The sequence below is a fragment of the Rhodococcus sp. IEGM 1241 genome (genome assembly GCF_033142365.1).
Lineage (GTDB): Bacteria > Actinomycetota > Actinomycetes > Mycobacteriales > Mycobacteriaceae > Rhodococcus_F > Rhodococcus_F erythropolis.
On record NZ_JAWLSE010000006.1, the window covers coordinates 146,883 to 203,916 of the forward strand.

Genomic DNA, 57,034 nt, shown 5'->3' on the forward strand with positions numbered 1-57,034 from the left:
AACAACCGGTTGGTCGACAGTGCATTCAAGACCATGTTGCAGTGAGTGAGTTCGGCGCCCTTGGGCTTTCCGGTCGTGCCGCTGGTGTAGAGGATGACCGCGGTGTCCGTCGATTCACGAACAACCGCGACTGCAGGCGTTTCCGTGCCGGACACGGATGCCAGTGCTTCGCCTAGAGTCTCGACTCCGAGGATCGACGACGGTGCACCCGGCTCGGTGCTGATCACGATCAAGGCCGAACAGGTCTCGCTCTGCTCGAACCCGGCGATGGCGTACTCGGCGATCGGTAATTCGGGACTTCCCTCGAAACAGAAGTACAGCTTCGCTTCCGAATCAGCCAGGTGATAGGCAATTTCGCGCCCCTTGAGCAGGATGTTCAGAGGAACGACGACGCCACCGGCCTTGAGAATGCCGTAGTAGACGATCGGGAACTCGAGAACGTTCGGGCAGGACAACGCCACCTTGTCACCTGGCTCGACACCCCGCGAGACGAGCAGATGGGCGATGCGATTCGCGTACGCGTCGAACTGCGCATACGTCAGCCTCGCTTCTCCGAGAACCAGCGCATCCCGTTCCGGGTATCGCCGGGCCGAATCTTCCAGCAGAGCAGCAAGATCAAGCATGACTGTGTTCCTCCTGCGACTCGGAATCCGTGGTACGAGACGAGGCGGCGTGCGACACCGACTCGAGCAGTTCCCACACCAATGATTCCGCCCGCGGCCAATACCCGTATCCGGACGCCGGATTGAGATGTCCGACCTCACCCAGATCCAGCAACCGACTCCCCCATCCTTCAGCCAAACCCACAACTCGGCGATATCCGGCGAGCGGGTCGTTCCGACTCGCCGCGACCGTGCTCGGAAACGGCAGACGCTGACGCGGTATCGGTAGCCACCCGTTCCGATCGAGCTCTTCGAGAGACGGATAGGACTCGGGTAGAGGAAGTTCGAGATCCGCCGGCGTGACCAGAAGTGCGCCGGCCACATCTCGATGATGCGCCCTCGCCCAGTGGGCAACTGTCATGACTCCGGCGCTGTGCGCGACCAGGACCACCGGGCTGGAAACACTTGTCAACACCTCGTCCAATGCCGCAACCCTGGCATCACGACTGAGCTTGTCGGTCTCGAGGGGAGGAACCGTCAGAACGTTGTCGAGCCTGCGGGCGAGGTGAGTCTGCCAATGATCCTCGACATGATCGCGCAGGCCGGGAACTATTACTACCGTGGGTGATTCATCCATCAGGAACTCCGAACTTCTGCTACTTCAGTGGCGCCGGGGATCTCGGGCCGATTCTGCAACGTAGCCAGCCGCCTCATCCCGGCGGGATAGGCACGCTTGCCGGCTACCAACGCGAGGGCCGCGACGACATAGACGAAGGGCGAAAGCTGTAGAGCGCCGAGAAGACCCAGGTGATCGGCGAGGATGCCGACCACGAAGGGGCCGAGCGCCAGCCCAAGAAGGTTGTTGGCAACGGTGAGCGTTCCCATGGCCGACGCTCGAATCGAGTGATGGGTAAGGTTCGCGACCATAGCTGCCGTCGGCCCCGACGAACCGGCGGAGAAGAATGCACCGATACCGAGCAACACGAGTTGTGCTGTCCCCGTGCCCAACCGGAGCCCGATGCTCAGCGTCACCAACGAGATGGCGCAGTAAACGATGGCGGTAGTCCATTTTCGCGCCGAATCGTCGCGGCTGAATCTATCTGTGATGAAACCACAGACCACCATCCCGCTTCCGACCAGGAGGACGAATACGGAAGCTGTGACGCCGGCCTTGTCCGGGGCCAAATCGTAGTAGCGATTGAAGAAGCTCGGCAACCACGCCAGAAGTACAGCGGCGGTGAACATCTGGAGACCACCACCGATGTAGGCGAATAACACGGCGGGATTGGTGAACAGCGAGGACACCGGCGCACGAAAACCGTCGTGTCTCACCGCTTCCCCGGCGGCATCCGGCGCGGCCTCGACGGCGTAAGCGGTGAGCTTCTTCTCGGTGACGAGGGCACGGAACAGCGCGACCAGAATCAGACCGAAGATTGCCATGGCGGCAAAAGACCACCGCCAACTGAACTGGACTGCGATGAACCCACCGATTGCCACACCGATGACCGAACCGAACGATCCACCGGCCATGAAGGCACCGGCAAGAGCTGCGTGCACGCGGGGCGCAAACACACTGAGGACCACGGCGATACCCACGCTGCCGTACGCCGCTTCACCGACACCGACCAGGAACCGGGCGCCCAACATCTGTTCGTAGGTCTGAGCGATTGCGCACAGCAACGTCGCGACACTCCACAACACCGCCATCAAGATCAAGCTCTTGACGCGGCCCCAGCGGTCCGCGAGCAGCGACAACGGGAACGTCAACAGCCCGACCATCAACGCCACCACGCTGCTCAGGGAGGCGAGGTGCGAATCGGAGAGATCCCAGTCCGCTTTCAGGATCGGGAAGACTGCACTGAGCACCTGCCTCGACATGTAGTCAGAGAGCAGAAGACCGAAAGCCAGGGCGAAAACGATCCACGGGTATAACTTTCGTCGTCCGCCCATTCCGAGCGCGGTGTCCACACGTGGCGTGGCGGGAGCTTGCAGTCCCATGACTCTCCTAGAAGTACTCGAGGTAGACGGGGGGATTCGGGGGTACGAACCGTCGCGGTTCGTACCCCCGGAACTGTTGTACGAGAGGGTGTGAACTCAGGCGTGCTGCGTGAATCCCAGCTGGCCGATACGGCGGTTGGGCGCGTAACCCAGCTTCGCCAACGTCTCGTCGGTGTCGGCATACGTCTCACCGATCCGGTAGATGTCCCGAGCTTCCTTCGCGGTAGCCACCTCGCGGCCCAATTCGCCTGCAATGCGCACCAACTGCTCGATCTGCTGCACCGACGTCATCTTCTCGCCCTTGCGGCCCCAGATGGTGTCCTCGTTGCCGCAACGAGCGTGCAAGCCCATCGCGATGGCCATCGTGTTCACCGGCAGGACGCTACGCATCAGCGTTTCCAGCGTCAGGCACGCACCGTCGGGAACACGCTGGACGAAGTTCATCATGTTGTACGGGTTGGGGCCGTCGAAGCCGCCGCCGATTGCCACCCATGTGAGGTTGACCGGGCCGGTGTAGATGCCGCGTCGGATCAACCGCTCCACCGTTTCGAGCTGCGGGATACTGGACAACTGGAAATGCGGCTGGATTCCGGCGGCCTGCAACCGGCGCAGGTGCTCTGCCACCCACTCCGGACCGGCGGGCACAGTCATTTCCCGATACGTGTCCGCCAATTCCGGACGCTGCATCGACGTACCCGCGATGTCGTCGTCGGTCATCAGTTCCATGATGTTCATCTGGCTGGTGTTGATCGCGATCGTCACCTGATCGGGAGCCGGCTCCAATTCCGCAAGCATGTGACGCACGTCGTCGGACAACCACTTCGCATCGGCGCCTTCCCCCTCCGGGGCAAACGAAATCGAGCCGCCGACCTGCAGAATCATCTCGGGAACGGCCTCACGCAAGCGGCCGAGAAGCTCGTTGAACTTCGACAGTCGCTTCGAGCCCTTGCCGTCGAGTTCACGCACGTGGATGTGGAGAACGGTGGCACCGGCGTTGAAGCAGTCGACGGCTTGCTGGACGTGCTCGTCCATCGACAGCGGGAGGTCTTCTGCAAAATCGTCCGGCTCCCACTCCGGTCCGTAGGGAGCGACGGTGATGACAAGCTTGTCCTGGGTTTCGGGGAACAGTGAATCGTCGTGGAAATGCATAGTGTGACTCCGATCGAGTGAATGAATTATCTTCGGGGCTGGGAAGAGGGATCAGAACGGTGCGTCGCCGATGATTCCGGCGCGTTCCATCTTTCGAACCGCGGGCCAGTAGTCCTGCACCGCGTAATGCTGTGTCGAACGGTTGTCCCAGATCGCGACGCTGTTCTCGGTCCAGCGCCACCGAACCTGGTACTCGGGAATCTGAGCCTGGCTCGCCAGGTAAGTGAGCAAATTCCCGGCGCCGGGGGCGTAATCGATTCCGTAGCGGACGTTCTCGGGCGTGTGATAGTTCACGAGGTGTGTGGCGAACGAATTGACGAAAAGAATCTTCTCGCCGGTCTCCGGATGTGTTCGTACCACGGGATGTTCGGCGTCGGGAAAGCGTTCCTTCAGCTGGTGCCGCTGATCGATCGGCATCCGAGCGCCGAAGGTCGACTCGATACTGTGCCTGGCACGCAGATCCTTGATCTGCTCCTTGACCCGCGCCGGCAGATTCTCGTAGGCGAGTGCCATGTTCACCCAAATCGTGTCGCCGCCGACCGGAGGTGTTTCCACACAACGCAATACACATCCCATGGGAGGGTTCACGCGCCAGGTGGCGTCGCAGTGATACGCATTCTCGAAATGCTCCGGCGGGCTGTCCAGGTCTTTGTAGATGCGGACCAGGCCCGGGTGGTCGGGGTCGCTGCCCAGGGCCGGATGATCCTCGAGCTCACCGAATCGCTGGGCAAGCTCTACGTGCTCGGCTCTGGAGAAGTTCTGGTCGCGAAAGAACAGAACCTTGTGCTCGAGCAGCAATCCCTTGATCTGGGCAAAGAGTGCAGCATCTCGCGCGACCTCGCCGAGATCCACCCCGGACAACTCTGCCCCGATCGAACAGGTCAATTTCTCGACGCGGATCGTGCTGGTCGACGAGGGAAGGTTTTCTGTCAACGTTGCGGTGTTGGTCATGACAATTCCTCTGGGAAGTGCTGTTTCGGTTCAGACGGAGAAGACGGAGGAACCGATACTGCGACCGGACTCCATGTCGTGGTGCGCACGCACCGCATCTTCGAGGGGGTATCGCTGGTTGATCTCGATCTTGATTCGCCCGGATTCGACGTGTGAGAACAGTTCGCCCGCCAATTCGGCACGTTCCTCGGGATCCGCGATGTAATCGGCAAGTGCCGGACGTGTGAGGAAGAGAGATCCCTTGACGGCCAACTGCATTGCCTGAATCGGCGGAGTCGGCCCGGACGCCGTTCCGAAGCACACCAGCAGCCCGCGCCTGGCAAGGCAATCGAGAGAGATGTCGAACGTGGATTGCCCGATACTGTCGTAGACAACCGGCACGCCGACGCCCCCGGTGATCTCCTTGACACGCGCTACGACGTCCTCGCGGGTGTAGATGACGACTTCATCGCACCCGTGAGCACGGGCAACGCTCGCCTTCTCGTCGCTCGACACCGTTCCGATCACTTTGATTCCCAACAGTTTTGCCCACTGGGTGAAGATCAGTCCAACCCCGCCCGCCGCAGCATGCAGCAACACGGTGTCTCCCGCTTTCAACGGGTAGATGCGACGCAGAAGGTAGGCGGCAGTCAGTCCTCGCATGGTCATGGCGGCCGCGGTGTCGAAGGCAATGCCGTCGGGTAGCGCGATCAGGTCGGACGACGCCATGATCCGCTCGGTGGCGTACGCACCCAGCGGACTGCCGGTGTAGGTCACGCGGTCCCCCACTGCAAAATCGACTACTCCCTCGCCGATCTCTTCGACCACACCGGCGCCCTCAACGCCCATCCCGGCAGGCAATTGCGCAGGATAGAGGCCACTTCGAAAGTAGGTGTCGGCGAAGTTCAACCCCACCGCTTCATGACGAACCCGAACCTCTCCGGTACCCGGTCGTCCTACCTCGATCTCTTCCCAACGCATGACGGACGGTGTGCCGATCTCATGGAACCGAATGGCGTTTGCCATCAATGCTCTCCAATTCTGTGGGCGGGCTCGACTCGATTACGGTCGAGCTGTATTCGTACGCAACAACTTCCAGAAGTCGGTGCTCGACTTCGCGGTCGTGCCGAACTGATGTGAACAAAACTATGTGAGATCCGGCTCACATGCTTAACTTGACGAGACACACAACACAACATTTCGGGACATCGAGTAAAGGGGGCCCTATGAAGCCACTCGCCCGCTACGCGTCACTGAACCGATACGTCGACCTGTGCCGAACAGTGGACGTGGACGCTGTGGCCCTCATGAGAAGTGTCGGCCTGAGCCCGGCAAGCCTGGCGAACCCCGACCAATGGGTACCGGCCGCCTCCATCGCATCGCTCCTGGAGCGATCGGCAGCGGAGTCCGGACACGAAGACTTCGGGCTTCTACTCGCCGGCCTGCGTCGACTGTCCAATCTCGGTCCCCTCAGCTTGGTCATCAGGGAAGAACCAGACGTCAGGAGCGCGCTCGACGTATTGATGCGATACGAGCACACGTACAACGAGTCATTGCGCATCCGATTGAACGAGGTCAACGGACTCGCCACCCTGCGAATCTCGCTCGAGGTCGGCGAACCGGTCGACACCAGACAGAGCGTCGAACTCGCAGTCGGCGCGACGCTGCAGATCCTGCGAAGTTTCCTGGGTTCTCGATGGCATCCGGTCAGCGTGGGATTCACGCACAATGCCCCGAAAGATACGAGCACGCATCGACGAATCCTCGGCGACACCGTGGAATTCGATCACGAATTCACCGGAATCGTTTTCTTCGCCGCCGACCTGGATGCGGCAAACCAACTCTCCGACGAGTTGCTCCGGCCGTACGCTCGCCAGTTCCTCGACTCACTTCCCGCATCGGAAACCTCCGACACCCTCAGCCGAACCAAGGAATTGATCGAAGTTCTGCTTCCGACCGGCCGCTGCTCTGTCGAGCAGGTGGCACGAAGCCTCGGGTTCGACCGGCGGACACTGCACCGTCATCTCGCCGAATCCGGAGATACGTTCACGGCCGTTCTCAATTCGGTCCGAAGCACCCTCGCGGAACGATTTGTCGCCAACCCTCGCTATTCATTGACCGAAGTGGCGGTGCACCTGGGGTTTTCGACGCAGGGTAGTTTCTCGCGCTGGTTTCGCACTCAGTTCTCGACGAGCCCGAGCGCATGGCGGACTCAACGCTCGATCAGCTGACCAGCACGACTCCGACGTAGGCGATCGTCGCCACCCACACGGTGGAAATCGCGGCCAGAACGAATGGTCGTGCGCCCACTCCACGAATGACGCTCAGCCGCACCCCCAGCCCGAGAGCGAACATCGCAGCAGCCAACAGCGCCGTCTGCACGGTCTTCGCCAATCCGAGAAGCTCATTCGGCAACATTCCGGTGGAGCGCAAACCCATGCAGCCGATGAATGCCACGACGAACAACGGAATCAGCGGGGGCCGCTTGGTGGCGGTGTTGTCGACCATCGTGCGTTGCCGAATGCTCAGAAACGCCATGACCGGCGCCAACATCAATACGCGCGCAAGTTTCACCACGGTCGCGACACCCAACGCGGTGGCGCCGAGAGCGCTGCCGGCAGCCACTACTTGTGCCACTTCGTGGATCGACCCACCGGCCCACATGCCCGCCTCGATCTCGTTCATACCGAAAGCATCGGCCAGCAAGGGGATCGTCGGAATCATCAGAGTTCCGAAGATCACCACCAGCGCTACAGCGGTCAGCAACTCTTCCTCTCGTGCATTCACCACACCGTCCGCAGCAGCCACAGCGGCAGCTCCACAGATCGAGAAGCCGCAGGCAATCAGAATCCTCTGCGACCAACTCAATCCCAGAAGCTTTCCGGCATACATGGTCCCGGCGATACCGAGGAACACTATCGCCACCACAACGGCGATCACTCCCCAACCCAAACCGACGATGTCGGAGAACATCAATTGCAGCCCGAGCAGAGCGATACCCACCCGAAGTAGCCGTTTCGCCGAGAATGCCAGGCCAGGTTGGAATTTCGCCGGCAAAGAGACGGTATTCGCCAACACCGCACCCGCCACTATCGCAATCAGTAACGGACTCACGGCGGAGGTGAACTGACCGGCTATCAGCGCGACCGTGGCACCCAAGGCGCACAACGCAACTCCGGGCATCAATGCAGCGACGCTCGACCACCGTCGTACTTCTGACGAAGGGGCGACTGCGGGTTTCTCGGCCACGGACTTCACATCACGGTTCACTCATCCAGCGTCCTTGAGCCACCATCGCTCCGGTAGGGCGATTTCTACCATCACGACATATCAGATCGATATGGAATAGATGCTGGGTATAGCCTGTCTGCATGACCAGAAGGTGGCCCGACCTCACCACACTCGAGCTACTCGTCGGCATCGATGACCACGGAAGCCTCAGTGCTGCAAGCCGTCTGGCTCACATCGCACAACCGAATGCCAGCCGCGCCGTCAAAGCCCTCGAGCGGCAGCTCGGGATGCCACTCATACACCGAAGGTCGACGGGGGCGACTTTGACTCCGCAGGGGACCGTCATCGTCCACTGGGCGCGCCGCGTCCTCGCCAACTCGAGGCAGCTTCTCGACGTCGCCGAAGGGATGCGGACCGAACGATCCGCGGAATTGACCGTGTGTGCCAGCATGACCGTCGCCGAACATCTGATCCCGGCCTGGCTCGGCGTCTTTCGATCACTGCATCCTGGTGTCACCGTCCACCTTCAGGTCTACAACTCGACACGCGTACTCGAAGCCGTCGAAGTAGGAATGTGTGACCTAGGATTCGTCGAGTCACCGACCGTTCCGAAGAGCCTGCCCAGCGTCACCGTCGCGCGTGACTCGCTGGTCGTGGTCGTTCATCCGGATCATCCATGGGCGCGTCGACGAAAGCCGCTGACCGTCGCCGAACTGGCAGCGACACCGCTGCTGGTGCGTGAGCCCGGATCGGGAACCAGAACGACTCTCGACCTGGCGTTACACGAATACGAGCGCGGTGCACCGTTGTTGGAACTGGGTAGTTCGGCCGCGATTCGAACCAGCGTGCTCGGTGGCGTCGGCCCGGCGGTACTGAGCACGCTGGCCGTCGAGGACCAGGTGAAGCAGGGAGAACTTCGGGTCGTAGCCGTCGAAGGCTTGGAACTCGACCGATCCCTGCGTGCAGTGTGGCGCCCGCCGCGTCAGCTCGAGGGCCCCGCAGGCGACCTGATGAAAGTAGTGCGTGCCAGCGGGTCCCGGAAATCCTGAAAGCGGCTACTTCTTGTCGGCCTTCGCTGCCGCCTTTGCGGCCTTCTTGAACTCGCGGACCTCGAGCAAAGACTGTTCGTCGACCACGTCTGCAATCGAGCGCCTCGACCCCTCGAGCCCGTAGTCGCCGGCCGCTTGGCGCCAACCTTTCGGCTCGACGCCGATCTGTTTTCCGAGCAACGCCAGGAAGATCCGGGCTTTCTGATCCCCGTAACCGGGTAGGGCTTTGAGCCGCTTCAGCACTTCCTTGCCGTCGGGATTTCCCGAAGTCCAGATCGCCGCGGTGTCGCCGTCGTAGTTCTCGACGATGAACTGGCACATGAGCTGGATACGCTCGCCCATCGACTTGGGGAATCGGTGTACAGCCGGAGGCTCGGCACAGATGGCGATGAACTCGTCGGTGTCCATGTCGGCGATACGCCTGACGTCGATACCGCTGAGCCGATCCGCCAGCTTCTTCGGACCGAGGAAGGCCGTTTCCATCGGAACCTGTTGATCGAGAAGCATTCCGATCAACAACGCCAACGGGTCCTCGGCCAGGAGGGCATCAGCTTCGGGGTCACCGACAAGGTTCAGTTGAAGTGCCATGAGTCCGATACTGCCACGTCAGGCGGCAGTTGCGACCGGCGCCGACGCATCCGGAGCCGGAATCTTCCACTTCTTCCAGCCGAACAGAACCAACGTCGAGACCGCGGCAAGCGTGAAGACCCAGAGGTAGACGCCGACGGTCGGAATCCGCAGATACTCGGGTGGCACGAACATGAACAAGCCCATGCCCACAAAGCGATCCGTGCCCGGAATGTCTGCGGGCACCCACCAGGTGTGGGACCAGTTCAAGACCGGGAGCAGGAAAACGAACGGCGCCACCCACGCCCAGCGTTTCTTCGACACCATCGCGTAGTGAGCTGCGAGGACGACCAACGGAACGAACCACACCCAGTGATGACCCCATGAGAACGGCGAGACAGTGGTCGCGGTCAACCCAGTCATGGTGAGCCCCAGCAATTTCTGACCATGGCGGTAAGCGACCCACGCTGCCCCCAGCCCGAGGCACGCGGCGACTGCACTGCACGCGAGAACCAACAGTCGTGACGGAGTCGGTGTGTGGGTGAGTTGAGCGATCAAACCCGAAACTGATTGATTACTCGGTGCGTCCGTCGGTCCGACGCGTTCACTGTCGACGAGAGTGCCAGTCCAGTACGTGTACGCATCGTGGTACATGACGATGAAGCCGAGGGCGACGGTCGCTGCAAACGTCACGACTGCCGTCACCAACGCACGCCATTGACGAGTGATGAAGAGGTACGCCCAGAAGAAAGCCGGAGTCAGCTTCACACCCGCGGCAATGCCTGCTCCGATTCCCCGGAGGCGACTATTCTCGTCCCGCCCGAGGTCCCACACGATCAAGAGCAACAGGAAGATGTTGATCTGCCCGAGCCAGAGCGTCGTACGTACCGGTTCCATGAACAGAAAAATCGTGGTGGCCAGCGCGCTCACCGCGTATGCCTTCACGTCGAGCCGATAGCCGAGGTACTTCCAGCACAACACGACCACCGCGAAAAGCGCTACAACATTGAGACCCGACCACACGACAATCGCCTGTTGAAACGTAAGCACCGCCCACACCGTGAACAGGATTCCTGCAAACGGTGTGTACGTGAACATCATTCCCTGCAGGACCGGACCGTCGTACAGCGGAAGTCTCTGGACGACGAAACTCCCACCGTGGCGGTAAACGTCGAGATCGAGGAAGTTGTGGAAGATTCCCCAGTAGTTCGCATCCATCGGAACGCCGTACAGGACCATCAGGACCGACGCGATTGCGAGTACGGACAGAACGACGAAACCGAAGACGCCGACGCGGAGACGCCGCTGCGGAACCTCGGTCGGCACGACCGCTACTGGTACTACCGATTCCGAACACTTAGATTCGGCGTCCAAGCTCGAATCATCCGAAGCGTTGATCGCGCCCGTCACTACAACCTCCGGGATTACACCCTACGTCGGGAATTGATGCTCCGAACGGTACAAGACGAGACCGAAAAGTACCGACCGGGCACGCCGCTTCGAGAACTCAGATCTCGGAGAGACGCGATTCGGTGGCTGCGAGCAGGACACACGTCGCCACGCCGTCCATGGCAACTTCGAGTTCAGCCGTGGACGGGAAGCTCGGGGCCAACCGGATGTTCCGGTCATCCGGATCCGTGCTGTACGGGAAAGCCGATCCGGCAGCGGTGAGCGCGATACCCGCGTTCTTCGCCAGTTCGATGACCCGCTTGGCCGTGCCGTCGACCACGTCGAGGCTGATGAAGTATCCGCCCTTCGGCTCGGTCCAGGACGCGACCTTCGAAGCACCGAGACGATCCTCGAGGATCCGCAGTACGAGCTCGAACTTGGGCGCGAGGAACGCGCGATGCTTCTCCATGTGCGCACGAACGCCGTCGGCATTGCCGAAGAAACGCAGGTGGCGAAGCTGATTGACCTTGTCAGGTCCGATGCTCTTCTTACCCAGGAACTTCTGGTACCAGGCAAGGTTTTCCGCCGAGCTACCGAAGAAGCTCACACCGGCGCCGGCGAAAGTGATCTTGGACGTCGACGCGAACACGAGCGGACGGTTGGGGTGACCGGCCTCCGCTGCCATCGAGAGAATGTCGTAGGAAGGCGCAGTCTCGCCGACAAGTGGATGCACGGCATACGCGTTGTCCCAGTACAGGCGGAAGTCCGGCGCGGCCGTCGGCATCGACGCGAGCGTCCGGACAATTTCTTCGGAGTACACGGCACCGGTGGGGTTCGCGTAGACCGGAACCGCCCACATGCCCTTGATCTGCGGATCTGACGCAACAAGTTCGGCGATCTTGACGACATCCGGGCCGTCGTGGTTCATCGGCACCGCAATCATCTCGATGCCGAGGGACTCGGTGATCGCGAAGTGGCGGTCGTAGCCAGGTGCGGGGCAGAGAAACTTGATCTTCTCTTCCTGTGCCCACGGCCGGGCCGAATCCGGAGTGCCGTGCAGCAGTGAGAACACGACGTTGTCGTGCATGATCTCGAGGCTCGCGTTGTTGCCGGCGAGAAGGTTCGCAACGGGGATACCCAGCAGCTCACCGAAGATGGCGCGCAGTTCCGGCAGACCGGTGAGTCCACCGTAGTTGCGGCAGTCGGTGCCGCTTCCGTCACGGAAGTCACCGTCGCCGGGCAGCGTCAGCAGCTCTGCGGAAAGGTCGAGTTGTTCCGGGGAAGGCTTACCGCGGGTCAGATCGAGTGCGAGCTTCTGCGCCTGGAGCTGCGTGTACTTCGCGCTCTGGCTCTCATGCTCGGAGGTGAGTTCTTCATGGCTCATCAACCCGATCTGGGTTTGGATAGGCATCCGGAGCGGCCTTTCACCGACGAGGCGGGGTCGGGTATGTGAAAAAATAGAGGACCCCGCGCACCCGGCAGAGCCCGTTGACCCTTGCTGCCTTCCGGCCCTGGGGGAGTTCACAGGATGCGCGCCGCGCGGGATCCAATGAACAGTGTAGACGGCTTTCGTCGGCCGCTGCACACCACCTACCGGGGTGGAGATGCAAACCCTGAGATCCACCGGTTCTTCGCAGGTCAGGTACCCGTTTAACGCTTCACGCCTGCAATTGGGTATGCTGCTCCACGGAGGATTCGCCTAGTGGCCTATGGCGCTCGCCTGGAACGCGGGTTGGGTTAACGCCCTCAGGGGTTCAAATCCCCTATCCTCCGCCAAAGGAACCCCTGTGAACTGCTGAGAAGCGGTTCGCAGGGGTTCTTTTTGCCCGGGCTCAGGCACGTCGCATGAACGAACCGCCGTCGAAGGGTAGGTCGTCGTCGACTGACGCGCGGTCGGCTCGTTTCACCACGTGAGGTTCAGGTGCGGCCGGCGCCTGATCGAACGCGTCCACTGCATTGAAAGCATTCATTGCCGTGGCGACGCGAGGGTCACGGAGGAGTGGGGCGCGTAGTTCTTGCGCGGCAGACGCTGCTGACGCAGAAGCGGTTCGGTGGGCCACTGCGATCGAGGCGGAGAGCGCAGCCCCGCCGGCCCGGAGACCGCTCTCGGTGAGTTGCAAGTCAGTGATCGCGCCGTACGCGTCGACCTCGACGCTGACTGCACCACCTCCAGCATCTGCGCGGGCGCGAACCTTCCCGACCTCGGCGTCGACTCGGCGAGCGAGGACAGTCAACTCGGGAAACGAGGACGCGGGCCCGGTCAAGGTTGATCGATCTGCACGGGCGCGTTCGGACGATCCGATGCATCGGGTCGGGGGAAACACGGCGACGACCCGGTCAAACTTGCTCCCCGCGCGTACTCCTCCAGAACCATTCGATATCCATCCGGCAAGATTGTCTCGGTGCTCGTCGAGTCCCCAGCGGAGTCGTACGTTCGAAACTTCCAGCCGCGCTCAGTCCACAGATTGCGAATCGGATCACCGAAACCTGGGATGTCGGCGGTTTCAGTTGAGGTGAGGAAGTACGTCACGCCGTAGTCCACGGATGTGTCCTTCGACAGATTGCTGTCATTGCACGGGACGGTGCCACCCGGATCGAGGGTGACCTTCTGGTTCAGTTCGGAATACCGCGTCAAGTAGGCGCCCGGCGGCAGTACCGTGATCGTGTCCGTCATGTATTCGATCACCTTGGCCTGTGCCTGCATGAGGGTCAGATTCAAGTTGGCTTCCATCACTTTCCCGTTCTCCGTCGTCGTACACGCAGACAGCAGGGTCGTACACGCCGACAGCAGGATTGCCACCGCGATACTGCTCATGCCGAGTGCTTTACGGCGTCGCGTTGCGTTGGTCATGGCGCTCCTAGTCCGGCGATCACGTGGCCCATCCCGGCAAGAGCCGGGTTGGTGCGTTCCCAATACTCGCTGTGTGCGACTGGGCTGGGGAGCTCGCCCAACAGACCCGCGTCGATCCCGGTTCCGGGTGCGGACTCGATGACAGTGGCACCGAATCCGATCAGCGGAAGATCGTTCGCGGGGTTCGCGCCATGCGAGAGACCGCCGAACACGTCCCCGATCATCGGAACCGGATCATTTGCCGCGGCGGCGGCGTACACGTGGCCACCGACATGTTCCGGGGCTTCCCACGAAGAACAGATCATTCGCGTCCATTGATCGTCCGTCCGAGGCGCCGCAGCGCCGATCACGGTCGATCCGTAAATGTGTCCGATGACCGTGTTGCATTAATGCGTGCCGTCGTGGGATGCACGCAGTCCGTCTTGGAATCGATCCAGCGATCCCGCGCCGCCGTCGGCGTACCCGTCGAGCCCTGCTTGTGGAATCGTTTGCGGCGCATCATATCCACACCAGGCCATCACCGAAGTCGACCCGAAATTTCCGGCCTTTCCAACGCCTTTTGCCCCGAATCCAACCGCCGCCCGCTTGCAGTACTTCGTTCCCCACCCAAGCCCCCCGGCTTCGAATCGACACGCGAAAAAGCAGCGTAGCAGCGCATCGACTGTTTCAGATCTACAAAATTTTCGTTTGACAGACTCACGAACCCGAAGACACACTTTCCGTCCAACCCAACCATCGGGAGTACGCGTGCTTGCCGGCCAGACCAATCTGCTCGCGGATTGCAGCAGTTGCTTCGGCCTGTGCTGCGTCGCACTCCCCTTTTCCAAGTCCTCCGACTTCGCGACCAACAAGAATGCCGGCGACCCCTGCAAGAACCTGCAGCAGGATTTCCGTTGCGGCATTCACACCGGATTGCGAAAGAAGGGCTTCACCGGTTGCACCGTGTACGACTGTTTCGGTGCGGGACAGAAGGTTTCACAGCAGACCTACGACGGCATCAGCTGGCATGATGCCCCGGAGACCGCGTCAGACATGTTCGAAACGTTTCCTGTCGTACGCCAGTTGCACGAACTGCTCTGGTATCTCGTCGAAGCCCGCTCGCTGAAGCAAACCCACTCGATACGAAAGGAACTCGACGCTGCACTCGCAGAGACGGAAAGCCTGACCAACGGCACGCCTTCGCAGATTCAAGCCGTCGACGTCTCAGCGCACCGAGCGGCAGTCAACACACTGCTCTTGCAGACGAGTGACCTTGTCCGCTCACCTGTCTCGGGCAAGAAGGGTCGCAAACTCGACCACCGCGGCGCAGACCTCATCGGAGCCAAATTTCGTGGTTCCGACCTACGTGGGGCCAACTTTCGCGGGAGTTATCTGATCGGTGCAGACCTCCGCGACTGCGAACTCGATCGCGCCGATCTGATCGGTGCAGACTTGCGCGGCACCGATATTCGCGACGCAAAACTCCGCGGCAGTATCTTTCTCACTCAGTTCCAGATCAACGCGGCGGTTGGCGATTCGGCTACCACACTTCCCGATTCACTGACCCGTCCCAGCCACTGGGCCTGAGCCTGAGCCCGACTGTCAACTCCGTCGACTGTTGGCGACTGTCAACTCCGTCGACGGAGAACGACCTTGTTAGCTTCCGGATCGACGGACACCCACGGCGGGTCACCGTCGGTTCCGTCCTCACGATGCATCAACGCGCTCTGCCGCTGTTCGAATTCATGATGCTTGGACCCCTGAAACAGGGCAGCAACCTCTTCGAAGCCCGCCGCCGAGACCGGACGAGTCGTGCGCCCCCTGGTCCACGGCAGGGCCCGGCCACCGGTGAGCCGGTTCCAGAGAGTCTCGGCGAACGCGAACAGGACCAGCAGCACGAGCAAGCCTGGCAGCGTCAACGCGAACAGAGTGCCCATGAAAGAAGTCTAGCGACGAACGCCCCAGGTTCCCTCAACTTTTGATCAGCCACCTTGTTGTGGCCATGCGGTGGATGATCTGCCAGAATGCAAGCTGTTACGACTAGTAACACCTTCGGGGGGAGGATTTCACGTGAGCTTGATACTTGCAGCTACCGACCGTTCGGAGCTTGCCCAGACACTCGGGGCCGAATTAGTACATTTTGGTCATCAAACACAGCTCGTCCGCACCGGGCGCCGCCTACTCGACGACCTGGACACCGACAGTTTCGATATCGCCGTGATCGATCTCTTGTTGCCGGACATCGACGGCTACGAGATTGCACGACAGATCCGCTTGCGCAGTTCGATGCCGATCATGATGTTGGTGGATACCCACGAGGACATCGACGAAGCACCACATGGCGCTGTCTCGGACTTCGTACTGAACCCGATCGATTCTCACGCGCTCGATCTTCGGGTCACCGCGATCCTTCGTGAAACCGCGCATCCCGCCGCCGGAAAACACCAACGTCACGGTGACCTGCTCCTCGATCGACGTGCAATGACGGCGACGATGGGCGGAAAGCTGCTCGTCCTCAGCCGGACCGAATGGCGGGTACTCCTGGAACTGTCGACCGAGCCTGGGCGCGTGTACTCGCGTGATCATCTGATCCGAAACGTCTGGGGTTCCGACCACGAAAAGACACGTGTGGTCGACGCGACCATTCTCAGCTTGCGATCCAAACTCGAATCCAATCCCGCGAAACCGAAGTACATCAAAACCATCCGGGGGTTCGGATATCGCTTCGGCCCGGTCGAATGAACTCGCCTTCGTGTCGGTGGCGCTCGATAGGCTCTTGTCATGGGTTGGTACACACCACAATCGGTCGCCCCGGATCTCTCCGACATCCTGGTGTGTGGCTGGACGGCGTGCGCAGAAGGTGAACACCTGCTCGTGCCCGATGCTTGCATGGACGTGCTGTGGATACGTGGCGTCGGCATACGCGTCTGTGGCCCCGAAACCGCTGCATGGTCATTCACTCTTCCGCCCGGAACACGCTCCGTGGGTGTTCGATTCCGCCCTGGATCGGCATCGCCGATGTTGCGAACCTCGGCGTCCGAGCTTCGAGATTCTCGCGCTGACCTCAGCGCTGTAACCGACGCACGCACGGAACGAATACTGTTGAACCGCTTGGAAAATTCCGAAGACCACGAACAAATCTCGATCCTCGAAAGCGCTGTCCGGAGTTGGGCAAGTTCGAGTTTCCGTCACGATCCGGTGATCAACCACGTCCGCACCGCACTGTCCGAACATTCGTGGAATGTCAGCACTCTCGCCGACGCGGCGGCACTGACTTCGCGCCAACTCCAGCGTCGATGCAACGACGCCTTCGGATACGGCCCTGCAACGCTGCGCTCGATCCTGCGCCTCCAGCGTTTCATGGCGCTCGCTCGCAGTCGACCCGCACTGGGCCTCGCTGAATCCGCAGCCCACTGCGGATTCAGCGATCAGGCCCACTTGACGCGTGAATGCCGCCGAATCTCTTCGCTGACCCCGGCAGCTCTACTGCGAACCCAAGCCCCCGACTGGCACGGGTCGGATACCGTTGTCGCGCTGGCAGAGGGAGACGCGGTCGCATGATCGCTACCGCGCTCCCCCGCCGTCACTTCTGACTGAAAAGCGTCCTGGCAGACCACAGCCCGCCGAGGGAGAGCACTGCGACCGTCATGTAGTAGTAGCTCGGAGCGTCGAGCGAGCCTGTTGTACTGATCAACCAGGTCAAGACCAACGGCGCGATTCCACCGAGCAAGGTCACGCCGAGGTTGTACGACAAAGACATCCCGGTAGCCCGGATCTCCGCCGGGAACAGCGAACTCATCAAGGCAGGCAACGGGCCGAAGGCAAACGCCATGATGACGCCCAGGGCCGAAACAACCAGGACGAGCGTCAGAGTCGAGGGGTGATCGACCATCAGTTTGAAGAGCGGCCAGGCCAGGACGATTGCCGCAACGGCGGCCCAGGTCATAACTCTCGCAGGTCCGACCCGGTCTGCAAGATGACCGATCAACGGCACGGTGATCAAGGTGACCAGTCCGGCGACGATTCCGCCGAGGTAGCCGGCAGAGGCGGATACTCCGAGGTTCTTCACGGCAAACGTCGGCATGTACAAGATGAGGTAGATCGAGATCGTCGCGACGCCGACTACTGCGGCGCCGGTCAGCACCCGGCCGAGATGCCTGGTCAGCGTCGTCTTCAGCGGGGCCTTTTCCGGGACGCTCGTCTTGAAATCGTCCGTTTCATCGAGCTTGGCGCGGATGTAGAGACCGACCGGCCCGACGATGATGCCGAAGAAGAACGGAACGCGCCAGCCCCATGAGTAAAGCGCTTCATGCGAGAGATGGGTATTGAGCACGTATCCGAACAACGATGCCAGGAAAACCGAAGCACCCTGGCTGGCAACCTGCCAGGAAGAGTAGAACGCCTTCTTGTGCGGTGCAGTTTCCACGAGGAAGGTTGTAGCAGTACCGAATTCACCGCCTGCGGAGAATCCTTGAATGAGTCGCGAAACCAGGATGACGACGCCGGCCCACGGCCCGATCATCGAGGTCGTCGGCGCCACGGCCATGATGAGCGTGCCGATCATCATCAGCATCATCGTCAACGTCAAGGCGTTCTTGCGCCCGCGACGGTCGGCATAGCTTCCGAGAACCATCCCGCCAAGCGGCCGGATGACGTATGAGATCGCGAACGTCGCGAACGTCAGTATCAAGCCGAGAGTGTTGTCGCCGCCGGGAAAGAAGTTATGGGCGATGACCACTGCAAATGATGCGTAGACGATGACGTCGAACCATTCGAGCGCAGCGCCGAGCGAACTGCTGATCACCGCCTTGCGAGCAGCGGCCAGGCGTTCCGGGGTGACTGCTCCGGAGGTTGGCGTAGTTGCCGTGGACATGGTTTTCCTTAGGGGGTGAGGGTGGGTCAGGCGCGGGCGTGAGCGATGACGTTCCGAACGAACTGCTCGCACTGTGCCAATTGGTCAAGTGTCACGTACTCGTCAGGTGCATGCGCCTGAGTGATGCTTCCCGGCCCACACACGACAGTGGGGACACCGATACTCGCGAACATCCCGGCCTCGGTGGCGTACGCGACCTTTTCGTCCGAGGACCGACCACCCCATTGTTCGACCAGTGCGGCCGCCGAAGCATTCGCATCCGTCTCCAGGGGAGGAACCGAGGCCGACACGTGCATCGTCACGGAGGCTGACGGGTTTTCTTCCTGCATCAGGTTTTCGATCCGATTCGCCTCGGCGGCAAAGCGTTCGAGCAAATCTGCGGCGCCAGCTGAGCTGATGCTCCTGAATTCGAAAGTGATGGAGCAATCCTCGGGGACAGTGTTCACTGCGATCCCGCCGGATACGAGATTGACCGAGCACGTCGTCCAGGCCACTTCGAATGCGTCGTCGTACGGGCCGGACGCACGGAGCTCGTCGGCCGCGCTTCTGACGAATCGAATCAACTCGGCGCCGTATTCGATCGCGTTGACTCCTTGCGGAGTAAGCGACGAGTGCGCCGAAACACCATGCAGATCAACACGTATGACGTTCATCGACTTGTGTGCGCGAATGACCCGCATCTCCGACGGCTCTCCGACGACGCACACATCAGGGCGCAGGTTCCGGGAAACAACCTCCTCGACCAACCCGGCCGCACCGATGCAGCCGACTTCCTCGTCGTAGGAGAATGCAAAGTGAATCGGCTTCGCCAGCGGCCGAGCAACGATGTCGGGGATCGCCGCGACAACGATCCCGATGAACGACTTCATGTCGCACGTGCCGCGTCCGTACAGACTTCCGTCGCGAATTTCGGGAGTGAAAGGGTGGCTGCTCCAGTCTTGATCGTCGACCGGCACTACATCTGTATGGCCGGAAAACATCACTCCACCGGCAGTGCTTCCGTCAGGAGGCGTGAATGTTGCCAACAGGTTCAGCTTGGAACCCTCGTCGTCGGAAACGAGTATCGGCTCGACCCCGTGGCGACGTAGTTCCGCGGCGATGAGATCGATCAACGGTCGATTGCTCACGGCACTCGTCGTATCGATTCCGATGAGGCGCTGCACCCAGTCGAGACTTCTCTCGGTTGGAACAGCGGACAACGTGGTGGACGACATCTGGGTTCTCCTTTCACAGCACGAACGCGGTGGGCACTTGCCACCGCGTTCTGCCCTTCGAGCATGAATGAAGTGATCCCAGACACAATGAAGATGCACGATACTTGCAACATGATCGAAGAAACGCAGGATTCCGCCGTGCTCGACGACGTCGACCTCGCCCTGATCAATTGCCTGCAACTCGACCCGCGAGCGTCGTGGCGCACGGTTGGTGACGCCCTCAAAGTTGATCCGGTTACCGTCGCGCGCCGCTGGCAACGGCTACAGGACTCCGGCACCGCCTGGGTCTCCGCGAGGGCAACCGGCCACGGCCGTCCGGAATCGTGTCTGGCTTTCGTGGAAGTCGACTGTACGACTTCGAACGCCTTGGCGATTGCGGAACGTCTTGCCCGCTGGCCGCAGGTTCTGAGCGTCGAACACACAAGCGGCCCAGGCGACTTGACTCTTCTCGTCGAGGTCAGAGACATGGCTTTCCTGTCGCGTTTCCTGCTTCGCTCACTCGCGTCGGTGCCCGGGATCGTCAGTTCGCGTGCACACCTCGTCACCGAGGTCTTCGCGATCGGAGACGACTGGAAATTGCAGGTACTCGATGCCACGCAGCGGGCGGTGATGACAGACCGGCCTGTGCGCTACAAATATGCTCCGACGGATCAGCGCCATCACGGGAAAACTTTCGACGCGGTCGACCGCCAATTGATATTGAAGCTGGGCGAGGACGGTCGATCCTCGATTGCCGAGCTCACGGTCGGTACCGGCCTCAGCGAAAGTACGGTCAGGCGGCGACTTGCCGAACTGACGTCGCGCAACCAAATTGTGTTCCGCTGCGACGTGTCTCTACCGCTGTCCGGCTGGCCCCTCGTGACCTGGGTGTGGGGATATGTCGATCCCACGGACCGGTCGACGATTCGTGCTCTGGTGGAGCGAGTGCCTGGAACACGAGTGTGCATGCGGATATCCGGTGGACGCGCCAACACACTGCTCGCGATCGCCGCACACTCCCTTCGCGAAACTCCCATTACCGAAGTGCAACTCGCACAAGAGGCACCGGGCCTGGTGGTGCTGAACAGGTCAGTGGTGCTGCGATCGATGAAGAGGGTGGGCCGACTTCTCGATGACGAAGGCAAGAGCGCCGGGGTCGTACCGATGGACATCTGGGCGGAAGCCCCGGAGATCGAGTGAATGTCCGAAATAATCAATCATGACGCGCCGCGGTGGAGAAGGATTGCTGTCATGACTTCAACAGAGATCTCCCCCGCCCAGCGTTACCGGGATCTGGCCGCCGGATTCACGGCGCGGATCGACGCCGTACCCGCCGACCGCTGGGACAACGCTTCCCCCTGCGAGGGCTGGACCGCCCGCGACGTGGTGAGACACGTGCTCGACAGCGAACGAGACATGGTCAAGGTAGTCGGCCTGGAATTGGCACCCGGTCCGTCGGTCGACGACGACCCGTCGGCAGCCTGGGCGGCCGTCCGAGATTCGATGCAGGCCATTCTGGACGATCCGGCAAAGTCCACCCTCGAATACGACGGGCACTTCGGCCGGACCAACCTCGGGGCCACGGTCGAGGGGTTCTTGTGTTTCGATCTGGTCATCCACGGTTGGGATCTCGCAGCCGCGACCGGCACCGATACGACGATGCGTGACACGGACGTGGAGTGGGTGTCGGAGATAGCCGCGGGCCTCGGCGAGTCGATCCGTATGAGCGGTGTGTGCGGCCCGGAAATACAGGTTCCGGACAACGCTGACAAAGCGACGAAACTCCTTGCCTTTCTCGGCCGGAAGGCGTGAAAAAGCACCCCTGACGTGGGCATTACTTCCATACACATGTAATGTCGCGGTATGCCGGAACGCCGAAAATCCTCCACGAGTCCAGACCTGCTTGCGGCGGCATTGTTCGATGTCGCCGCGGAATCCGGACTGGAAAATGCCAGCGTTCGCGAGGTCGCAAAACGGGCGGGTGTCTCGATCGGCGCAGTGCAACATCATTTCTCGACCAAGGACGAGATGTTCGCATTCGCACTGCGAACACTCGTCGATCGATTGTTGACCAGACTGGCCGAATCGTCCGCCGACGCGGACCCGCATACCGCCCTGTTCCAGGCGCTCTCGCAACTCCTGCCCCTCGACGAGCAACGCACGCGTGAGGCGCATGTGCTCGCCGCGTTTGCCGTGCGCGCCGCAACCAGTGAGTCACTCTCCGAAATCCGCCGGACAACCCTGTTCACAATCCGCACCGGCATCTCGACAGTTCTGATCGGGATCGGAACTCCGGAAGCGGAAACCAGAGCGGCACTTCTACTTTCAACCGTCAATGGATTGGCCCTCGACGCACTCGGAAGCCCCGCCATGTATCCGCCGCAGTACCTCGATCACGCTTTGGAAACCCAGATCCGCCTCACCCTGCACGACGCCGAGAACCCGCTCGCCTCCGTCGGGCTCGCCAGCTGACGTGGCAGGAGCAGGGCGCTTCGCGCCGAGCCCGTCCGGCGATCTCCATCTGGGAAACCTCCGTACCGCCCTCTTGGCCTGGCTGTTCGCCCGCACCAGCGGTCGCGACTTCCTCATTCGAGTCGAGGATCTCGACCGTGTCCGACCCGGCTCGATGGAACGACAACTCGACGATCTGCGCAGGCTCGGCCTCACATGGGACGGCCCAGGCGTATTGCAGTCGCACCGTCTTCCCTTGTACCACAACGCTATCGAGCTACTACGCGAGCGCCACCTGACCTATCCCTGCTTCTGCACACGCAAGGAGATCCTGCAGGCACCGTCCGCTCCCCATGCTCCCGATGGCGCCTATCCCGGCACGTGCCGGAACCTGTCGGCGGCCGAACGCGCCGAGAAATCGGCAAGCGGCCGATCCCCCGCGCTGAGGCTACGGGCCGACATCGATTCGTTCACCGTGCACGACGAACTGTTCGGCGAGGTGACGGGGCAAGTCGACGACGTCGTACTGCTCCGCGGAGACGGCGTACCCGCCTACAACCTCGCCGTGGTCGTCGACGACGGTGCGCAGAACATCGACCAAGTGGTCCGCGGCGACGACCTCCTGACCTCGGCGCCGCGTCAGGCGCACCTTGCTCAACTGCTCGACATCGAACCGCCGTCGTACGCCCACGTTCCTCTCGCGTTGAACAGTGAAGGCAAACGACTCGCGAAGCGCGACGGCGCGGTGACTCTGGCCGATCAACTCGAGGCCGGACGCAGTGCCGAACAGGTCCTGACAATGATCGCGTCGAGCATCGGTCTCGCTGAACCCGGCGAAGTTGTCACACCACCCCAATTGGCGGATCGATTCGACTCTCGCAAGATCCCCCGAACCCCGTGGATTTTCCCGGCGAAGTAAGTGAAGTTTCAATCGATACCTCGTCGGGACAAAAGCTCGATTGTCCGATATGACAAAGCCGTCCGCAATAGCTATTCGTTGGCAATTCTCGATTAGTGAAGTACGGTCAAGACTGGCGAAGGAAATTCAGGGCGAGTAGTCCCTGCAAAACTACGCCCGGGATCTGAACCTGGGATCCGACCGCAGTACCCACTTGCAGCATCCACGCTGACACGCACGTGCGGCACGGGCGACTCAGGACGAAAAGGAATACGCATGGTCCGCGAGCTTCGCGAGGCACTCGACGACCATCAATTCGAGGTGTTGTATCAACCCCAGGTCAATCTGAACTCGTCAGCAATTATCAGCTATGAAGCACTTCTGCGGTGGCGCCATCCGCTTCGAGGGTTGATCGAACCCCAAGATTTCATGCGCTCCGCCGAATCCTCTGGGCTCATCATTCCCATCGGGCTGCAGGCTCTGGACATGATCTGTGCCCAAACAGCGTCGTGGCCTGAGCACATGATGGTCGCGGTCAACTTTTCACCTCGCCAACTCGCTACCCCGCACGCCGCTCACGAGATCCTCGGAGCGCTGGACAGTTCAGAAACCCCACTGAGCAGAATCATCGTGGAAGTCACCGAACTCGGCGTCGTGGGTCGGCATGCCGCCGAGACCCTTCACGTCTTGCATAACGAGGGAATTCGAATCGCGCTGGATGATTTCGGGGCGGGCTTCGCGTCTTTCTCCGCGTTGTCGGAATTGCCGCTCGACATTCTCAAGATCGACCAATCCTTGACCTGGGCCGTCAGCGCAGCGGGTCGTACTGGAGACCGCGCCTTCATGGTCATGGAGTCAATCGCCGACATCGCTCGAAAACTCGGGCTTGATTCGATCGCCGAGGGCGTCGAAACCGCGGAACACGCAGCCAACGTCTTGCAGGCCGGCTGCGACATGGGCCAGGGCTATTACTTCGGGAAGCCGCTTCCTGCGTCGTCCATAGTCACTCCCGTGTGAGCGCCAGCCACTTCAGTACGACGCCACTTCAGTACGACGACGATGCGCTCGCGATGAGTGCGACCACGAGAATCACGGCAAAAATGGCCAAGAAAGTTGCTCCGACCGCAATTCCGGCTATCGCAAGCCCGCGTCCCTCTTGACCTGTCTGCTTGATCTGATTGAGCGCGACAATTCCCAAAATGATTCCGATGATTCCGCCGAGACTGTAGAAACAACCGCCTGCAAGCGATACCACCAACGACGCAATTGCGAGACCATTGGTGCCGACTGGCTGCATCGGCGGGATGTATCCACCAGCGAATTGGTTCGGTTGACCGTACGCATTCGGCGGTTGACCGTATTGGGGCTGTCCGTATTGAGCTTGTCCGTATTGTCCGGGTTGCTGATATTGATTCGGCTGATATTGATTCGGCGGTCCGAAATTCTGCGGCGGCAGGTATGGATTGGGTTCACCAATTCCACCCGGCTGAGGCGTATTACCGGTTGGGTTGTACGACGGCGGCGGATAACCCGGGTACTGCTCGTTGGGAGTGGTATATCCGGGAACTTCAGGTGAAGACTGCGTTTCGGACGGGGACACGCCGTACCCCTCGGGCGGCAGGCTCGGAAATTCTCCGTATCCAGGTTTTGCCTGGTAATCGCTCGAAGAATCGTCGTTGTTGCCCCCAGAACTCGTCATACAACGCAGCCTAAACCACAGGTGACCTCCGAATCCAAGTGAGCAGATGTCATCCACATCGCTCTTTGATCCCAGTAGGGTCATATCCACTGTCACACTCGAGCGCGATATTTACGACTGAGGGGAACACATGACAACCGGCGGGTACGACCCCAACCAGAATCCAGAAGGAGGGAAGCAATTCCCACCCCAGGATCCATATGGCCAGCAGGGAACACCTCCTCCCGGAAGTTACCCACCTCCCGCAGGCCCCCCGCAGGGCGGTAGCTACCCGCCTCCTCCACAGGGCGGGAACTTCCCGCCCCCTCAGGGTGGCAACTACCCGCCGCCCGGTGGATACCCGCCGCCTCCGCAGGGCGGCAACTTCCCGCCGCCTCCGCAGTTCAACGACCAAGGTGCGTACGGCGGAGGAAATCGACTGCCCTCGGGTGCTCAGCCGGGTGATCTGTGGATTCGACTCGGCGCCCGCATCATCGACGGAATCATCGTCGGCATCATCGCCGCGATTCTGGCTCTCTTGGTCAGTGACTCCGACAGCTTGATTCTGATCTCGGGACTGTTCTCGGGAATTCTGACCTTCGCTTACTTCATCGCAATGGAAGTAACGCAGGGTCGGACTTTGGGAAAGATGATTCTGGGCCTTTCAGTGCACGGTCCGGGCGGCGCACCTCGCCCCTCCGTCCAGCAGTCTGCGATTCGCAACGCCTTCACGTTGCTCTCGATCATTCCGATCATCGGCGGAATCCTCGCGCTGGTCGCCTACATCGTCATCGCGGTCACCATCAACAACAGCCCCACCAAGCAGGGCAAGCATGACGAGCTCGCTGGTGGGACTCAGGTAGTCAAGGGTTAGGTAGACATATATGACAACCGGTGGGCAAGACCCCAACCAGAACCCAGAAGACGGGAAGCAATTCCCACCCCAGGATCCGTACGGCCAGCAGGGAACACCCCCTCCGGGGAGTTATCCTCCACCGGCCGGTCCTCCGCAGGGTGGAAGTTATCCCCCGCCCGGCGGCTACCCGCCGCCCCCACAGGGCAACTTCCCTCCACCCCCGCAGGGTGGAAGCTATCCCCCTCCCGGCGGAAACTACCCGCCTCCCGGTGGGTACCCGCCTCCTCCCGGTGGTGGCAACTTCCCGCCTCCGCCCCCGAATGACTACGGCGCAGGCTTCGGCGCCCCCCAGCTTTCTGTGGGTGCGGCAATTTCCTACGGCTGGAACAAGTTCAAAGACAACGCACTGGTCTGGATCGGGATCTCGATCATCGCTTTTCTGATCGCCGGACTCATCCAAGGTGCTTTCAACGGCTTCGACTACACCAATACCGAATTCAGCGCGCTGTCGATCGTGGGTGGATTGGTCACCGCAATCGTCGGCTACATCATCCAAGCCGCATTCCTTCGTGGAGCGTTGAGCGAATTGGACGGAATCAAGCCGGCTTTCGGCACCTTCTTCCAATTCACGAACATCGGTGCAGTTGTTCTCGGCGGTTTCCTTGTCGCCGTCGCCACCTATGTCGGTTTGGTTCTGTGCATCATTCCCGGCATCATCGCGGCGTTCCTGCTCTACTACACGCTGACCTTCATCGTGGACAAGAATCAGGATGCGATTTCGGGCATCAAATCGAGCTACGCGTTGACCTCGTCGAACGTCGGAACGTTGATCCTGCTGGCGCTCGCTCTGATCGGTATCAACATCATCGGCGCACTGCTGTGCGGAATCGGTCTTCTCGTGACGGCGCCCGTCGCGCTGATCGCCAGTACCTACGCATACCGCGTGCTGACCGGCGGCCATGTAGCTGCCTGATCAGTTCGTTTGCATCACCGAAGGCCCTGCGGTTCCACGTGAAACCGCAGGGCCTTCGGTGTGTTCTGCGCAACTGGACGGTCGCCAACTCGCATCCGAGCGCCTTGTGGTGCTTGGATGACGGACGTGACAGCTCAGGATCAGCAAGACGAATCGACCCACGAAGCCAAATTTGCGCACGTCAGCCGGGGTTATTACCCGACAATCGTCGCGCTCTTCACCGCAACGCTGCTGATCTCGAACGTGGCGGCGACAAAGGGGGTCGCCTTCTTTGCGGATTCCGACTTCTCGCTCGGTCCCTTGCAGATTCTGCCCATCATCACCGATGGTGGATTCTTCTTGTTCCCGCTTGCCTACGTCCTCGGTGACGTACTCAGCGAGGTGTACGGCTTCAAAGCGACCCGACGCGCGATCTACCTGGGCTTCGGCGCACTGATTCTTGCCGCCGCGTGCTTCTGGATCGCTGTGCAACTCCCGTCGGCAGAGTTCTACGAGAACCAGGCCGCCCTCGAAACCGTGGTCGGCGTCATTCCCCGGCTGCTGGTCGCAGGATTGGCCGCCTACCTCGTCGGCCAGCTGCTGAACTCCCTGGTCCTGGTCATGATGAAAAAGCGCATGCAGGAGAAGCACCTGTGGGCGCGGCTGATCGGCTCGACCGTCGTCGGCGAATTCGCCGACACCCTCATCTTCTGTTCCATCGCAGCCGGTGTCATCGGCATCAGCACGTGGGAAGACTTCATCAACTACGTGCTGGTCGGCTTCCTGTGGAAGACGCTTGTCGAGGTTCTGGTCATGCCGATCACCTACCGCGTCATCGCCTACGTGAAGAAGCGCGAACCGACCTACGTCTGAGGTGCAGGCGTCTTCGCCGCATAGAACTTTCCGAGCATGTCCGCTTTGAAGTCGTGGAAGTATCCGCCTTCGATGCTGGCTCGGATGTCGTCGACCAACTTCACGGTGAATCGCTCGTTGTGGATGGTGCACAGCGTCGACGCGAGCATTTCCTTCGCCTTGAACAGGTGATGCATGTACGCGCGGGTGTAATTGGCGCAGGTGTAGCAGTCGCACTCGTCGTCGATAGGCGTGAAGTCACGACGGAATCGGCTGGTATTGATGTTGAATCGGCCGGAGCGGACGTAGATCGCGGCATTGCGAGCAACACGCGACGGATTGACGCAGTCGAAAGTGTCCGCGCCGTTCTCGATTGCGACGAAGAAGTCGTCCGGTTCACTGATGCCGAGCATATGACGCGGCTTGGTCTCGGGTAGTTCCTCGTTACACCAACGCACAATTGTGCCGAGGTTCTGCTTCTCGAGGGCGCCGCCGATGCCGTACCCGTCGAAGCCGTATCCGTTCTCGCCTTCGATCGACTCGAGGCCACGGCAGGCTTGACGACGCAGATCTTCGTACTGCGCGCCTTGGATCACCCCGAAGAGAGCCTGATAGGGCTTCTCGGCGCGTTCAGCGGTGAGCTTCTCGTGCTCGTTGATGCAGCGGATCGCCCACGCCTGCGTGCGCTCGACCGATCGCTCCTGATAGCCGCGGGTGTTGAGCAACGTGGTGAGCTCGTCGAACGCGAACATGATGTCGGCGCCCAGTTGATGCTGAATCTGCATCGACACCTCGGGGGTGAAGCGATGCTTGCTGCCGTCGAGGTGCGATTTGAACGTCACGCCCTCGTCGTCGACCGTCGCGAGACGCTCCTTGCCCTTTGCGATGACGTCGTCGGACTGCACGCCGACGGCTTCCATCGCGAGCACCTTCTTGAACCCGACGCCAAGGGACATCACCTGGAAGCCACCGCTGTCGGTGAAGGTAGGTCCGTCCCAGTTCATGAACTTGCCCAACCCGCCCGCCTCGTCGACGATGTCGGGTCCCGGCTGCAGGTACAGGTGGTACGCATTAGCGAGCAACGACTGCGCACCGAGTTCCTTCATGGACTCGGGCAGCACGGCCTTGACCGTGGCCTTGGTTCCAACGGCCACGAACGACGGCGTCGCGATATCGCCGTGCGGTGTGTGGATGGTGCCGGTTCGTCCGAGCCGGTCCTCGAGCCTGGTCCCTATCGTGAAGATCGACTCGGGACGCTTGTCGACGGCGGGCACGGGCGGTGTCGGTACTGCAGAAGTCACGGGCTCAATCCTGTCACAGGAGCAAATATCGCCGTGATCACAGCGAAGAAAGTTCCTACGCGATCAGCATCCGCATTGGTCTACTGACCGAACCCGAGCGGTACCGCCGCGTGAGGGTCCCCACCATACTTCCCACTACACATCCCCCGGCTCGACCGGTTTACCCCGCCAGCCCGCTGACAGGAGCTCACTTGACGAGACAGACCGGCCAGACCTACAACTTCGTCACCGTCGACGTCACAGACTCGATTGCCACCGTGACTATCGACAAACCTCCAGCCAACGCATTCAACCCCAGCATGATCGCCGAGCTTCTGGAGATACTGCCGGTACTCGCGTCGGACCAGACCGTCCGCGTCATTGTCGTGACGGGCACTGGACGGTTCTTCGTCGCCGGTGCGGACATCACCGTGATGCGCGAGCTGACGGAAGAAACTCAGCGCGCGATGCGCCCGTGGGTCGACGTACAGCGGATCCTCGAGTCGGCTCCCAAACCTGTCGTCGCGAAGATCAACGGGCACGCACTCGGCGGCGGAGCAGAACTGACGTTGGCCTGCGACTTCCGCATCATGGCGCAGTCGGCGACCATCGGCTTCCCCGAGATCGGACTTGGACTTTTTCCGGGTGCCGGTGGCAGCCAGCGACTTCCACGCCTCATCGGCGCTCACCGAGCCAAAGTGCTCATGATCGAAGGCAAGCGCCTCAGCGCCGAGCATGCACTCGATATCGGCCTGGTCGACACCGTCGTTGCGGACGCCGACCTCGATGCGCATTGCGCTGACCTCGCACGCGAACTCGCGACGAAACCCACTGCCACCATCGGAATGATCAAACGCATTGTCGACGAGGGCATGTCGTTGCCGCTCGATCAAGCGCTGGATCTCGAATTCGAGGCAGTGCTCGACCTGATCAAGACGGACGACGCTGCTGAGGGACTTCAGTCATTCCTCGACAAGCGGTCCCCCACCTTCACGGGACGCTGACAGCTCCCATTTACCGAGAGGCCATCATGCTCAACAAATTTCAGAAGAAATGGGTGGGCGCAGTCGCTTCTCTCGCCGCCCTGACGATCGCGGTCAGCGGATGCACCCGGCCCGCTACCGACAACTCCGCGGAAAGTGGTGGCCTGGTACGGATCGCGGTGGGTGTAGACCCGTCGTACGCCCCGATTTTCCTGGCCGACCACGAGGGCATGTTCGAGGCCGCCGGCCTCGACGTCCAGGTCATCCAGACGGAAGGCGGGGCGGCGGGCGCCCAGAACGTCGTAGCCGGAACTTCGGAACTCTCCGGCAATGCCGACTCGACGGCACTGTCCGTCATGGCCGCCAATCCGAGCCTGCGGGCGCTGGGCGTATTTCAGGAATCCGACCGATACTTCCAGGTTGTACTGAGGAATGGCGTCGAGCCGAAGTCGATCAAGACCATGGGCGTCTTCCCCGGCATCGGCCTCTACTTCACGAACCAGTACCTGGCCAGTCTCGGCATCGACCCCACGACGGTCACACTCGTGAGCACAAGCCCGCCCGAACAGCCTGCTTTGCTGGCGCGCGGTGACATCGACGGCTTCCTGTCCTTCGACCCCTGGGTGACGCAGAGTGTCAATACCGGCGGGCGCGTTGTTGCCACGACCGGCGACTTCGGCGCCAAGTACGCCCAATGGATCATCGCTTCGGACAACTGGTTGTCCGCGAACGAAGAAACCGCAGGCAAGGTGTTCAAGGTGATCTCGGAAGCGTCGGCAATCGTGAACTCGGATCCGGATCGGGCTGCAACCGCAATTGCCGCGTCTATCCAGATGGACCCGGCCGAGGCCGCAGACCGGGTGACCCAAATCGATTTCGGTGGACGCGGATTCACCGAGGACGACGTGGAGCGCGCAAACGAACTTGTTGCATTCTTCCGCGAGCAGGGCAAGATCTCCGCGGACATCGATCCGTCCGCTGTCCTCCTCTCGGGATGGTTCGAGCAGAACGCCGCCTGAGCGGAGAGTGAGAACGGGTCCGGTGGGCAGACCGAAATCATGTCGCCCACCGGCCCGCAGAACTACGTTCGACACCAGTCGGTTCGGCGATATCTTTCGATTGAAACGGAGTAGTTGTGGTGCATCCCCCGGTACGGGTCGTAGAGATTTCCAGTCCGTTTGCGCGATTCGCCGGGCGCATCCTGGTCGGGCTGGGTTTCGAGGTCATTCTGGTAGAACCACCCACCGGTGACCCCAGTCGCACCGAGTCCCAGGGTGATTCGTACTTGCATTGGCATGCGGGCAAGAAGTCCGTTGTCCTCGATATCGACGACAGCAACGATCGCCTCGCTTTCGAAGCACTGCTGCGCAGTGCCGACGTCCTGCTCGACGGCAGCGCGACCGGCGCTCTACGCGACAACCGAGGATCTCTCGTTCACGTACGAGTGACACCCTTCGGCACAACCGGACCGCGAAGTGACTGGAAGGCAACAAATCTGACCGTCGCGGCACTCGGCGGGATGATGGCCCAGGTCGGCGATCCCGAGCACCCTCCACTGCTGCTCCCCGAACTCCAGGCTGAGCAGCTCGCCGGAATCAATGCCGCAATCGGCGTGCTTCTCGGACTGCGTTCGCGATCCAAGGGCCACAACCCGTTGCTGGAGATCAGCGCTCAGGAATGTGTTGCCGCCGCGCTGGAAGCGGGCACTCTTGCCTACATTCACGAGGACCGCGTACCACCGCGTCCGGGCCGGGTACATCCGCTCGTTCCGCACGGACTGTTCCAGGCCGCCGACGGTTATGTCGGTGGCGGCCTCGGCGGTAGCCCCCGCATGTGGGACGGCATGTTGGCCTGGCTGATCGACAACGATGCTCAGGACGATCTCGATCAACCGGAGTGGTCCGACGCGGTCTACCGAAAGACGCATCAGGAACACATTTTCGACGTTCTGTCCGCCTTCATCGCGAAGTGGCCGAAGGAAGAATTCGCGGTCAGCGCGCAGTCACGCAAGTTGCCGTGGGCAGCGGTCGACCGGCCCGAAGAACTGCTGCGTAACCCGCAACTCAACGACCGGGACTTCTTCACCGACGTGACCGGAGATCACGGTACCTACCGCGATCTCGGGTTCGGCTTCGCTTTCCCCGAAGGCCGGCGCATCGGAACGCTCGAGGCTGCCCGGTTGGGCCAGCATCAGGAACTCTTGAAGGCCACCTCGCCTGTGGCAGTGAACGAAACCCACGAGTTCAGCGGTGGCAGCACGCCCAGCCTCGAAGGTGTCCGCGTCCTGGATCTCACGTGGGTGTTGGCGGGCCCGTACGGCACCAGAATCCTTGCCGACCACGGTGCCGATGTCATCAAGGTCGAATCGATCGGACGCCCGGACCCGACTCGCTTTGCACCGTTCATGCATCTCTCGCGAGGACCGCACGACAATCCGAACACCAGCGGGTACTTCAACGACGTCAACCGCAACAAGCGCAGCATCACACTCGATACCCGATCCGCAGAGGGCCTTTCGGTACTGCGCGACCTGATCAGGAACTCCGACGTCGTGGTCGAGAATTTCAGCTCGTCGGTCATGGACAAGATGGGGCTCGGCTACGAACAACTCCGGGAGCTCAACCCGGACATCATCTACGTGTCGATGTCCGGGATGGGTCACACCGGTCCTCGCAAGGACTGGGTGTCGTATGCCGACATCGTTTCGGCAAGTACCGGTTTGACCGCACTGACCGGCTGGAACGCCGATGACGTTGTCGGAGTCATCTACGGTCATGGCGACATCGTCGCCGGACTGCAAGCCGGCGTCGCGATGCTGGCAGCCCTCGACTACCGCGACCGGACCGGCCGGGGACAGCACGTAGACCTGTCACAACTCGAAGCCATGGCAGCGCACATGGGTACCAGCGTTCTCCGAGCCGCCCGGTCACAGTCCCCCGATCCGATCGGCAACAGCCATCACGAACTGGCACCACACGGCGTGTACCCGTGCCTCGGCAGCGACCGGTGGTGCTCGATTGCCGTTCGCGATACCACGGAATGGAATGCATTGTGCCGCATCATCGAAGCAGAGAAATGGATCGGCGATCCTGACTTCGCGAGTGCAGAAAGCCGCCAAGCCGATCACGAACGTATCGACGACGCCATCGCCGACTGGACCAGGACTCTGTCACCCGAAACCGTCATGGAACGCTTGCAATCGGCGGGTATCACGGCCGGCACCGTCCAGGACGGACGCGACCTGGTCGAGAGCGATCCACATCTTCGGGCACGCAGTTTCTATTCGGCACAGGAACATCCCCTCGCCGGAACATTCCTCCACGAAGGCATCCCCGTTCGCCGGAACTCCGAACCCGGCTCGATCCGACGCGCTGCGCCGGTGCTGGGCGCGGACACCGACGACGTCCTCGAGTCGGTGCTCGGATACAGCGACGAACTGATCGCCGGACTTCGCGACCAGTCGATCCTGTCCTGACCGCACTCATATTCAGTACATCCATTCACAGATCGCTCCTAGGAGACACAATGCGCGCGGCCCGACTCCATCAGTTCGGCACTTCACCGGTCATCGACGACATCGACATTCCCACACGTGAATCCGGTCAGACGCTCGTGCGCATCGACGCTGCCGCGCTCGGCCATCTCGACATCACCGTCGCGAGCGGAAACTTCGGAGTCAAGCCGAACCTGCCACATATCGGTGGAACAGACGGAGCGGCGACGGTAATCGAATCCGACACCTATGAGCCTGGCACCCGCCTTCTGGTCCGAGGCGGCGGAGTCGGCCTGTTCAAGAACGGTTGCTGGGCTGAGTATCTGGTAGCGGCAGACAAGGCGTTCACACCCTTTGATCCCGCACTGTCGCCGGCCGTCGCCGCAACCTTCTTCCTGCCCAGCACAACCGGCTATGTTGCCGTCAACGACATTGCAGCCGTCGCTCCCGGCGAACGAGTTGTTGTCGCCGGAGCATCCGGCGCTGTCGGATCGATGGCAGCACAGTTCGCTCTGCTTGCCGGAGCGTCCGAGGTAATCGGTGTTGTACCGCGCGAAGATCAGGCCGCCTTGCTTCCGGAGGGTGTGCGTCCCGTCGTCGGGCAAGGCGACGAACTTGCCGGGGTGCTGGGATCCGAGCCTTCCGTCGACGCCGTGATCGACACGCTTGGCGGCGACGGCTTGCCGCACCTTCTGGCGAGTGTTATCCCCGGTGGCCGGGCTGCCCTGATCGGATATACCTTGGGTAAGAGCCTCACCCTGGACTTGCCGAACTGGTTGCTCAGCGATGTCCGGATCCTGCCCGTCAACATGATTCGCAAGACTGCCCGGCAAGCCGAACTGGCACCTGAAATGATCCGGCTGCTCATCGAAGGCAAGATTTCCGTTGCAGTGCAGGAGTTTCCGCTGGATGACATCGCAACGGCACTGCAGTTGATGGGCGAGGGCAAAGTTGCCGGCCGGGCCGTCGTCGTACCCTGAGGGATACAATTACCCATGCCCCACGACGCACATGCCATTCCGCGCTCGCTTCCGGATTTGATCCGGAGGCGAGCTTTGGAGCGTCCGGAGCACCCGGCGCTCGTCGTCGACGGGATCACGGTCACCTACCGCGAATTGCGGGATCGTGCAGCGTCGATGGGGGCGGATCTCCGTAATCACGGTGTCGGCCGTGGGGAGCGCGTGGCGGCACTGTCCGGCAACAGGATCGAACTGGCAGACCTTGTTCTCGGATGCGCGTGGATCGGTGCGGTTGTCGTCCCACTCAATACGGCCCTCCGAGCCGACAGTGTTGCCAGCGCACTCGAACAGGCTGGTGTACAACGGATCCTGGTGTCACCCGAATACTCAGGCGCTGTAGCCGGATTCGACGGCACCGTGTGGGTCATGGGTGAACAGTGCGTCCCCACTGCCGGTTCGCATCCGGGCTGTGAGCCCGAGACCCTCGATCCGCTCGACCTGGCCGCGATACTCTTCACCTCCGGCACCACCGGTCTGCCCCGAGGCGTCCGATGCCCGCACGCGCAGTTCCTGCAGTGGGGCAAAGGCGTCGGCGCCTCACTCGGGCTCACCGGGGACGATGTGCTGTACAACTGCCTGCCGCTGTTTCACACCAATGCTCTCAATGCCTTTGTTCAGTCCCTTTGGGCCGGGTCTACTTTTTTCCTGGGACAACGCTTTTCGGTCCGCAATCATTGGCGCGAAGTTCGCGAGATCGGCGCAACTGTCGACTACCTGCTGGGTGCGATGGTGGCCATGTTGATGAACGCGGACCCATCGCCGCAAGACCGACAGCACAGCGTCCACGTGGCACTTGCCCCCGCAACGCCGGCTCATCTGATCGAACCGTTTGCCCAGAGATTCGGTGTAGAACTCGTGGACGGATTCGGAAGTACCGAAACCAATCTCGTGATCGGCACACTTCCGGGAGATCGGCGGGCCGGGTACATGGGGCGGGTGATGAGTGGCTACGACGCCGCAGTCGTCAACGACGGTACTGCTGCCGCAGACGGGGAGCCCGGCGAACTGGTGGTCCGCAGCACGATCCCCGGCGCCTGTTCACTGGGCTATCTGGGCGAGGAGATTCCGGCGACGGAGAGTTGGATACAGACCGGTGACAGGGTGATTCGGGAAGCAGACGGCTGGTTCCGATTTGTCGATCGCATCAAAGACGTGATTCGGCGCCGCGGTGAAAATATTTCCGGGGCCGAAGTGGAAACCGTTCTGGCGTTGCATCCGTCGGTCGGTCAGGTTGCCGTCTTCCCGGTACCGTCGGATCTGGCCGAGGACGACGTCATGGCAACTGTAATACTGCGCCCCGGAGTATCTTTCGACCCCATTTCGATTCTGGAGTTCTCCCAGCAACAGCTGCCGTACTTTGCACTTCCCCGGTACATCGACGTCGTGGACACGTTGCCACTCACCGAAACCGGCAAGGTACAGAAAGCAGTGCTACGTGAGAGGGGCGTCGGCCCACACACCTGGGACTGCGAGAAGAGCGTGTTCCGCGCCCGGCGATAGACCGCGCCTCGCTACTTGCCGCAACCGTTGAACGAACACATCACCGGACTGCAGATCGTGCGCAGAGCCAGCGGGTCGCTCGGCGAATGTGTGCACTTCATGGCATGAAGTTTTCGGGTGATTCCGGCGCCGGCAGTGCGCAGGGCCCCGGTGATGCGGCTGACGTTGAGGCGAGCCGTCGGCGCTGTCACAGACAACGCGCCGGCCAGAGTGCGCGGGCCGCTGAACACCGGCACTGCGACGCTCATGTACCCGAGCCGTGTCTCCTCGACCTCCACCGCGAGTTGTTCCTTACGCATCCGCTCGGTTTGCTGGCGCAGCACGCTGACGGACATCGTCGTTCGACTGGTCAAGGCGGTGAAACCCTGCTCGACTACCTCGTCGAAGACCGATTGCGGGGAGAAGGCAAGGATGATCTTGCCGGTGGCGGTGCAGTACAGCGGGAGCCGGCCGGCCACCCGCGACTGCTGATTGAGCCCGCGGTGTCCGATGATCTTCTCGATGTAGAGGACGTCGATGCCGTCACGAACCGCAAAGTGAACCGTCTCCTGCGTCGCCAGCAGTAGGTCCTCCATGTACGGCAGCGCCGCGTCGCGCAGAATCCGCTGACGCGGCACCAATTGGCCCAGCTCGAACAATCGCAGGCCGAGCCGGTACTTGGTACCCGCGCGCTCGAGCAATCCCCACTCGACCAGCTCGCCGGCCAACCGGTGAACCGTCGCTTTCGCGACCCCACTGCGCCGGGTGAGCTCCGTCAGAGACAGGTCACTGTGGTCGGTGTCGAAAGCGTCCAAGATCATTCGAGCCTTGCCCAGGACCGAGGACAGTTCACCTGCAGGCTGCGATGCAGCGGTCGTTTCCAACGCGATGGGTAGTACCGATCCGAACCCGACGGATTGTTGTGGAGCGGCCATGAGTGTCCTCCTGAACGATCTGTGACAGCCTGCCGAGACCGAGTGCCACAGCGACCGAAATCGGTCGGGGCCCTCGCTGGGTGCAGGTGCTTCGATACTGAGACTATGGTGACTGTACGGTGAGACGCACGCCACACGGTCCGCTCAGTGAACCCGTCTCGCAGAGTTTACACCGGGCGTCTACCTGCGTAATTCTCTAGAAACACGCGGACGGCTTCGGCGATCTGGGGGGCGTGCTCTTCGATGAGAGCCACCGTCCCGGATTCGACGATTGCCGTTTCCACGACCGCCGCACCTGTCAGGTTCGTCTGCAAGGGGCCCAGGTTGGGCATCGAGAAGGGATCCTTCTGCGCTCCGATCAGCAGAACCGGGGCAGTCACCGAACCGATCCTCGTCTCCATGACGTAGCGGGCACAGGCTTTGTGGCCCTCCGCCGGATCAACCCGGTAGGCAAGCGCGTCCCGGATGAACCTGTCGAGTAGCGCGGTGCCTGGTTCCGGGTAGTAGGGGCGACGCATCTCCCACAGTCTGGTGAGATGGCTACCGTCTGCGGCTCGGTCGACGCAATCGATCCCACCGGGTCCCGAGTGCCCCTCGCGATAGTTGCAGTCGGTCCACGGGCACGACGAGAGCACGGCAGCGTGCACCCTCTCGGGGCGTGATGCCGCCATCTCGAGCGCCACTGCCGCACCGGTGTGGTGGCCGATGACCGTGACTCGATCGACGCCCAGGGTGTCGAGCAATTCCCACGCGCCTCGCGCATAGGTCTCGATGGTCTGCGGGCCGGGCACCGGAGCACTGTTGCCGTACCCCGGCATGTCCATCGCGACAACGAGGAAGTCGTCGGCAAGGAGTGGAATGAGCTCGCGGAACTCATCCCACGAACGGGGCGCCTGATGAAGCAGGAGAATCGCATCACCCGAACCTTGTTGCGCATAATGCAATTGCCCGAAGGACGAATCCACGTATCCGAGTTGCAGGCCGCCAGTCATCAGAACGCCGAAACCATCGGAGTATCGACGCCGACGATGTCGATCTTTGCCGAACCACCCGGATTTCCGACAGGCTCGCTACGGGTAGGCAAGATCTCGAGGAAGAAGCGCTTGTTGTCTTCCTTGAAATCCGGGTCTGCTTTCCGGTCGACGGTGATCGCCTCCACCGGGCAGGCCAATTCGCAAGCGCCGCAGTCGATGCATTCGTTCGGGTTGATGTAGAGCTTGCGATCACCCTCGTAGATGCAATCCACGGGGCATTCTTCCATGCACGATCGGTCCGTGTAGTCGATGCATGCTTCACCGATGACAAATGCCATGGCCTAACCCTCCTGTTCAGTGGAGTGTCCGGGGAAGATCTCCGCTTCCGGATCCAGCGCTGCCGCAGCGTTGTTCACCGCAGTCGCGGCTTCACCGAAACCGACGGCAATCAACCGGACCTTGCCGGGATAATCCGTAATGTCCCCGGCGGCGTACACACGCGAAACATTCGTCTCCATCCGTGTATTCACCGCGATGTGGCGATTTTCGATATCGATTCCCCACTCCATCATCGGACCGAGGTCGGCCGTGAATCCCAATGCCGCGATGACGGATTGAGCTGGCAGGGTGGACGTGCTCTTGTCTTGTTTGTGGGTGATGTCGACCTCGCCGATCCACCCGTTTCCACGTACCGCCGAGACATCGGCGTTGACGAGAACCTGGACCCTGCTTTCCCGCACCTTGGCAACTGTGGACTTGTGCGCGCGGAAACGATCTCGCCGGTGAACCAGGGTCACGGACTTGGCAATCGGTTCCAGGTGAACGGCCCAGTCGAATGCGCTGTCGCCGCCACCGACGATGACAACATCTTTCCCGGTGTGCGCCGACAAGTCCGGGACGAAGTAACTCAGCCCCCGATCCATGAACTCCAAACCCTTCGCCAACGGCCGCGGGGTGAAGGTTCCGATGCCGCCGGTGATGACAACCGCGCCGGCCACCACTACCTGGCCCGAGCTGGTGATGATCCGCACCCGGCCGTCGTCGTCATGCGACAGCTCACGAGCCTGCATGCCCAGAAGGTACACCGGATCGAACGGGGCAGCCTGCGCCATCAAACCCTCGATGAGGTTGCGTCCCTTGACCGAAGGGAATCCCGCGATGTCGAGGATCGCCTTCTCCGGGTACATCGCACTGACCTGTCCCCCCGGTTCCGCAAGGGCATCGATCACGGCAACCGAGAGGCCGCGGAAGCCTGCGTAGTACGCGCCGTACAGCCCGGCGGGGCCGGCACCAATGATCAGAATATCGACGCCGATCTCGTTGTCGGTCGCCGTGGAAGACGTTGTGTTCACACTCGATACGGTATTGCGCCGACGGACTCACGCAAATGAAACCGGTCCGCTCAACAGACCTCGTAACAGTTGCGGGACACCACGAAAAGGGCCCGCCGACCTCTCGGTCGACGGGCCCAATGCTCGCAGGAATTCAGTGCGCGCAAGAATTCAGTGCGCGAAGAATTCAGTGCGCGAATACCTCGGGTTCGTCTGCTGCGATCTTCTGGATGATGGTCGAGTACGCAAACCACCCCACCTTCTCGGTGCCGACTGCTTCGTAGGTCTGCGCCGCGATCTTCTCGTGCAGGACAACCGGATCACCGGCGGCTCGCGCCGTCAGCTCCGCCTGCATCGACCGCTCCATCGACACATACCACCACACTGCGCTCTCCACGGAAGTTCCGACGGTCAGATGACCGTGGTTGGTGAGGATCACGGCCTTGTTCGATCCGAGGGCATCCGCGATGCGAATCCCCTCCTCTTCGTCCAGCGCCACCCCGTGATACTCCTCGTAGATCGAGTGATCCTCGTGAAAGGCGCACGCGTCCTGAGTGATCGGCGTGAGGCGGGTGTGCAGCGAGGAGAACGCCTTACCGTTCAAACCGTGAGCGTGAACAGCTCCGATGACGTCGGGACGAGCCTCGTGAACCTTGCTGTGGATGACAAACGCTGCTCGGTTGAGCGGTCCGTCTCCGGAAATGACCGTGCCGTCCGACGCCACATGCAGCAATTCCTCCGGCTGAACCTGGGAGAAGTGCCGCCCGAACGGCGCAGTCCAGAAAGTCTCCGGATCTTCTGGGTCTCGGGCGGTGATATGTCCCGAGATTCCCTCGTCCAAACCGAATTTCGACAAAATCCGATACCCGCCGATGACAGCGGTCTTGCGACGACGCCGCTCACTCTCGATATCGGTGAACTCGGGCGGTCCCGGAATTCCGGCCTGCTCGGCAATGCTCAGCGGGTGATTCATGCTGCGCTCCTGACTATTTGACGCCGTAACGGGCGAGGTACCGCGAGGACAGAATGCGGAGAATCCGGTCGAAGATGAAGCCCATGATGCCCAGGACGATGATGCCGACGAACGTCCAGTCGATCCGGCCGTAGTTTCGAGCCTGCCAGATCATCGAACCGATACCCTGGTCGGCGGCGACGATCTCCGCCGACACGATGGTGAGGAAGCTGTTGCCCATCGCCAGGCGAGCGCCCGTGACGATGCCGGGGATCGACGACGGCAAGACCACCGTCTTCATGATCTGAAGTTTGTTGGCACCAAGATTTGCCGCTGCCTGCAGTTTGTTCTCGCTGATCGCCACAGTCGCGGCAATCGTGCTGACCGTGACGATGAATACCGAGGTGTAGAAGATCAGAACAACCTTCGACGTCTCACCGATGCCGAACCAGACGACGGCGAGAGTGACAAACGCAATAGGCGGAATGAACCGGAAGAACTCGATGTACGGATCGAGGAGCTGTCGCACGATGGAAATGCGGCCCATCAGAATTCCGACGGGAGCACCGATCACGACACCCAGGAACCAGCCGATGAGGATGCGCTGACCCGATGCGGTGATCGACGACCACAGAACGCCGCTCTCCCACAGTTCCTGTGCCGCCGACCATACTTCGGCCGGTGATGCAATGGTGGTCGGCCCGTACCACCACGCCAGGAACGACCAGATGCCCAAACCGATTGCCGCTGAGGCTGCATACATCAGCGTCGCTTTGACAATCTTGGATCGCCGCGCCGACGAACGCTTTTTTGTCTGCGCCACCTTCGCTGTTCTCACACCGGCTGAACCACCGGTCACTACAGCCGTCACAGCTCGTCCTCCTCAATGCCTTGGTTCCGCAGCGACGCAACCACTTCTGCCCGAATGTCGTCCCGCAGCTTCTCGTAGAGCTCGATCACCTCGGGATCGTTGCGGTCTCGCGGACGAGCCGCATTGACCTCGTAGACGCTCTTGATCCGGGCCCGCGGGCCGGCCGACATCACGATCACACGGTCAGCCAACGTCAGTGCCTCGTCGATATCGTGAGTCACGAATACCACGGTGCAGCGGGTGTGCCGCCAGATACGGTCGAGTTCGGTCTGCAGAACCTGACGAGTCTGAGCGTCCAACGCACCGAACGGCTCGTCCATGAGAACCAACGACGGCTGGTTGGCAAGAACTCGTGCGATCTGAACACGTTGCCGCATACCGCCGGACAGCTGCGAGGGGAACTTCGCACCCGCGTGGGGCAAGCCGACCATCGCGAGGTACTCGGCCGCGATACTCGCCTGCTCGCTGCGGTTCGCTCCACGCATCCTGGGGCCGTAGGCCACGTTCTGGCTCACGGTCATCCATTCGAACAACGCTTCGGAGCTCTGAAACACCATGCCGGCGTGGCGGTTACTGCCGGCGACGACATCTCCGTCGCACACGATCTCGCCGGCGCTGGGTTCCACGAAGCCGGCCATGGACGACAGCAGCGTCGACTTGCCGCAGCCACTCGGACCGAGCAGACAGACGAATTCACCTGGCTGCACGTGCATGTCGATTCCGGCGACGATCTCCGCCGCGCCGAAGCTGATTCCGAGGTCGACCACGTCGATGGCAACACCGGTGTTCTTCTTGCCGGGGCCGGCTGTCCCCGCGCTATTCGTGGAGCTGGTCGTTGAACCACTTGTTGCGATACTCACTGTGCACCATCCTTGTGCCAATCCAGAAGCATTGCCGATTCGAGATCCGGCTGGTCGCTGAGAACACCGATCGACTTGTAGAAATCTACGATCGACTGAGCCGACTCGACATCCGCAGCTTCGAGATTCACCACGGCGAAGTCGATCTCGTCCACCGCGGCAATAGTCTGATCCTCGCTGACGTTCACAGCCGCCTTGGTCGCGGCCGCTGCCACGCCCGGATCCGACTCGACCTTGCGCGTTGCCTCGTCGAGCACCTTCGCGACGGTTCGCGCTGTCTCTTCGTTGGCCGACAACCACGGAGCCGTCGTGATCGCCCAATGATGATAGAACCAGCCGTAGTCTCCGGTTACTGCCACCACGTGGCCGGTTCCCTGATCCAGGGCGGTGGCCGGCCACGGCTCCCACAGGACAAACCCGTCGATGTCGCCACGACTGAGCAGTGCGGGCATGTCCGTCGGGGTCGCCGAGATCATCTCGACCGAACCGGGGGCAATGGAGTTGGCAGCGAGGTACTTGTCCGTCGAAATCTGGCTGAGACCCGGGACGATGCCCATCTTCTTGATCGCAGCCGGTGAGTCGACACCGTTACGCAGCACGACCTTGATGTAGTCACCCGACGCCTCGTACGAGTACATCGCGCGCAACGACGGATTCTGACGCAACTGGGCGATCGTGGTCGTATCGGAGCTACCGGCGATCTGGACCTGCCCGGTCGAGAGTGCGTCGACGGCCTCGCCACCACGACCGAACTGGACGAGTTCGACGTCCAAACCGGCAGCGTCGAACATGCCTTCCTGATCCGCTACGAAGAACGGAGCGTAGGAAGCATCGATTCCGACTGCGATACGCAGTGGTCCACTTCCGGCGGAATCAGCTGTGCTTTGCGTCGCCGGGCGGCTGCATGCGCCGGTTGCAACGGTCAGCAGCAGCGCAGCCGAAACAAGAGCAGTCCTTCCAAACTTTGACAGCGAGGCCATCTACTCACACCTTTGTTTGTGATCTGTGCCGCAGTTGCGGGTCGTGGAGAGCAAACCTAGCTGTGTGTACCTACACCCGAGAACCAACCGGGTCCACCGTGCGGACCGGGGACAGGAACTTACCTCGGCGAAACACTGCACCTGGAGGAACGTGCGGACCGAAATACTTCGGTAACACGGCCCTCGATCACAATGTCCACCGAATCACAATGTCCACCGAATTGTCTGCGAGCGCAGCGCACTGGTGACATTCTGCGCCGTCATCGAATAGATCGACGCACGCGCTCCGGCGCTGCCGCCGGCGACGTGCGGGCTCAGGAGGGTCGAATCGAATCCACGGAGCGGGCTCGAAATCGGTAGTGGTTCAACGTCGAACACATCGAGGGCAGCGCCGCCGACATGCCTGGAACGCAAGGCACGCGCCAATGCCGCGTCGTCGACGACAGCGCCGCGCGCCACATTGACCACGATCGCTCCGGTGGGCAACTGCGCAACTCGATGGGAATTGATCAGTCCCCGAGTTGATTCCGTAAGCGGGACGGCCAGCACCAGGATATCCGCGAGAGGCAGTAACTCGTCGAGTGACACAAACGTCGCAGCCACAGTGTCACGCGGTCTCGAACGCGCGGTGACGTAGACGTCGCAACCGAAGGCGGCAAACAATTCTGCACACCGGCGGCCGATCGAACCGACACCTACGACGCCGACCCGGCGCTGCGCCAGATCGCGGCAATCGCGCGTCAGGATGGATTCCTGTGGCCATCGACCATCGGTAACCTCGTTGTGCGCCCAGAACATGGAGCGGCACAACACACCTGCCGCGAGCACCGCCCACTCCGCAACCGAATTCGCGTTTGCACCGGGAGTATTCGCCACCGGAACTCCGGCGGCGCGCCAGGCTTCGGCATCGATGAAATTGGTTCCGGCACCAGGCTGTTGGACGAGGAGCACATTCCGGCCGAGCTCTGCTTCCTCCTTGCCCAGTGGCAGATCACCACTCCAGTCCCCCACCACGACGTCGCATGTCGGCAACTCCGCACGGAGCGCCCCCGTGGTGCGCTCAGGTAATCGAACTACCTCCGCCTCACCCCTGACGGCGTCACGGATTGCGGTACCGAGTCCGTTGTCGGCGTCGGCCGTCAGCAGAAGTACTTTCTTCACGAGAACTCCTTCGCTGTAAGACGATGACTGTACCTTCGAAAACGCGGAAGCCGGCCTCCCAATCGAGAGACCGGCTCCATTACGCAGCAGTATATTTGGCAGGAACTTCTCAGATAGCTGCCTTCGCGCTGGCTGATGCCTTTGCCAAGAACTCGAGGCTCAGCGGGTTGTACTTCGCTGCCTGCTCGTGCTGCGGCCAGTGACCGCACTCCGAGTAGAGTTCGAGCTGAGCGCCCGGAATATCCTCGGCCATCTTCTTCGCTTCCGGAACATCACCGAACGGATTTTCCTGACCCCAGACCACAAGAGTCGGCGCCTTGATGAGTGCCATTCGATCCGGGCGCAGCAGGTTCCGCTGGCGAACCTCCATCTCCTGCAAGGAAAGGAGGTTGTGGATGTTGGCGACAAAATCAGGCTGATGGTAGATCCGGTGACGAGCCTGAACCAATTCCTCGGTTGCATCGGCGGGATCATGCATGAGCAACTGCATACGTGCGCGGGTCAATTCGATGTCGTCGCTCTGGACGGCCTTCGCGGTCGACGTCTTGATGCGCTCCATGACTACCGGGTTCGCGACTGTTCCGCCTGCTGCCAGCAACTGCAGCGACAGAACACGTTCGGGCTGCTCGCTGGCCAGGTAGGCAGCGACCCAACCACCGAGGCTTTCACCCACCAAGTGCACACGGTCCAGTCCGACCGCGTCGAGGTAGTTCACCAAATGCTCGACGTAGCGCGGAATCTCGTACGGGTAGTCAGGCTTGCCGGTGTAACCATGGCCGAGCATGTCGATCGCGTGAACCCGGTAAGACTCGGCGTGCGGTGCAATATTGCGTGCAAATGCCTCGAGGTGTCCGCTGGTGCCGTGCAGGAAGATCACGGCCTCGTCACCGGATCCTGCCTGCAGAGAGCGCGTGGGCACACCGCCGGCGTCGACGGTCGTCAACTCGAAATCGAGCCCGGCAAGTTCGTTCCAGATTGTCATCAGAGAAACTTCCTTTACTGAAGGTGCAGATTATGTTGTTGCGCTGTCTGTTCCAGCTGGATCGAGAATCGTGACACCCATACCGGTGAGCCACTCGGGAATCGCTTCGTAGGCAAGGCGTTCACCCGGAACGTAGTCGAGCATCGCGGCCATCATGAGCCAGGTCCGCAACTCCTGCGCACCGTTGCCCGCCTCGTCTTCGATCTGCTGCGTCGTGAACTCGGCAAGCTCACTTGCCTTGCCGCTGGCAAACAGATCAAGAATTCGGTCATCGAACTCCGGAGTGATCGCGGCATCGGCTGCGCGGATGATCTGGCGTCGCCGGACGTCGTAGTCGGACCAGTTCTCCCGGCCGTCCAGCCAGGCTTGAACCATGAAATCCTCGTCCTCACCGTGCGGATCCCGCCAGTCCGGCCAGGGCAGACGATGAGACAATCCACCGGACGCGATCACCACGACCCGGGTATCCGCCGGATACGACGCAACGGCATCCCGCAGGGCCTTCGCCACTTCCTCACATCGCTTGAACGTCGGGAGGGGCGGCGCGAATACGTTGACCACCAACGGAACTATCGGAACATCGATTCCGTCGAGAAGGTACTGAATCGCGTGAGACTGACCATGATCGATCTGCAATCGCGCCGAGTAGGCAAGATCGAACCGGCCACCTTCGATCAGCTCGTTTGCAAGGTGCCTGGCGAACTCCACGTCGACCCGTTGCGGCCCCTTGGGTGTTCCTGACTCGCCACTGGAAATGCACTCTCCGACGCCGAGAGTGAACGCCGGAATCAGATCCAGCCAGAAACCGCGAAAGTGGTTGGAGCCGAGAATCAAGACAACATCGGGTTTCGACGCCGCGATCTTCTCCCGGCTCAGATACAGCGCGTCCCGGAAGCGTTCGGCCTCCGCCTTGTGCGTCGTCTCTTCCCAATGGGTGTTCATCAAGGTGCTGTGGGAGGCACCGATACCCAGAACTATCTTCGCCATCAGTCGATTCCTACTTCCTCGAGCGAGCGGGTGACGGTGTCGAGGGCCACTCGGATCAGATACTTCGTAAATCTCTCCGCCGCAGCCAGATCCACAGTGTTCATCCCCATCGCGAAGTCCACCTCGAACGGTGCGTCGACCACCTTGGGCATACCCACCCGAATCGTCGGGATGCCGCGGCTGCGCAGGATGTTTGCGTCGGTGGCTCCACTCGCGTCGAAGAAGTCCTGATGCGGCTCTCCTTCGGCAGCTTCCCACGCGTGGACTGCGGCGCGGCGCAACCACATTCGAGGGTCGGAACCCTCACCGGGGATGGCAAGAACCTGTTCGACGTCGATCTGCAGATCCAGCGATTGTGCGATCTCCGCAACGACGGCTTTGAGTTCGCGCTTGGCCGCGGTGGGCGTCGTCCGCGGGCTGAGCCGTAGATCAACGGTAAGGCGCACCTGCTCGGGGGTGAACGACGCTGTTCGCTCCCACCCGCCGCGGATGTTGGCAACGATCCCCTGAGGCGCAACCAAACCGTCCTGATGCGCCGCCGAGTACTTCGGGAACCATTCCTCCAACTTGGCGACCACCTCGCCGGCTGCGGTAATCGCGTTGCGGTACGGCAACCGGTGGCGCGAGCCGACGTAGGTGTGCAGACCGTGCACCGTGATCTCGAACCAGGCCAGTCCCACTTCTTCCCAGGAAACCGTCCAGCCGGGCTTGGCGATCAACGCGCAGTCCGCCCACACTCCCTGTTCCAGGAGGAACGAGCAGCCGACGCCCTGGCCGGTGTTGCGTCGGGGGTTTCCGACACCGGGGCGGGCATTGGTCGGCATACCGCCGGCGCCGAATCCGAGCACCAGGTCACCGCGGAGCGGAATACCGGCTGCGGCAATTGCTTCGGCCGCCGCGACAATGCAGACGGCGTGGCCTTTGGGGTTCGACGCACCCAATCCGATCACGTAGTTCTCGTCGAACTGGGCGTGCGGCGTCAGATCCGCTCGCAGCTCATTTCCCACCCACGGCAGGTCTTCCGCCGGATCGCCGGTCGTGACGGTGTCGATCGGCGCATACAGCAACAGGTCCGGTCCGGACCCGTCACCGCGGAGCCTTCCCCACGAGTTCGCTTGCCGATCATCGAGATCCATTGTGTGGGCCTCGATTCCCGACGCTGCCAGGACCTCCGTGATGTGGCGGGCCAGCGGTGCTTCATCACCCGTCGGGCTGGGAATGTTCACCACCGAAGTGGCGAGATCCCGCAATCGCGCACGATCGACATGGGCGTAGGCTCGCTCGACCCATTCCCGGCGCTCGTCGCCTAGGCCTGCGAGAGCGTCGGCCCTCGCAGTGGTCATGGATTGACCTGATGTACCTGAGTATTGCTGCGCTCGCCGGCCATCTGCCACAGCTTGGGAACTGCCACTGCAACAGCGGCACCGATAGCGACAGCCGTCAGAATCTTGAACATGTATCTCTCCTATTCGCTGGTGCCGGTGGGAATCTGAGCGTCGGCGACAGGGGCCGAGCGGGGCGTTGGCGTCCGTCGCTCTCGGGTGGGCCTGACCGGCGCCTTGGGGGTGTGCTTGGCCGCGTCGGCGATCTTCTCGGCGTACTCTTCCTCTGCCAGATTTCGCCACGTCGTCAGCGACACGTCCGGTCGGTACAGCTTCTCCGGCGGCGCGTCGGTGACCTCGACCATCCACGCATCCTGACCCGAGAACTGACCGTGGAACAGCCAGCGGATCGCACCGAGATACTTGGCGTAGAAGCCCAATTTTGCTGCGCCGGAGACGAAGTTGACCATGAGGCCGACGTACTTGTGGTTGTCTTCGTCCACCGGGACGTAGAACTCGTAATGAATGAACTTGGGGTACGCGATGCGCAGGACACCCGGCATGGACAGTGAAGCAAAACCGGGGAAGTTCTGAGCTGCGATCACAGGATTGACATCCAGGCCGGCGCCGACGTTTCCGATCTGCGAAATCTGGGTCTCGTCCGGCTTCTTCTTCCACCACCGCTTGTTCGTCCAGGTTCCCACGCCCGGGAATTCCGCCTCCCAGTACACCTCTTCCTGCACGCGGTAGATCCAGCGTCCCTCCGGAACGATGCTCGTGATGTTCCACGTGGGCATCGGCTTGAACAGACGCCACAATGCGGTGCGGTGCAGGTACTTCGCATGTCCCTCGTCGAAACCGTTCTCACATGCGAAGCGCCAGTTGCCTTCTCGGGGCTGAATACGACCACCGACGATACCCTTGTTCTCCACCAGCTCACGCGGCAACTGGTCGTCGATGGACGGCGCCGGCTCGTTGGCGATCGGGATGTACACCCACACCAGACCGAGTCGCTCCTCGATCGCATAGGTCTGGACGTTCAGCTTGCCGCAGATCTTGGAATCCGGACCGTCGGTGATGACCGCGGCCAGCTTGCCGTCGGTGAGCCGGTACGTCCAGCCGTGGTACGGGCAGCTGACGGTTCCCGGGAACTGCTGATCGCCCTCGGACAACGGAACGCCGCGGTGCGGGCACCGATCGTGCAGGGCATATGCCTTGCCTGCGTCGCGGATGATCGCCAGCTTTTCACCACAGATGGTGAAGCTCTTGGGGTCTTTGGTGATGTGGTTCGACCACGTGACCGGGTACCAGTAACCGCGGTATCCGCTGCCGGCTGCGTTGTAACCCGGCCATGCCGTCCAATCCTGCCGACCGGCCGCTCGTGGCCGCTCGGGCAGCGCGAACGTGGCTTCCGACGCCTCGACACCAGTCATGTGAAGTCCTCTCGACACTGAACGTTTGAATGAAACAGATCTTGGGTGAGATTGCGGTCTACGCCAATGGATTCGGTTCGCTCAGCAGACCCGGACCACCACAGCGGTTCCGACGGCACACAGCACGCCATTGTCCGAATGCTCCCGCATTGTCAAAGTTAGTTGGTCACTGTCGATTTGGGACACTTCACCCGACACCTCGAGTGTGGTTCCGACGGGCGCGGGCGCACGATTCTGCCAGGAGACGGACACAACTCCTTCGTATCCACCGGCAAAGTGTGACGCGGCACGAAAGAACAGCGTGCCCTGCAACTGGGCCATGACCACCGGTGCGGACAACCCCTCCGTCTGCGCATAGGAGGCGTCGTAGTGAATACGGTGCGAATTGTGCGTCGACGCCCCGAATCGAAGGATCCGAACCGGATCGCAGACCAAGGTCACCGATTCGATCGGCGTGCCCACGACTACTGTTTCGGTCATCGGACGATGAACTTCTCGACGACCTCGGCAAATGCGCCGGACTGCGCACCCCGGTAAGTCTTGGTGACCGAGAGCAGCAGAAACTCGTCCGGAGCCCGGCCCTTGGTCGTCACGGTATCGAGTACTCGCCCTACGACGACAGCCTCACCCAGCGGGGCCGGTCGCAAGAAAGTCACACTCTGCCCGCCGGCCATCAAGCGCACGTCGATACCGTCTGTGCCCGGCACTTCGTCACGGAACATGCCGTCTGCTCGGTACTCTCGATCGGAGCCACCTTGCGGTCCTCGCAAAAGCGAAGGCAGATACATCGGATGGACGGCAAATGCCGGGTGCTCCGGGTCGAGAAACCGGGGGTCCGTCTCGGCGGTGGCAACCGCAAACGCAACCGACTCCGCCGGACGCACCGTTCCCAACTCTCGCGTTTCCCGCGTACCGATCATCGCCTCCGCGCGATCACGCGCGTGCTCGAGTTCTGTTCTCATGCCAGCACGCTAGGCATTCGGAAGTCTCACAGCCACGAACCGGGTTCGCCTGCCGGACCGCGATACTTCCCATACCGCTCACCTCGAGGTCAGGTATAGCCATGGCTGATCAACCGAAGAGCTTGTACGCCAAAGCAGATGGCGTCACATTCCATTACTACGACCTCGGCGAGGGCGACCCCACGATTTTCCTGCACGGAGGCGGCCCCGGCTGCACTGCGTGGTCCGACTTCGGGCCGGTGGCACCGCTCTTCGCCTCGGATCGACGAGCGATTCTCGTTGATCTGCTGCAATACGGTCGGTCCGACAAGTGCACCATCGCCGGCCCAATGTGGGACTTCCACGCCGCCAAGATGGTTGCCCTGCTCGACGAACTCGGAATCGAACGCGCAGACTTCGTCTGCAACTCGTGGGGCGGCACCATAGCGCTCAATCTTGCGGCAAAGTACCCGGAACGCGTTCGCTCCCTGGTGATCACGGGCAGCATGCCCGTCTTCTACGGTCCACTCGCGCCGCTCCCCGAGGATGGCCGGCGTGGCCGCAACGCCCGCGACCTCTACTACGGGGGCACCGGCCCCACCCTCGAAAAACTCCGCACCTTGATCACCAGTCTCGAATGGTTCGACGGATCGAAGTTGCCCGCCGAAACCCTCCAGATGCGATACGAGCAAAGTCTCGACCCCGAAGAAATGGCCCTGGCTGCCTCGGCGGACTCACCTCGTGGCGATTGGCAGGATCTCACAGCTGAACTCGGCCAGATCCAGGCGCCGACGCTCTTCGCCTGGGGCATGCACGACGCATTCCTCACCCCGGACTACCCGCTCATGCTGGCGCGGATGATTCCCCATGGCCATCTCTACATCATGGACAAGGCGTCGCATCATCTTCAGGAAGAACGACCATACGACTACTACAGTGTAGTTTCGGGTTTCCTTGACCAACAGCACAACTGAACGAACGGTGATCGCCCCGACGGGCGGTGCACGGATCCGATTGGTACTGCTTCTCGGAATTCTCACCGCCCTCGGGCCGTTCACCGTCGACATGTATCTTCCTGCGCTGCCACAGATCACGCAGGAATTCGGCACGTCGGACACGATGGTTCAGCTGACCCTGACGGGCACACTGGTGGGTCTGGCTTTCGGCCAGTTGCTCATCGGCCCACTGTCCGACATCTACGGACGTCGACGTCCCCTGCTCGTGGGCACAGTAATTCACGTCGGCGCGTCGTTGGCCTGCTTCTTTGCTCCGTCCATCGAAGTCCTCACTGCGCTGCGAACCCTTCAAGGTTTCGGCGCCGCCGCGACGGGCGTGATCGCGATGGCAATCGTTCGTGATCTATTCACCGGACACGATGCGGCAGTTGTACTTTCGCGGCTGATGTTGGTCATGGGCGTAGCGCCCATCCTGGCCCCCTCCATCGGCGGGGCACTGATGTCCGTAACACAGTGGCGCGGAGTCTTTCTCGCTCTCTTCATCCTGGGCATCGCGATGATCGCACTCGCGGCAGTATCGCTGCCGGAAACACTTCCACCCGAGAATCGGTCGGGCAAGGGCATCGGCGCCATCGCGCGAAACTACATTGCGCTCGGCAAGGATGCCCACTTCATGGTGTTGGTGCTCGTGTGCGGTCTCGGCCGCGGCGTTTTGTGGTCGTACATCGCCGCGTCGTCCTACGTGATGCAGGAACAGTTCGGACTGAGCGCCACCGCATACGGATTTGCCTTTGCCGGCGGCGCCGTCGTTTTGATCGGTTCGTCCCAGCTCAACGTCGTGCTTCTCGGCCGGTGGTCGCCGAATTCCATCACGATCTGGGCAATGTGGGGCAGTAGTGCCGTCGGCGCTGCATTTGTTGTTGTTGCCGCCACCGACTCGTGGGGATTCGTCGGGTTTGCCGTCCCCATCCTGCTGATGCTCTGCGCAACGGGTTTTGTCATGCCCAACGCACCGGCGGTTGCACTGTCCCGTCACGGAGAAGCCGCAGGCTCAGCAGCCGCGCTGATCGGATTTGCGCAGTTCGGCGCTGCCGCTGTGGTTGCGCCCATCGTCGGCCTTCTCGGCAACACCAGTCTTGCCGTGGCCATCTCCATGACCGGGGCTTCGGTTCTCGGCGTGATCGCGCTGCTCTGCGTGCGTCGATAAAACGGTTATGCCGAGCGTTCGAGAACCGATACCTTCCGGCTGATCCCTTCGGCCGCCGCGCGCAACGGTTCGGCAAAACGCTCGGTATCCATTCGATACCGCGGACTCGACACACCGATCGCGGCAACTGCTTCACCAAGTCCACCGAAGATCGGGGCAGCGATACTCGATGTTCCCAGGCGAACCTCTTCGGTCTCGACCGCCAACTGCTGCGAACGAACAGCGTCGAGTTGCCTACGTAACCCGTCTTCCGAGTTCACCGTCCGATCGGTGAACTCGACAAATCCGTTGCCTGTCACCGCTCGAAAAACGGAATCCGGTGAGTACGCGAGTATCGCTTTGCCGGTTGCCGTGGCATACATCGGCAGCCGGCCAGCCACCCGCGACGGCAGGTCCACCCCGTGATGACCGGAGATCTTGTCGATGTACAGAACATCGAGGCCGTCGCGAATCGCGAGGTGAACCGTCTCCCGGGTCGCCGCGTGAAGATCCTGCACATACGTCAAGGACACCTCGCGCAGAATACGTTGACGAGGAACCAACTGCCCCAGTTCGAAGAGCCGTAACCCCAACCTGTACTTGGTTCCGACCCGTTCCAGTAGACCAAGAGACACCAGTTCACCGGCTATTCGATGCACCGTCGCCTTCGCAACACCACTCCGATTCGCAAGTTCGGTCAGCGACAGCGCACCCGAATCCGCATCGAAGGAATCGAGTATCAGGCGCGCTTTCCCCAGCAACGAATGCATCGCCGAGCGCCTCCAGTACACAGAATGTGGTCCACCCAGCGGACCAAGTCTGCTCCAGTCTACTGAGGCATCAGATCTCCGCGCCCACGAATTGGCTGTTGTACAGACGGAAGTACGCGCCGCGGGATTCGAGCAGAGCCTCATGGCTCCCCTGCTCCACGATCCGGCCTTCCTCCATCACCACGATCAGGTTCGCATCACGAATTGTCGAAAGACGGTGCGCGATGACAAAGCTGGTGCGGTCGTTGCGCAGAACCGCGGTGGCGCTCTGGACCAGCAGTTCGGTGCGTGTGTCCACCGAACTGGTCGCCTCGTCGAGGATCAGGATGGACGGCTGCGAGATGAAGGCGCGGGCGATGGTGATGAGCTGCTTCTCGCCTGCACTGACGTTGCTGCCTTCCTCGTCGATGACCGTGTCGTAACCCTCAGGCAGAGAGTGCACGAACTTGTCGACGTAGCTCATCTCGGCCGCACGACGAATCTCCTCGTCGGTGGCACCAGGCTTGCCGTAGGCGATGTTCTCGCGGATGGTTCCACCGAACAGCCACGCGTCCTGCAGAACCATGCCGATCCGTGAGCGCAGATCGTCTCGCGTCATGTCGGCGATGTCGATGCCGTCCAAAGTGATTCGGCCCGAATTGAGTTCGTAGAACCGCAGGATGAGGTTGACGAGGGTGGTCTTGCCGGCGCCGGTGGGTCCGACGATCGCAACCATCTGGCCCGGCTCGGCAGTCAGGGACAGGTCCTCGATCAGCGGCTGTTCCGGCTTGTAACTGAAGGTGACGTTCTCGAACTTGACGCGACCCTTGTCGACCGTGGGCGACTTCGCACTCTTCGGGTCCTCCGACTGCTCCTCTTGGTCGAGCAGCGCGAAGACCCGCTCGGCCGAAGCGACGCCGGACTGCAGCAGATTGGTCATCGACGCGATCTGCGTGAGCGGCTGGGTGAACTGCCGCGAGTACTGGATGAACGCTTGCACGTCGCCGAGGGTCATCGTTCCGGATGCGACGCGCATGCCACCCACCACTGCGATGGCGACGTAGTTGAGGTTGCCGAGGAACATCACGGCCGGCATGACCAGACCGGAGATGAACTGCGCCTTGAAACTCGACTCGTACAGATCCTCGTTCTGCTTGCGGAAGCGCTCCTCGACCTCCTGCTGGCGACCGAACACCTTGACCAACTCGTGGCCGCTGAATGCTTCCTCGACCTGCGCGTTGATTCCGCCGGTGCTCTTCCACTGCGCCACGAAGTGCTTCTGTGAACGCTTCGCGATAAACGCCGTCACCATGATCGACAGCGGAACAGTTGCCACCGCGATCAAGGCGAGCAGCGGTGAGATCCACAGCATCATCACCAGAATGCCCAGGACGGTCATCACCGACATGACCAACTGGCTGAGCGTCTGCTGCAAGCTCTGCGCGACATTGTCGATGTCATTGGTCACGCGCGAGAGTACGTCACCGCGGGCATGGGTATCGAAGTACCGCAAGGGAAGTCGATGAATCTTCTGTTCGACGTCCTCACGCAGCCGGCGAACGGTCCGTTGCACCACGATGTTGAGGAGATACGCCTGCAGCCAACTGAACAGCGACGCGCAGACGAACAGCAGCAGCACGATCATCAAGACCTTGCCGACGGCGTCGAAATCGATTCCGGTTCCGGGCACTACGGCCATGCCGGACACCATGTCGGCGAGTTGACCCTGCCCCGAAGCGCGCAATCCTTCGACAGCCTGTTCCTTTGTCGTCCCCGGCTGGAGTTGCTTGCTGACGATGCCGTCGAAGATCAGATTGGTGGCGTTTCCCAGGATCTTCGGCGCGATCGAGGAAAGTACGACGCTTGCCGTCACCAAAGCGAAGATCAGGATGACGATCGGCTTGTCCGGGCTCAAGCGACCGAGGAGACGCTTGAGAGAAGGGCCGAAGTTCATGGCCTTCTTGGTGGGATCGCCGCCGCCGGGCGGGCCGATGGGAGGCGAGGAAGTCGGTCGATTACTCATGATGCGTCCTGTACGGCTAGCTGAGAGGCGACGATTTCGCCGTAGGTGGGACAACTGACCACGAGTTCGTCGTGCGTGCCGATCCCCACGATGGCGCCGTCGTCGAGCACGATGATCTGATCGGCCTCGACGATGGTGGAGATACGCTGCGCGACAACGACGATGCAGGCGTCTTGCGTGACCGGCCGGAGCGCCGCACGCAGCCTTGCGTCGGTAGTGAGGTCGAGTGCCGAGAAGGAATCGTCGAACAGATAGATCTGCGGCTTACGCACCAACGCTCTGGCGATGGCGAGTCTCTGACGCTGACCGCCCGATACCGTCGTACCGCCTTGTGCCACCGGTGTGTCCAGGCCTTCTGGCATGGCGCGGACGAAGTCGGCAGCTTGGGCGATCTCGAGGCACTCCCACAGCCATTCGTCGGTAGCTTCGGGGTTTCCGTAGCGGAGATTGGTGGCGACAGTGCCGGAGAACAGATACGGCTTCTGCGGGACCAGACCGATCACCGAGCAGAGCAGCTCCGTGTCGATGTCGCGGACGTCGACGCCGCCCACCGATACCGACCCGGAGGTGGAGTCGATCAAACGCGGAATCAGGTTGAGCAGAGTGGTCTTTCCCGAACCGGTGCCGCCGATGATCGCCGTCGTCTTGCCTGGTTCGGCGCGGAAGGTGATGTCGCGCAACACTGGCTCCTCGGCTCCGGGGAACTGGAACTGAGCTCCACGAAGTTCGACGACGCCCGGGTCCTTCAACTCCAGGACCGGATTCTCGGGCGGAATCACCGAGGAATCGGTGTCGAGTACCTCGGAGATACGTTCGGCGCACACCGACGCACGCGGCAGCATCACCGCCATGAAGGTGGCCATCATGACGGCCATCAGGATCTGCATGATGTAGCTGAGCATCGCGGTGAGCGAGCCGATCTGCATCGACCCCTCGTTGATCTGATGGCCACCGAACCAGATGACCGCGACGCTGGTGACATTGCTGATCAGCATCACGAGCGGGAACATCAGTGCCATGAGGCGGCCGACGCCGAGTGCAGTCTCCGTCAGTTCGCGGTTGGCGTCGCCGAAACGCTCTACCTCGTACGGTTCCCGTACAAACGCTCGGACGACGCGGATGCCCGTGATCTGTTCGCGAAGAACACGGTTGACGGCGTCGAGGCGGCCCTGCATGACCCGGAATCCGGGGACCATCCGGGCGATCAGGAAACCCATCGAGACTACGAGGAGCGGGACGCTGATCCCGAGGATCCAGGAAAGATTCAGGTCCTGGCGCAGAGCCATGATGATGCCGCCGATACACATGATCGGCGCCATGACGAGGATGGTGCAACTCATCACGACCATCATCTGTACTTGCTGGACGTCGTTGGTATTGCGGGTGATCAGCGAAGGCGCACCGAAGTGCCCGACTTCCCTGGCCGAGAACGTCCCGACCTGATGCAGCACCGACGCTCGGAGGTCGCGCCCGACACCCATGGCGACTCGCGCTCCGAAGAAGACGGCACCCACCGAGCACAGGATCTGCGTCAGCGTGACCATCAGCATCATCCCGCCGGTGGAGAGGATGTAGCCGGTGTCGCCTTTGGTCACGCCGTTGTCGATGATGTCGGCGTTGAGACTCGGAAGGTAAAGGGCCGCCATAGTCGAAATAAACTGCAGGACGACAACGCCCGTGAGTTCACCCCGGTACGGCGTCAGATAAGTGCGCAGCAGCCTGATCAGCATAGTGAGCGAAGGTTACCAATCCTGGCCGACATGTGCCGCTGGATATTTCGATACACAAAAACAGCTGTGCGCCTTTATTAACCGCGGGGGGTTAATAAAGGCGCACAGCAGAGATCAAGCAGATGCGGACTGCAGTTCCGCTTCCTTCTCGTCACGGAGGGCCTTGCTGAGCTTCTCACCCTCGATATCGACGTTCGGCAGAATTTTGTCCAGCCACTTCGGCAACCACCACGCCTTGTCGCCGAGCAGTGCCATGACGGACGGGATGATGACCATGCGCACGATGAAGGCGTCGAAGAACACCGCCGCGGCGAGCGCGAATCCGATCGACTTGATGAACGAGTTCGGTTCTGCGATGAAGGCACCGAACACGGAGATCATGATGACCGCGGCCGCACTGACCACGCGGGCACCGTGGTTGAAGCCGATTGTCACGGCCTCCTTCGCGCTCGCACCGTGGACGTACTCCTCACGCATACGCGTCACGAGGAACACCTGGTAGTCCATCGCCAACCCGAACACCACGCCGATCAGGAAGATCGGCATGAAACTCACGAGCGGTTGCGGGTTCGAGATGATGCCCAACCAACCGTGCTGGAAGATCGCCACCGTCGCACCGAATGTCGCGAGCACGCTGAGCAGGAAGCCGAGCGTCGCGGTCAGCGGAACCAGGATCGAGCGGAACACCAAGAGCAACAAGATGAATGCAAGGCCGACCACTACGGCAAGGTAGGGCACCAATGCATCCTTCAGCGTGTCCGAGACGTCGCCTTCGAGTGCGGTCTGACCGGTGATGCCGTAGCTGACGCCGATCGAATCATTGAGTCCCGCTTCTGCTCCGCGGAGGCTGCCCACCAGATCCATCGTGGCCGGATCGGTCGGTCCGCTCTTCGGAGTGATCAGTACCTG

The 57,034-nt window shown here is 61.4% G+C and carries 58 protein-coding genes, 1 tRNA gene and 1 other RNA gene (2 of these 60 only partly in view); 21 read left to right on the forward strand and 39 right to left on the reverse strand.

Features of this window, described 5'->3' with window-relative positions:
• The 6 genes from R4P70_RS24790 to R4P70_RS24815 form a co-directional block, all read right to left on the reverse strand.
• Positions 1-623, reverse strand: the start of a protein-coding gene (locus tag R4P70_RS24790; protein WP_317832289.1) for a long-chain fatty acid--CoA ligase. 967 nt of this gene lie to the left of the window's left edge; 623 of the gene's 1,590 nt are visible here — the first part of the coding sequence; the start codon lies at positions 621-623; the stop codon falls past the left edge of the window.
• Entirely contained in the window at positions 616-1,239 is a 624-nt protein-coding gene (locus tag R4P70_RS24795; RefSeq protein ID WP_047888063.1) for an RBBP9/YdeN family alpha/beta hydrolase, read from the reverse strand. Before R4P70_RS24795 ends, R4P70_RS24790 begins: the two co-directional genes overlap by 8 nt.
• Positions 1,239-2,600, reverse strand: coding sequence for an MFS transporter (locus tag R4P70_RS24800; protein ID WP_080910557.1), 1,362 nt, complete (start codon positions 2,598-2,600; stop codon positions 1,239-1,241). Before R4P70_RS24800 ends, R4P70_RS24795 begins: the two co-directional genes overlap by 1 nt.
• A 96-nt stretch (positions 2,601-2,696) precedes the next feature.
• Entirely contained in the window at positions 2,697-3,749 is a 1,053-nt protein-coding gene (locus R4P70_RS24805) for a 3-keto-5-aminohexanoate cleavage protein (RefSeq protein ID WP_003943988.1), read from the reverse strand.
• Positions 3,750-3,800: 51 nt separating this feature from the next.
• On the reverse strand, positions 3,801-4,700 hold the full coding sequence (locus tag R4P70_RS24810; protein ID WP_021332895.1) for a TauD/TfdA dioxygenase family protein: 900 nt from the start codon (positions 4,698-4,700) through the stop codon (positions 3,801-3,803).
• Positions 4,701-4,730: 30 nt separating this feature from the next.
• Positions 4,731-5,705: a quinone oxidoreductase family protein gene (locus tag R4P70_RS24815; protein WP_166501688.1), complete on the reverse strand. Its 975-nt coding sequence runs from the start codon at positions 5,703-5,705 to the stop codon at positions 4,731-4,733.
• Between the two features lie 200 nt (positions 5,706-5,905).
• On the opposite strand from R4P70_RS24815, the gene R4P70_RS24820 reads away from it, so the two are divergent.
• Positions 5,906-6,910 carry an AraC family transcriptional regulator gene (locus tag R4P70_RS24820; protein WP_021342611.1) on the forward strand — a complete coding sequence of 335 codons (1,005 nt, stop codon included), beginning with the start codon at positions 5,906-5,908 and terminating at the stop codon, positions 6,908-6,910.
• Here R4P70_RS24820 and R4P70_RS24825 read toward each other — a convergent pair.
• A complete protein-coding gene (locus R4P70_RS24825; RefSeq protein ID WP_317832298.1) occupies positions 6,903-7,949 on the reverse strand; it encodes a YeiH family protein in 1,047 nt (348 codons plus the stop codon). The genes R4P70_RS24820 and R4P70_RS24825 overlap by 8 nt on opposite strands.
• A gap of 101 nt (positions 7,950-8,050) precedes the next feature.
• Between R4P70_RS24825 and R4P70_RS24830 the strand changes: the two genes are divergently transcribed.
• Positions 8,051-8,959 carry a LysR family transcriptional regulator gene (locus R4P70_RS24830; RefSeq protein WP_020905889.1) on the forward strand — a complete coding sequence of 303 codons (909 nt, stop codon included), beginning with the start codon at positions 8,051-8,053 and terminating at the stop codon, positions 8,957-8,959.
• 6 nt (positions 8,960-8,965) lie between these two features.
• Here the strand turns inward: R4P70_RS24830 and R4P70_RS24835 are convergent, their stop codons facing one another.
• The 4 genes from R4P70_RS24835 to ffs all read right to left on the reverse strand — a co-directional run bounded on the left by R4P70_RS24835 (position 8,966) and on the right by ffs (position 12,467).
• Positions 8,966-9,547, reverse strand: a complete 582-nt coding sequence (locus tag R4P70_RS24835; protein WP_019746526.1) for an HhH-GPD-type base excision DNA repair protein — start codon at positions 9,545-9,547, stop codon at positions 8,966-8,968.
• 18 nt (positions 9,548-9,565) lie between these two features.
• The gene (locus R4P70_RS24840; protein WP_317832302.1) at positions 9,566-10,852 is read right to left on the reverse strand and encodes a glycosyltransferase 87 family protein; all 1,287 of its coding nucleotides are present in this window, start codon (positions 10,850-10,852) and stop codon (positions 9,566-9,568) included.
• A 181-nt stretch (positions 10,853-11,033) separates the two neighbouring features.
• Positions 11,034-12,326 carry an aminotransferase class I/II-fold pyridoxal phosphate-dependent enzyme gene (locus R4P70_RS24845; RefSeq protein ID WP_019746524.1) on the reverse strand — a complete coding sequence of 431 codons (1,293 nt, stop codon included), beginning with the start codon at positions 12,324-12,326 and terminating at the stop codon, positions 11,034-11,036.
• Positions 12,327-12,367: 41 nt separating this feature from the next.
• Positions 12,368-12,467, reverse strand: an RNA gene (gene ffs / locus R4P70_RS24850) — signal recognition particle sRNA small type.
• Between the two features lie 136 nt (positions 12,468-12,603).
• Here ffs and R4P70_RS24855 point away from each other — a divergent pair.
• Positions 12,604-12,691 (forward strand) — tRNA-Ser (locus tag R4P70_RS24855).
• A 56-nt stretch (positions 12,692-12,747) separates the two neighbouring features.
• On the opposite strand, the gene R4P70_RS24860 is transcribed toward R4P70_RS24855, so the two are convergent.
• Genes R4P70_RS24860 through R4P70_RS32755 form a run of 4 tightly spaced genes read right to left on the reverse strand, consistent with a single transcriptional unit; the run spans position 12,748 to position 14,482 of the window.
• Positions 12,748-13,179 carry a YbaB/EbfC family nucleoid-associated protein gene (locus R4P70_RS24860; protein ID WP_084325693.1) on the reverse strand — a complete coding sequence of 144 codons (432 nt, stop codon included), beginning with the start codon at positions 13,177-13,179 and terminating at the stop codon, positions 12,748-12,750.
• A complete protein-coding gene (locus tag R4P70_RS24865; protein ID WP_020905887.1) occupies positions 13,176-13,766 on the reverse strand; it encodes a hypothetical protein in 591 nt (196 codons plus the stop codon). Before R4P70_RS24865 ends, R4P70_RS24860 begins: the two co-directional genes overlap by 4 nt.
• Entirely contained in the window at positions 13,763-14,116 is a 354-nt protein-coding gene (locus tag R4P70_RS24870; RefSeq protein ID WP_080910553.1) for a hypothetical protein, read from the reverse strand. The genes R4P70_RS24865 and R4P70_RS24870 overlap by 4 nt, the downstream gene beginning before the upstream one ends.
• A 36-nt stretch (positions 14,117-14,152) precedes the next feature.
• Positions 14,153-14,482 carry an alpha/beta hydrolase gene (locus R4P70_RS32755; RefSeq protein ID WP_368665149.1) on the reverse strand — a complete coding sequence of 110 codons (330 nt, stop codon included), beginning with the start codon at positions 14,480-14,482 and terminating at the stop codon, positions 14,153-14,155.
• Between the two features lie 31 nt (positions 14,483-14,513).
• Here R4P70_RS32755 and R4P70_RS24875 point away from each other — a divergent pair, with 31 nt between their 5' ends.
• The gene (locus R4P70_RS24875; protein ID WP_317832309.1) at positions 14,514-15,332 is read left to right on the forward strand and encodes a pentapeptide repeat-containing protein; all 819 of its coding nucleotides are present in this window, start codon (positions 14,514-14,516) and stop codon (positions 15,330-15,332) included.
• Positions 15,333-15,373: 41 nt separating this feature from the next.
• On the opposite strand, the gene R4P70_RS24880 is transcribed toward R4P70_RS24875, so the two are convergent.
• Positions 15,374-15,682 carry a DUF6191 domain-containing protein gene (locus R4P70_RS24880; RefSeq protein WP_007731580.1) on the reverse strand — a complete coding sequence of 103 codons (309 nt, stop codon included), beginning with the start codon at positions 15,680-15,682 and terminating at the stop codon, positions 15,374-15,376.
• A gap of 133 nt (positions 15,683-15,815) precedes the next feature.
• On the opposite strand from R4P70_RS24880, the gene R4P70_RS24885 reads away from it, so the two are divergent.
• Both R4P70_RS24885 and R4P70_RS24890 read left to right on the forward strand, forming a co-directional pair.
• Positions 15,816-16,487: a response regulator transcription factor gene (locus R4P70_RS24885; protein ID WP_019746521.1), complete on the forward strand. Its 672-nt coding sequence runs from the start codon at positions 15,816-15,818 to the stop codon at positions 16,485-16,487.
• 39 nt (positions 16,488-16,526) lie between these two features.
• Positions 16,527-17,306, forward strand: a complete 780-nt coding sequence (locus R4P70_RS24890) for a helix-turn-helix domain-containing protein (protein WP_256064764.1) — start codon at positions 16,527-16,529, stop codon at positions 17,304-17,306.
• Between the two features lie 22 nt (positions 17,307-17,328).
• Here the strand turns inward: R4P70_RS24890 and R4P70_RS24895 are convergent, their stop codons facing one another.
• On the reverse strand, positions 17,329-18,618 hold the full coding sequence (locus R4P70_RS24895) for an MFS transporter (RefSeq protein WP_020905883.1): 1,290 nt from the start codon (positions 18,616-18,618) through the stop codon (positions 17,329-17,331).
• Positions 18,619-18,644: 26 nt separating this feature from the next.
• A complete protein-coding gene (gene argE / locus R4P70_RS24900) occupies positions 18,645-19,832 on the reverse strand; it encodes an acetylornithine deacetylase (RefSeq protein ID WP_317832313.1) in 1,188 nt (395 codons plus the stop codon).
• Positions 19,833-19,943: 111 nt separating this feature from the next.
• Between argE and R4P70_RS24905 the strand changes: the two genes are divergently transcribed.
• From R4P70_RS24905 to R4P70_RS24925, 5 genes are all read left to right on the forward strand, one after another.
• A complete protein-coding gene (locus tag R4P70_RS24905; protein ID WP_225989443.1) occupies positions 19,944-21,011 on the forward strand; it encodes an Lrp/AsnC family transcriptional regulator in 1,068 nt (355 codons plus the stop codon).
• Positions 21,012-21,062: 51 nt separating this feature from the next.
• Positions 21,063-21,623, forward strand: a complete 561-nt coding sequence (locus R4P70_RS24910; RefSeq protein ID WP_080910602.1) for a TIGR03086 family metal-binding protein — start codon at positions 21,063-21,065, stop codon at positions 21,621-21,623.
• A gap of 51 nt (positions 21,624-21,674) precedes the next feature.
• Positions 21,675-22,283, forward strand: a complete 609-nt coding sequence (locus R4P70_RS24915; protein WP_019746515.1) for a TetR/AcrR family transcriptional regulator — start codon at positions 21,675-21,677, stop codon at positions 22,281-22,283.
• A gap of 1 nt (position 22,284) precedes the next feature.
• Positions 22,285-23,181 (forward strand): tRNA glutamyl-Q(34) synthetase GluQRS, encoded by an 897-nt coding sequence (gluQRS, locus tag R4P70_RS24920; RefSeq protein ID WP_317832316.1) that lies wholly within the window; start codon positions 22,285-22,287, stop codon positions 23,179-23,181.
• A gap of 255 nt (positions 23,182-23,436) precedes the next feature.
• Positions 23,437-24,177 carry an EAL domain-containing protein gene (locus R4P70_RS24925; RefSeq protein ID WP_070796504.1) on the forward strand — a complete coding sequence of 247 codons (741 nt, stop codon included), beginning with the start codon at positions 23,437-23,439 and terminating at the stop codon, positions 24,175-24,177.
• A gap of 28 nt (positions 24,178-24,205) precedes the next feature.
• Here R4P70_RS24925 and R4P70_RS24930 read toward each other — a convergent pair whose 3' ends face one another.
• On the reverse strand, positions 24,206-24,859 hold the full coding sequence (locus R4P70_RS24930) for a DUF4190 domain-containing protein (protein WP_020968190.1): 654 nt from the start codon (positions 24,857-24,859) through the stop codon (positions 24,206-24,208).
• Between the two features lie 130 nt (positions 24,860-24,989).
• Here R4P70_RS24930 and R4P70_RS24935 point away from each other — a divergent pair, with 130 nt between their 5' ends.
• The 3 genes from R4P70_RS24935 to R4P70_RS24945 all read left to right on the forward strand — a co-directional run bounded on the left by R4P70_RS24935 (position 24,990) and on the right by R4P70_RS24945 (position 27,519).
• On the forward strand, positions 24,990-25,712 hold the full coding sequence (locus R4P70_RS24935; protein ID WP_020968189.1) for an RDD family protein: 723 nt from the start codon (positions 24,990-24,992) through the stop codon (positions 25,710-25,712).
• A gap of 10 nt (positions 25,713-25,722) precedes the next feature.
• A complete protein-coding gene (locus R4P70_RS24940) occupies positions 25,723-26,667 on the forward strand; it encodes a hypothetical protein (RefSeq protein ID WP_229757068.1) in 945 nt (314 codons plus the stop codon).
• 117 nt (positions 26,668-26,784) lie between these two features.
• Positions 26,785-27,519 carry a queuosine precursor transporter gene (locus R4P70_RS24945; protein WP_279162967.1) on the forward strand — a complete coding sequence of 245 codons (735 nt, stop codon included), beginning with the start codon at positions 26,785-26,787 and terminating at the stop codon, positions 27,517-27,519.
• On the opposite strand, the gene tgt is transcribed toward R4P70_RS24945, so the two are convergent.
• The gene (gene tgt, locus R4P70_RS24950) at positions 27,510-28,799 is read right to left on the reverse strand and encodes a tRNA guanosine(34) transglycosylase Tgt (protein ID WP_317832323.1); all 1,290 of its coding nucleotides are present in this window, start codon (positions 28,797-28,799) and stop codon (positions 27,510-27,512) included. The two genes, R4P70_RS24945 and tgt, sit on opposite strands and share 10 nt — an antisense overlap.
• Positions 28,800-28,990: 191 nt before the next feature.
• Here tgt and R4P70_RS24955 point away from each other — a divergent pair, with 191 nt between their 5' ends.
• The 5 genes from R4P70_RS24955 to R4P70_RS24975 all read left to right on the forward strand — a co-directional run bounded on the left by R4P70_RS24955 (position 28,991) and on the right by R4P70_RS24975 (position 35,773).
• Positions 28,991-29,782, forward strand: a complete 792-nt coding sequence (locus R4P70_RS24955; RefSeq protein WP_020723626.1) for an enoyl-CoA hydratase/isomerase family protein — start codon at positions 28,991-28,993, stop codon at positions 29,780-29,782.
• Positions 29,783-29,808: 26 nt separating this feature from the next.
• A complete protein-coding gene (locus R4P70_RS24960; RefSeq protein ID WP_007731596.1) occupies positions 29,809-30,780 on the forward strand; it encodes an ABC transporter substrate-binding protein in 972 nt (323 codons plus the stop codon).
• 119 nt (positions 30,781-30,899) lie between these two features.
• Positions 30,900-33,236, forward strand: a complete 2,337-nt coding sequence (locus R4P70_RS24965) for a CoA transferase (RefSeq protein ID WP_317832325.1) — start codon at positions 30,900-30,902, stop codon at positions 33,234-33,236.
• A 50-nt stretch (positions 33,237-33,286) separates the two neighbouring features.
• A complete protein-coding gene (locus R4P70_RS24970) occupies positions 33,287-34,234 on the forward strand; it encodes a zinc-binding alcohol dehydrogenase family protein (RefSeq protein ID WP_021332885.1) in 948 nt (315 codons plus the stop codon).
• A gap of 15 nt (positions 34,235-34,249) precedes the next feature.
• A complete protein-coding gene (locus R4P70_RS24975) occupies positions 34,250-35,773 on the forward strand; it encodes an AMP-binding protein (RefSeq protein WP_021342542.1) in 1,524 nt (507 codons plus the stop codon).
• An 11-nt stretch (positions 35,774-35,784) separates the two neighbouring features.
• Here the strand turns inward: R4P70_RS24975 and R4P70_RS24980 are convergent, their stop codons facing one another.
• The 15 genes from R4P70_RS24980 to R4P70_RS25050 form a co-directional block, all read right to left on the reverse strand.
• Complete coding sequence (locus R4P70_RS24980; RefSeq protein WP_317832328.1) at positions 35,785-36,687, reverse strand: IclR family transcriptional regulator; 903 nt, start codon at positions 36,685-36,687, stop codon at positions 35,785-35,787.
• 167 nt (positions 36,688-36,854) lie between these two features.
• Positions 36,855-37,679 carry an alpha/beta fold hydrolase gene (locus tag R4P70_RS24985; protein ID WP_021342540.1) on the reverse strand — a complete coding sequence of 275 codons (825 nt, stop codon included), beginning with the start codon at positions 37,677-37,679 and terminating at the stop codon, positions 36,855-36,857.
• Positions 37,679-37,999, reverse strand: a complete 321-nt coding sequence (locus tag R4P70_RS24990; protein WP_021342539.1) for a DUF362 domain-containing protein — start codon at positions 37,997-37,999, stop codon at positions 37,679-37,681. The genes R4P70_RS24985 and R4P70_RS24990 overlap by 1 nt, the downstream gene beginning before the upstream one ends.
• A gap of 3 nt (positions 38,000-38,002) precedes the next feature.
• On the reverse strand, positions 38,003-39,013 hold the full coding sequence (locus tag R4P70_RS24995) for an NAD(P)/FAD-dependent oxidoreductase (protein WP_317832332.1): 1,011 nt from the start codon (positions 39,011-39,013) through the stop codon (positions 38,003-38,005).
• A 166-nt stretch (positions 39,014-39,179) separates the two neighbouring features.
• Positions 39,180-39,965, reverse strand: a complete 786-nt coding sequence (locus R4P70_RS25000) for a class II aldolase/adducin family protein (protein WP_070385912.1) — start codon at positions 39,963-39,965, stop codon at positions 39,180-39,182.
• A gap of 13 nt (positions 39,966-39,978) precedes the next feature.
• Positions 39,979-40,815, reverse strand: coding sequence for an ABC transporter permease (locus R4P70_RS25005; RefSeq protein WP_021342537.1), 837 nt, complete (start codon positions 40,813-40,815; stop codon positions 39,979-39,981).
• Positions 40,812-41,675: an ABC transporter ATP-binding protein gene (locus tag R4P70_RS25010; RefSeq protein WP_007731623.1), complete on the reverse strand. Its 864-nt coding sequence runs from the start codon at positions 41,673-41,675 to the stop codon at positions 40,812-40,814. Before R4P70_RS25010 ends, R4P70_RS25005 begins: the two co-directional genes overlap by 4 nt.
• Entirely contained in the window at positions 41,672-42,655 is a 984-nt protein-coding gene (locus tag R4P70_RS25015; RefSeq protein ID WP_317832335.1) for an ABC transporter substrate-binding protein, read from the reverse strand. The genes R4P70_RS25010 and R4P70_RS25015 overlap by 4 nt, the downstream gene beginning before the upstream one ends.
• 204 nt (positions 42,656-42,859) lie before the next feature.
• On the reverse strand, positions 42,860-43,816 hold the full coding sequence (locus R4P70_RS25020) for an NAD(P)-dependent oxidoreductase (RefSeq protein ID WP_317832337.1): 957 nt from the start codon (positions 43,814-43,816) through the stop codon (positions 42,860-42,862).
• A 109-nt stretch (positions 43,817-43,925) separates the two neighbouring features.
• Positions 43,926-44,798 (reverse strand): alpha/beta fold hydrolase, encoded by an 873-nt coding sequence (locus R4P70_RS25025; protein ID WP_019746500.1) that lies wholly within the window; start codon positions 44,796-44,798, stop codon positions 43,926-43,928.
• Between the two features lie 30 nt (positions 44,799-44,828).
• Positions 44,829-45,785 (reverse strand): 3-(2,3-dihydroxyphenyl)propionate dioxygenase, encoded by a 957-nt coding sequence (locus tag R4P70_RS25030; RefSeq protein WP_007731630.1) that lies wholly within the window; start codon positions 45,783-45,785, stop codon positions 44,829-44,831.
• On the reverse strand, positions 45,785-47,128 hold the full coding sequence (locus R4P70_RS25035) for a M20 family metallopeptidase (protein WP_317832339.1): 1,344 nt from the start codon (positions 47,126-47,128) through the stop codon (positions 45,785-45,787). Before R4P70_RS25035 ends, R4P70_RS25030 begins: the two co-directional genes overlap by 1 nt.
• A gap of 122 nt (positions 47,129-47,250) precedes the next feature.
• Entirely contained in the window at positions 47,251-48,540 is a 1,290-nt protein-coding gene (locus R4P70_RS25040) for an aromatic ring-hydroxylating oxygenase subunit alpha (RefSeq protein ID WP_007731634.1), read from the reverse strand.
• Between the two features lie 81 nt (positions 48,541-48,621).
• The gene (locus R4P70_RS25045; protein WP_070385914.1) at positions 48,622-49,020 is read right to left on the reverse strand and encodes an acyl dehydratase; all 399 of its coding nucleotides are present in this window, start codon (positions 49,018-49,020) and stop codon (positions 48,622-48,624) included.
• Positions 49,017-49,502 (reverse strand): MaoC family dehydratase N-terminal domain-containing protein, encoded by a 486-nt coding sequence (locus R4P70_RS25050; protein WP_007731639.1) that lies wholly within the window; start codon positions 49,500-49,502, stop codon positions 49,017-49,019. The genes R4P70_RS25045 and R4P70_RS25050 overlap by 4 nt, the downstream gene beginning before the upstream one ends.
• Positions 49,503-49,603: 101 nt before the next feature.
• On the opposite strand from R4P70_RS25050, the gene R4P70_RS25055 reads away from it, so the two are divergent.
• Complete coding sequence (locus R4P70_RS25055) at positions 49,604-50,455, forward strand: alpha/beta fold hydrolase (RefSeq protein WP_046377785.1); 852 nt, start codon at positions 49,604-49,606, stop codon at positions 50,453-50,455.
• Between the two features lie 7 nt (positions 50,456-50,462).
• Positions 50,463-51,644 carry a multidrug effflux MFS transporter gene (locus tag R4P70_RS25060; protein ID WP_021342529.1) on the forward strand — a complete coding sequence of 394 codons (1,182 nt, stop codon included), beginning with the start codon at positions 50,463-50,465 and terminating at the stop codon, positions 51,642-51,644.
• Between the two features lie 5 nt (positions 51,645-51,649).
• Here R4P70_RS25060 and R4P70_RS25065 read toward each other — a convergent pair whose 3' ends face one another.
• The 4 genes from R4P70_RS25065 to R4P70_RS25080 form a co-directional block, all read right to left on the reverse strand.
• On the reverse strand, positions 51,650-52,393 hold the full coding sequence (locus tag R4P70_RS25065) for an IclR family transcriptional regulator (protein ID WP_007731643.1): 744 nt from the start codon (positions 52,391-52,393) through the stop codon (positions 51,650-51,652).
• Positions 52,394-52,463: 70 nt separating this feature from the next.
• Entirely contained in the window at positions 52,464-54,395 is a 1,932-nt protein-coding gene (locus tag R4P70_RS25070) for an ABC transporter ATP-binding protein (RefSeq protein ID WP_113683486.1), read from the reverse strand.
• A complete protein-coding gene (locus R4P70_RS25075) occupies positions 54,392-56,125 on the reverse strand; it encodes an ABC transporter ATP-binding protein (protein ID WP_021332868.1) in 1,734 nt (577 codons plus the stop codon). Before R4P70_RS25075 ends, R4P70_RS25070 begins: the two co-directional genes overlap by 4 nt.
• Before the next feature lie 114 nt (positions 56,126-56,239).
• Positions 56,240-57,034: the final stretch of an MMPL family transporter gene (locus R4P70_RS25080; protein WP_317832343.1), read on the reverse strand. It continues 1,560 nt past the right edge of the window; the window shows 795 of its 2,355 coding nt (coding positions 1,561-2,355); its start codon lies beyond the right edge, outside the window; the stop codon is at positions 56,240-56,242.

Excerpts from the sequence above, each read along its gene's own strand:
- R4P70_RS24795 (WP_047888063.1), bottom strand. The coding sequence starts at position 1,239 with ATGGATGAATCACCCACGGTAGTAATAGTTCCCGGCCTGCGCGATCAT.
- R4P70_RS24800 (WP_080910557.1), bottom strand. The coding sequence starts at position 2,600 with ATGGGACTGCAAGCTCCCGCCACGCCACGTGTGGACACCGCGCTCGGA.
- R4P70_RS24805 (WP_003943988.1), bottom strand. The coding sequence starts at position 3,749 with ATGCATTTCCACGACGATTCACTGTTCCCCGAAACCCAGGACAAGCTT.
- R4P70_RS24810 (WP_021332895.1), bottom strand. The coding sequence starts at position 4,700 with ATGACCAACACCGCAACGTTGACAGAAAACCTTCCCTCGTCGACCAGC.
- R4P70_RS24815 (WP_166501688.1), bottom strand. The coding sequence starts at position 5,705 with ATGGCAAACGCCATTCGGTTCCATGAGATCGGCACACCGTCCGTCATG.
- R4P70_RS24820 (WP_021342611.1), top strand. The coding sequence starts at position 5,906 with ATGAAGCCACTCGCCCGCTACGCGTCACTGAACCGATACGTCGACCTG.
- R4P70_RS24830 (WP_020905889.1), top strand. The coding sequence starts at position 8,051 with ATGACCAGAAGGTGGCCCGACCTCACCACACTCGAGCTACTCGTCGGC.
- R4P70_RS24835 (WP_019746526.1), bottom strand. The coding sequence starts at position 9,547 with ATGGCACTTCAACTGAACCTTGTCGGTGACCCCGAAGCTGATGCCCTC.
- R4P70_RS24845 (WP_019746524.1), bottom strand. The coding sequence starts at position 12,326 with ATGCCTATCCAAACCCAGATCGGGTTGATGAGCCATGAAGAACTCACC.
- R4P70_RS24865 (WP_020905887.1), bottom strand. The coding sequence starts at position 13,766 with ATGACCAACGCAACGCGACGCCGTAAAGCACTCGGCATGAGCAGTATC.
- R4P70_RS24880 (WP_007731580.1), bottom strand. The coding sequence starts at position 15,682 with ATGGGCACTCTGTTCGCGTTGACGCTGCCAGGCTTGCTCGTGCTGCTG.
- R4P70_RS24890 (WP_256064764.1), top strand. The coding sequence starts at position 16,527 with ATGGGTTGGTACACACCACAATCGGTCGCCCCGGATCTCTCCGACATC.
- R4P70_RS24895 (WP_020905883.1), bottom strand. The coding sequence starts at position 18,618 with ATGTCCACGGCAACTACGCCAACCTCCGGAGCAGTCACCCCGGAACGC.
- argE (WP_317832313.1), bottom strand. The coding sequence starts at position 19,832 with ATGTCGTCCACCACGTTGTCCGCTGTTCCAACCGAGAGAAGTCTCGAC.
- R4P70_RS24905 (WP_225989443.1), top strand. The coding sequence starts at position 19,944 with ATGATCGAAGAAACGCAGGATTCCGCCGTGCTCGACGACGTCGACCTC.
- R4P70_RS24910 (WP_080910602.1), top strand. The coding sequence starts at position 21,063 with ATGACTTCAACAGAGATCTCCCCCGCCCAGCGTTACCGGGATCTGGCC.
- R4P70_RS24915 (WP_019746515.1), top strand. The coding sequence starts at position 21,675 with ATGCCGGAACGCCGAAAATCCTCCACGAGTCCAGACCTGCTTGCGGCG.
- R4P70_RS24925 (WP_070796504.1), top strand. The coding sequence starts at position 23,437 with ATGGTCCGCGAGCTTCGCGAGGCACTCGACGACCATCAATTCGAGGTG.
- R4P70_RS24930 (WP_020968190.1), bottom strand. The coding sequence starts at position 24,859 with ATGACGAGTTCTGGGGGCAACAACGACGATTCTTCGAGCGATTACCAG.
- R4P70_RS24935 (WP_020968189.1), top strand. The coding sequence starts at position 24,990 with ATGACAACCGGCGGGTACGACCCCAACCAGAATCCAGAAGGAGGGAAG.
- R4P70_RS24940 (WP_229757068.1), top strand. The coding sequence starts at position 25,723 with ATGACAACCGGTGGGCAAGACCCCAACCAGAACCCAGAAGACGGGAAG.
- R4P70_RS24945 (WP_279162967.1), top strand. The coding sequence starts at position 26,785 with ATGACGGACGTGACAGCTCAGGATCAGCAAGACGAATCGACCCACGAA.
- R4P70_RS24960 (WP_007731596.1), top strand. The coding sequence starts at position 29,809 with ATGCTCAACAAATTTCAGAAGAAATGGGTGGGCGCAGTCGCTTCTCTC.
- R4P70_RS24970 (WP_021332885.1), top strand. The coding sequence starts at position 33,287 with ATGCGCGCGGCCCGACTCCATCAGTTCGGCACTTCACCGGTCATCGAC.
- R4P70_RS24975 (WP_021342542.1), top strand. The coding sequence starts at position 34,250 with ATGCCCCACGACGCACATGCCATTCCGCGCTCGCTTCCGGATTTGATC.
- R4P70_RS24980 (WP_317832328.1), bottom strand. The coding sequence starts at position 36,687 with ATGGCCGCTCCACAACAATCCGTCGGGTTCGGATCGGTACTACCCATC.
- R4P70_RS24985 (WP_021342540.1), bottom strand. The coding sequence starts at position 37,679 with ATGACTGGCGGCCTGCAACTCGGATACGTGGATTCGTCCTTCGGGCAA.
- R4P70_RS24990 (WP_021342539.1), bottom strand. The coding sequence starts at position 37,999 with ATGGCATTTGTCATCGGTGAAGCATGCATCGACTACACGGACCGATCG.
- R4P70_RS25000 (WP_070385912.1), bottom strand. The coding sequence starts at position 39,965 with ATGAATCACCCGCTGAGCATTGCCGAGCAGGCCGGAATTCCGGGACCG.
- R4P70_RS25015 (WP_317832335.1), bottom strand. The coding sequence starts at position 42,655 with ATGGCCTCGCTGTCAAAGTTTGGAAGGACTGCTCTTGTTTCGGCTGCG.
- R4P70_RS25025 (WP_019746500.1), bottom strand. The coding sequence starts at position 44,798 with ATGACAATCTGGAACGAACTTGCCGGGCTCGATTTCGAGTTGACGACC.
- R4P70_RS25030 (WP_007731630.1), bottom strand. The coding sequence starts at position 45,785 with ATGGCGAAGATAGTTCTGGGTATCGGTGCCTCCCACAGCACCTTGATG.
- R4P70_RS25035 (WP_317832339.1), bottom strand. The coding sequence starts at position 47,128 with ATGACCACTGCGAGGGCCGACGCTCTCGCAGGCCTAGGCGACGAGCGC.
- R4P70_RS25040 (WP_007731634.1), bottom strand. The coding sequence starts at position 48,540 with ATGACTGGTGTCGAGGCGTCGGAAGCCACGTTCGCGCTGCCCGAGCGG.
- R4P70_RS25045 (WP_070385914.1), bottom strand. The coding sequence starts at position 49,020 with ATGACCGAAACAGTAGTCGTGGGCACGCCGATCGAATCGGTGACCTTG.
- R4P70_RS25050 (WP_007731639.1), bottom strand. The coding sequence starts at position 49,502 with ATGAGAACAGAACTCGAGCACGCGCGTGATCGCGCGGAGGCGATGATC.
- R4P70_RS25055 (WP_046377785.1), top strand. The coding sequence starts at position 49,604 with ATGGCTGATCAACCGAAGAGCTTGTACGCCAAAGCAGATGGCGTCACA.
- R4P70_RS25065 (WP_007731643.1), bottom strand. The coding sequence starts at position 52,393 with ATGCATTCGTTGCTGGGGAAAGCGCGCCTGATACTCGATTCCTTCGAT.
- R4P70_RS25070 (WP_113683486.1), bottom strand. The coding sequence starts at position 54,395 with ATGAGTAATCGACCGACTTCCTCGCCTCCCATCGGCCCGCCCGGCGGC.
- R4P70_RS25075 (WP_021332868.1), bottom strand. The coding sequence starts at position 56,125 with ATGCTGATCAGGCTGCTGCGCACTTATCTGACGCCGTACCGGGGTGAA.